The organism is Micrococcus sp. CH7 (genome assembly GCF_001595485.1).
In the GTDB taxonomy this organism is placed as follows: Bacteria; Actinomycetota; Actinomycetes; order Actinomycetales; family Micrococcaceae; genus Micrococcus; species Micrococcus luteus.
This window is the reverse complement of record NZ_LOSQ01000005.1, coordinates 1-57671: the sequence shown is the minus strand read 5'-3', so window position 1 is coordinate 57671 and position 57671 is coordinate 1. Positions and strand designations below refer to the sequence as shown.

49 protein-coding genes (1 of these 49 running past the window's edge) are annotated in these 57671 nt (G+C 74.0%); 11 read left to right on the top strand and 38 right to left on the bottom strand.

Going from position 1 to position 57671, the window contains the following annotated elements:
* Nucleotides 1-495, top strand: the end of a protein-coding gene (gene glnA, locus AUV08_RS02465; RefSeq protein WP_036314201.1) for a type I glutamate--ammonia ligase. It extends 930 nt beyond the left edge of the window; only the last 495 of its 1425 coding nucleotides appear in the window; its start codon lies off the left edge, out of view; it ends in the stop codon at nucleotides 493-495.
* 153 nt (nucleotides 496-648) lie between these two features.
* Entirely contained in the window at nucleotides 649-1653 is a 1005-nt protein-coding gene (locus AUV08_RS02460; RefSeq protein ID WP_061867231.1) for an LLM class flavin-dependent oxidoreductase, read from the top strand.
* 66 nt (nucleotides 1654-1719) lie between these two features.
* Here the strand turns inward: AUV08_RS02460 and AUV08_RS02455 are convergent, their stop codons facing one another.
* Together AUV08_RS02455 and glnA (AUV08_RS02450) are read right to left on the bottom strand one after the other, a co-directional pair.
* Entirely contained in the window at nucleotides 1720-4845 is a 3126-nt protein-coding gene (locus AUV08_RS02455; protein WP_061867230.1) for a bifunctional [glutamine synthetase] adenylyltransferase/[glutamine synthetase]-adenylyl-L-tyrosine phosphorylase, read from the bottom strand.
* 11 nt (nucleotides 4846-4856) lie between these two features.
* A complete protein-coding gene (glnA, locus tag AUV08_RS02450; RefSeq protein ID WP_036314197.1) occupies nucleotides 4857-6197 on the bottom strand; it encodes a type I glutamate--ammonia ligase in 1341 nt (446 codons plus the stop codon).
* Between the two features lie 36 nt (nucleotides 6198-6233).
* On the opposite strand from glnA (AUV08_RS02450), the gene panB reads away from it, so the two are divergent.
* Nucleotides 6234-7097 (top strand): 3-methyl-2-oxobutanoate hydroxymethyltransferase, encoded by an 864-nt coding sequence (gene panB, locus AUV08_RS02445; protein WP_061867229.1) that lies wholly within the window; start codon nucleotides 6234-6236, stop codon nucleotides 7095-7097.
* A gap of 68 nt (nucleotides 7098-7165) precedes the next feature.
* On the opposite strand, the gene AUV08_RS02440 is transcribed toward panB, so the two are convergent.
* Nucleotides 7166-7378 carry an SPOR domain-containing protein gene (locus AUV08_RS02440; protein ID WP_036340724.1) on the bottom strand — a complete coding sequence of 71 codons (213 nt, stop codon included), beginning with the start codon at nucleotides 7376-7378 and terminating at the stop codon, nucleotides 7166-7168.
* A gap of 36 nt (nucleotides 7379-7414) precedes the next feature.
* Here AUV08_RS02440 and map point away from each other — a divergent pair, with 36 nt between their 5' ends.
* Both map and ppgK read left to right on the top strand, forming a co-directional pair.
* Nucleotides 7415-8359, top strand: coding sequence for a type I methionyl aminopeptidase (map, locus tag AUV08_RS02435; protein ID WP_082836650.1), 945 nt, complete (start codon nucleotides 7415-7417; stop codon nucleotides 8357-8359).
* A 21-nt stretch (nucleotides 8360-8380) separates the two neighbouring features.
* Nucleotides 8381-9205: a polyphosphate--glucose phosphotransferase gene (ppgK, locus tag AUV08_RS02430; protein ID WP_036339941.1), complete on the top strand. Its 825-nt coding sequence runs from the start codon at nucleotides 8381-8383 to the stop codon at nucleotides 9203-9205.
* A 158-nt stretch (nucleotides 9206-9363) separates the two neighbouring features.
* Here the strand turns inward: ppgK and nrdR are convergent, their stop codons facing one another.
* The 24 genes from nrdR to dinB form a co-directional block, all read right to left on the bottom strand.
* Nucleotides 9364-9858: a transcriptional regulator NrdR gene (gene nrdR / locus AUV08_RS02425; protein ID WP_002855838.1), complete on the bottom strand. Its 495-nt coding sequence runs from the start codon at nucleotides 9856-9858 to the stop codon at nucleotides 9364-9366.
* A gap of 43 nt (nucleotides 9859-9901) precedes the next feature.
* Nucleotides 9902-13498, bottom strand: a complete 3597-nt coding sequence (gene dnaE, locus AUV08_RS02420; protein WP_061867228.1) for a DNA polymerase III subunit alpha — start codon at nucleotides 13496-13498, stop codon at nucleotides 9902-9904.
* A 107-nt stretch (nucleotides 13499-13605) separates the two neighbouring features.
* On the bottom strand, nucleotides 13606-14568 hold the full coding sequence (locus tag AUV08_RS02415; RefSeq protein ID WP_078025836.1) for an RluA family pseudouridine synthase: 963 nt from the start codon (nucleotides 14566-14568) through the stop codon (nucleotides 13606-13608).
* A 4-nt stretch (nucleotides 14569-14572) separates the two neighbouring features.
* A complete protein-coding gene (lspA, locus tag AUV08_RS02410; protein WP_036314214.1) occupies nucleotides 14573-15043 on the bottom strand; it encodes a signal peptidase II in 471 nt (156 codons plus the stop codon).
* A gap of 56 nt (nucleotides 15044-15099) precedes the next feature.
* On the bottom strand, nucleotides 15100-15699 hold the full coding sequence (locus AUV08_RS02405) for a DivIVA domain-containing protein (RefSeq protein WP_061867227.1): 600 nt from the start codon (nucleotides 15697-15699) through the stop codon (nucleotides 15100-15102).
* Between the two features lie 139 nt (nucleotides 15700-15838).
* Complete coding sequence (locus AUV08_RS02400; RefSeq protein WP_049146938.1) at nucleotides 15839-16135, bottom strand: YggT family protein; 297 nt, start codon at nucleotides 16133-16135, stop codon at nucleotides 15839-15841.
* A 7-nt stretch (nucleotides 16136-16142) separates the two neighbouring features.
* Nucleotides 16143-16775 carry a cell division protein SepF gene (gene sepF / locus AUV08_RS02395; RefSeq protein ID WP_061867226.1) on the bottom strand — a complete coding sequence of 211 codons (633 nt, stop codon included), beginning with the start codon at nucleotides 16773-16775 and terminating at the stop codon, nucleotides 16143-16145.
* 110 nt (nucleotides 16776-16885) lie between these two features.
* A complete protein-coding gene (locus AUV08_RS02390; RefSeq protein WP_061867225.1) occupies nucleotides 16886-17674 on the bottom strand; it encodes a YggS family pyridoxal phosphate-dependent enzyme in 789 nt (262 codons plus the stop codon).
* A complete protein-coding gene (locus AUV08_RS02385; protein ID WP_060974345.1) occupies nucleotides 17671-18492 on the bottom strand; it encodes a polyphenol oxidase family protein in 822 nt (273 codons plus the stop codon). The genes AUV08_RS02390 and AUV08_RS02385 overlap by 4 nt, the downstream gene beginning before the upstream one ends.
* On the bottom strand, nucleotides 18489-19712 hold the full coding sequence (gene ftsZ / locus AUV08_RS02380; RefSeq protein ID WP_049146932.1) for a cell division protein FtsZ: 1224 nt from the start codon (nucleotides 19710-19712) through the stop codon (nucleotides 18489-18491). Before ftsZ ends, AUV08_RS02385 begins: the two co-directional genes overlap by 4 nt.
* Before the next feature lie 317 nt (nucleotides 19713-20029).
* Nucleotides 20030-20809, bottom strand: a complete 780-nt coding sequence (locus AUV08_RS02375) for a cell division protein FtsQ/DivIB (protein ID WP_231862075.1) — start codon at nucleotides 20807-20809, stop codon at nucleotides 20030-20032.
* Nucleotides 20806-22293 carry a UDP-N-acetylmuramate--L-alanine ligase gene (gene murC, locus AUV08_RS02370; RefSeq protein ID WP_060974016.1) on the bottom strand — a complete coding sequence of 496 codons (1488 nt, stop codon included), beginning with the start codon at nucleotides 22291-22293 and terminating at the stop codon, nucleotides 20806-20808. Before murC ends, AUV08_RS02375 begins: the two co-directional genes overlap by 4 nt.
* The gene (gene murG / locus AUV08_RS02365) at nucleotides 22290-23420 is read right to left on the bottom strand and encodes an undecaprenyldiphospho-muramoylpentapeptide beta-N-acetylglucosaminyltransferase (RefSeq protein ID WP_041102719.1); all 1131 of its coding nucleotides are present in this window, start codon (nucleotides 23418-23420) and stop codon (nucleotides 22290-22292) included. Before murG ends, murC begins: the two co-directional genes overlap by 4 nt.
* Complete coding sequence (gene ftsW, locus AUV08_RS02360) at nucleotides 23417-24709, bottom strand: putative lipid II flippase FtsW (RefSeq protein ID WP_041102718.1); 1293 nt, start codon at nucleotides 24707-24709, stop codon at nucleotides 23417-23419. The genes murG and ftsW overlap by 4 nt, the downstream gene beginning before the upstream one ends.
* Nucleotides 24710-24753: 44 nt before the next feature.
* Complete coding sequence (gene murD, locus AUV08_RS02355; protein WP_052520013.1) at nucleotides 24754-26349, bottom strand: UDP-N-acetylmuramoyl-L-alanine--D-glutamate ligase; 1596 nt, start codon at nucleotides 26347-26349, stop codon at nucleotides 24754-24756.
* The gene (mraY, locus tag AUV08_RS02350; protein WP_061873080.1) at nucleotides 26346-27473 is read right to left on the bottom strand and encodes a phospho-N-acetylmuramoyl-pentapeptide-transferase; all 1128 of its coding nucleotides are present in this window, start codon (nucleotides 27471-27473) and stop codon (nucleotides 26346-26348) included. Before mraY ends, murD begins: the two co-directional genes overlap by 4 nt.
* Nucleotides 27470-28984, bottom strand: coding sequence for a UDP-N-acetylmuramoyl-tripeptide--D-alanyl-D-alanine ligase (murF, locus tag AUV08_RS02345; RefSeq protein WP_041102717.1), 1515 nt, complete (start codon nucleotides 28982-28984; stop codon nucleotides 27470-27472). Before murF ends, mraY begins: the two co-directional genes overlap by 4 nt.
* Nucleotides 28981-30738 (bottom strand): Mur ligase family protein, encoded by a 1758-nt coding sequence (locus AUV08_RS02340; RefSeq protein WP_036314155.1) that lies wholly within the window; start codon nucleotides 30736-30738, stop codon nucleotides 28981-28983. Before AUV08_RS02340 ends, murF begins: the two co-directional genes overlap by 4 nt.
* Before the next feature lie 38 nt (nucleotides 30739-30776).
* Nucleotides 30777-32531 carry a penicillin-binding protein 2 gene (locus AUV08_RS02335; protein ID WP_231862074.1) on the bottom strand — a complete coding sequence of 585 codons (1755 nt, stop codon included), beginning with the start codon at nucleotides 32529-32531 and terminating at the stop codon, nucleotides 30777-30779.
* 68 nt (nucleotides 32532-32599) lie between these two features.
* Complete coding sequence (locus tag AUV08_RS02330; protein ID WP_230594439.1) at nucleotides 32600-33169, bottom strand: hypothetical protein; 570 nt, start codon at nucleotides 33167-33169, stop codon at nucleotides 32600-32602.
* 20 nt (nucleotides 33170-33189) lie between these two features.
* Complete coding sequence (rsmH, locus tag AUV08_RS02325; protein ID WP_036314148.1) at nucleotides 33190-34185, bottom strand: 16S rRNA (cytosine(1402)-N(4))-methyltransferase RsmH; 996 nt, start codon at nucleotides 34183-34185, stop codon at nucleotides 33190-33192.
* A 142-nt stretch (nucleotides 34186-34327) separates the two neighbouring features.
* Entirely contained in the window at nucleotides 34328-34759 is a 432-nt protein-coding gene (gene mraZ / locus AUV08_RS02320) for a division/cell wall cluster transcriptional repressor MraZ (protein ID WP_002854575.1), read from the bottom strand.
* A 322-nt stretch (nucleotides 34760-35081) separates the two neighbouring features.
* Nucleotides 35082-35468, bottom strand: a complete 387-nt coding sequence (locus AUV08_RS02315; RefSeq protein ID WP_012750919.1) for a DUF3040 domain-containing protein — start codon at nucleotides 35466-35468, stop codon at nucleotides 35082-35084.
* Nucleotides 35469-35601: 133 nt separating this feature from the next.
* Nucleotides 35602-36897 (bottom strand): DNA polymerase IV, encoded by a 1296-nt coding sequence (gene dinB / locus AUV08_RS02310; RefSeq protein WP_041102714.1) that lies wholly within the window; start codon nucleotides 36895-36897, stop codon nucleotides 35602-35604.
* Nucleotides 36898-36953: 56 nt separating this feature from the next.
* On the opposite strand from dinB, the gene AUV08_RS02305 reads away from it, so the two are divergent.
* The gene (locus tag AUV08_RS02305) at nucleotides 36954-38069 is read left to right on the top strand and encodes a polyprenyl synthetase family protein (RefSeq protein ID WP_041104747.1); all 1116 of its coding nucleotides are present in this window, start codon (nucleotides 36954-36956) and stop codon (nucleotides 38067-38069) included.
* Between the two features lie 42 nt (nucleotides 38070-38111).
* Here the strand turns inward: AUV08_RS02305 and AUV08_RS02300 are convergent, their stop codons facing one another.
* On the bottom strand, nucleotides 38112-38510 hold the full coding sequence (locus AUV08_RS02300) for an Rv2175c family DNA-binding protein (protein WP_049158988.1): 399 nt from the start codon (nucleotides 38508-38510) through the stop codon (nucleotides 38112-38114).
* A gap of 214 nt (nucleotides 38511-38724) precedes the next feature.
* Between AUV08_RS02300 and AUV08_RS02295 the strand changes: the two genes are divergently transcribed.
* Together AUV08_RS02295 and pknB are read left to right on the top strand one after the other, a co-directional pair.
* Nucleotides 38725-39897, top strand: a complete 1173-nt coding sequence (locus AUV08_RS02295) for a LysM peptidoglycan-binding domain-containing protein (protein ID WP_041104749.1) — start codon at nucleotides 38725-38727, stop codon at nucleotides 39895-39897.
* Between the two features lie 54 nt (nucleotides 39898-39951).
* On the top strand, nucleotides 39952-41889 hold the full coding sequence (gene pknB / locus AUV08_RS02290; protein WP_231862073.1) for a Stk1 family PASTA domain-containing Ser/Thr kinase: 1938 nt from the start codon (nucleotides 39952-39954) through the stop codon (nucleotides 41887-41889).
* A gap of 24 nt (nucleotides 41890-41913) precedes the next feature.
* On the opposite strand, the gene AUV08_RS02285 is transcribed toward pknB, so the two are convergent.
* Together AUV08_RS02285 and AUV08_RS02280 are read right to left on the bottom strand one after the other, a co-directional pair.
* Complete coding sequence (locus AUV08_RS02285) at nucleotides 41914-43326, bottom strand: class II 3-deoxy-7-phosphoheptulonate synthase (protein ID WP_036316682.1); 1413 nt, start codon at nucleotides 43324-43326, stop codon at nucleotides 41914-41916.
* 71 nt (nucleotides 43327-43397) lie between these two features.
* On the bottom strand, nucleotides 43398-44105 hold the full coding sequence (locus AUV08_RS02280; RefSeq protein WP_036384573.1) for a 1-acyl-sn-glycerol-3-phosphate acyltransferase: 708 nt from the start codon (nucleotides 44103-44105) through the stop codon (nucleotides 43398-43400).
* A 68-nt stretch (nucleotides 44106-44173) separates the two neighbouring features.
* Here AUV08_RS02280 and AUV08_RS02275 point away from each other — a divergent pair, with 68 nt between their 5' ends.
* Both AUV08_RS02275 and AUV08_RS02270 read left to right on the top strand, forming a co-directional pair.
* Entirely contained in the window at nucleotides 44174-44944 is a 771-nt protein-coding gene (locus tag AUV08_RS02275) for a carboxylesterase (protein ID WP_036316677.1), read from the top strand.
* Between the two features lie 114 nt (nucleotides 44945-45058).
* Nucleotides 45059-46897: a long-chain fatty acid--CoA ligase gene (locus AUV08_RS02270; RefSeq protein ID WP_041104754.1), complete on the top strand. Its 1839-nt coding sequence runs from the start codon at nucleotides 45059-45061 to the stop codon at nucleotides 46895-46897.
* Nucleotides 46898-46958: 61 nt separating this feature from the next.
* Here AUV08_RS02270 and AUV08_RS02265 read toward each other — a convergent pair whose 3' ends face one another.
* From AUV08_RS02265 to AUV08_RS02230, 8 genes are all read right to left on the bottom strand, one after another.
* The gene (locus AUV08_RS02265; RefSeq protein WP_041104756.1) at nucleotides 46959-48422 is read right to left on the bottom strand and encodes a mycothione reductase; all 1464 of its coding nucleotides are present in this window, start codon (nucleotides 48420-48422) and stop codon (nucleotides 46959-46961) included.
* 82 nt (nucleotides 48423-48504) lie between these two features.
* Nucleotides 48505-52023, bottom strand: coding sequence for a pyruvate carboxylase (locus tag AUV08_RS02260; RefSeq protein ID WP_061867222.1), 3519 nt, complete (start codon nucleotides 52021-52023; stop codon nucleotides 48505-48507).
* A gap of 158 nt (nucleotides 52024-52181) precedes the next feature.
* Entirely contained in the window at nucleotides 52182-52745 is a 564-nt protein-coding gene (locus AUV08_RS02255) for a MerR family transcriptional regulator (RefSeq protein ID WP_061867221.1), read from the bottom strand.
* 212 nt (nucleotides 52746-52957) lie between these two features.
* Nucleotides 52958-53473 (bottom strand): bifunctional nuclease family protein, encoded by a 516-nt coding sequence (locus AUV08_RS02250; protein WP_052520088.1) that lies wholly within the window; start codon nucleotides 53471-53473, stop codon nucleotides 52958-52960.
* Nucleotides 53466-54209: a MerR family transcriptional regulator gene (locus AUV08_RS02245; protein WP_052520090.1), complete on the bottom strand. Its 744-nt coding sequence runs from the start codon at nucleotides 54207-54209 to the stop codon at nucleotides 53466-53468. The genes AUV08_RS02250 and AUV08_RS02245 overlap by 8 nt, the downstream gene beginning before the upstream one ends.
* Nucleotides 54210-54221: 12 nt before the next feature.
* Nucleotides 54222-54647: an FHA domain-containing protein gene (locus AUV08_RS02240; protein ID WP_002854606.1), complete on the bottom strand. Its 426-nt coding sequence runs from the start codon at nucleotides 54645-54647 to the stop codon at nucleotides 54222-54224.
* A 101-nt stretch (nucleotides 54648-54748) separates the two neighbouring features.
* Nucleotides 54749-55135, bottom strand: coding sequence for a glycine cleavage system protein GcvH (gene gcvH, locus AUV08_RS02235; protein WP_002854607.1), 387 nt, complete (start codon nucleotides 55133-55135; stop codon nucleotides 54749-54751).
* Between the two features lie 85 nt (nucleotides 55136-55220).
* Nucleotides 55221-56756, bottom strand: coding sequence for a peptide MFS transporter (locus AUV08_RS02230; RefSeq protein ID WP_036316670.1), 1536 nt, complete (start codon nucleotides 56754-56756; stop codon nucleotides 55221-55223).
* A 100-nt stretch (nucleotides 56757-56856) separates the two neighbouring features.
* Here AUV08_RS02230 and AUV08_RS02225 point away from each other — a divergent pair, with 100 nt between their 5' ends.
* Nucleotides 56857-57378: an adenine phosphoribosyltransferase gene (locus AUV08_RS02225; RefSeq protein WP_043278777.1), complete on the top strand. Its 522-nt coding sequence runs from the start codon at nucleotides 56857-56859 to the stop codon at nucleotides 57376-57378.
* Nucleotides 57379-57671: the final 293 nt, after the last annotated feature.

Here is a 57671-nt window from a genome sequence, read left to right as displayed (position 1 = left end):
GCGGTCCTGGCCTTCACCAACCCCACGGTGAACTCCTACCGCCGCCTGGTGCCGGGCTTCGAGGCCCCCGTGAACATGGTTTACTCGCAGGGCAACCGCTCGGCGGGCATCCGCATCCCGATCACCGGCTCCAACCCGAAGGCCAAGCGCATCGAGTTCCGCGCCCCGGACGCCTCGGGCAACCCGTACCTCGCGTTCGCCGCGCAGCTGATGGCCGGCCTGGACGGCATCCGCAACCGCATCGAGCCGGCCGAGCCGATCGACAAGGACCTCTACGAGCTGCCGGCCGAGGAGGCCGCCGACATCCAGAAGGCACCCGCCACCCTGGACGAGGCCCTGAACGCCCTCGAGGAGGACCACGAGTTCCTCCTGGCCGGCGACGTGTTCACCGAGGAGCTGATCGAGACCTGGATCGCGTACAAGCGCGAGATGGAGATCGCCCCGCTGGCCCTGCGCCCGAACCCCTACGAGTTCGAGCTGTACTACTCGGTCTGATCCGCCCGCCGCGGCCCCGACGACGGCCGTTCGTCTCCCACGCCGGAGGCGGGCGGCCGTCGTCGTGCCCGGCCGCGGAATAGTCCGGGGCCGGTGGGCGCTGGATCTGTGGAGACCTCCGCCCGGCCGGGCGGCCCGCAGACCAGGAGCACCATGACCGAGCACACCGCCCCCACCCCCCTGCCGCTGTCCCTGCTGGACCTCGCCCTCGTCCGCGACGGCGCCCCGATGGGTGAGGCCTTCGCCGAATCCGTGGAGCAGGCCCGCGTCGCCGAGGCCGCCGGCTTCCGGCGCGTCTGGTACGCGGAGCACCACAACATGCCCTCCATCGCCTCCTCCGCCACGGCCGTACTCATCGCGCACGTGGCCGCGCACACCGACTCGATCCGCCTCGGCTCCGGCGGCGTCATGCTGCCCAACCACTCGCCGCTGGTGATCGCGGAGCAGTTCGGCACCCTGGCCGAGCTGCACCCCGGCCGCATCGACCTGGGCCTGGGCCGCGCCCCCGGCACCGACCAGCGGACGCTGCAGGCGCTGCGCCGGGAGCCGTCGGCGGCCGAGCGCTTCCCGCAGGACGTGCTCGAGCTGCAGGGCTACCTCACCGGCCAGAGCCGGATCCCCGGCATCGACGCCTACCCCGGCAAGGGCACCGACGTGCCGCTGTACATCCTCGGCTCCTCGGCGTTCGGCGCCCAGCTGGCCGCGCAGCTCGGCCTGGGCTACGCGTTCGCGAGCCACTTCGCACCGCAGATGCTCGAGCATGCGGCGCGCCTGTACCGGGAGCACTTCGAGCCCTCCGAGGCCCTCGCGGAGCCGCACTTCATCGCGGCGGCCAACGTGATCGCCGCGGACACCGAGGAGGTGGCCGAGCGGGAGTGGCAGGCCGCGCAGCGGGCGCGCATCCGGATGATGCTCGGCCGGGGCCGCACCCTCACCGACGACGAGGTCGAGATGCTGCTGCACTCCCCCGCCGGTCAGCAGGTGCTCGGGATGCTCGAGTGCACGGCCGTGGGCACCGGCCCGACGACGGCGGCGTGGCTGCACGACTTCGCGGCGCGGGTCCAGGCGGACGAGCTGATCATCACGACGGCGGCCCAGGACGCCGGCGTGCGGCGACGCACCCTGGAGCTGCTCGGGGAGCACGTCGTGCGCGCCTGAGCCGGCGCTCGCGACACCGGAGCACGGCCGGCCCGCCACCCCGTCGAGGTGGCGGGCCGGCGTCGTTCAGAGCCCGTAGAACCGGGTCTCGAACACCTGACGGGCCAGGCGGGTCACCCGCAGGTAGCGCTCCTCGAGCTCCCCGCCGGCCGTGCCCACCCCGCTGAGGCGGGCCACGGCCTCGAGGTCGCGCATGTTCGTGGGCAGCACGTCCGAGACCTTGCCCGTCCACAGCAGCAGGGCGGCGCGGATCCGGGTGGCCAGCAGCCACGCCTCCTCCAGCACGGCGACCTCGGCCTCGGGCAGCAGCCCGTGCCGGGCGATCGCCCGCAGGGCCGGCAGCGTGCCGGTGACCCGCAGGTCCTCGACCTCTCCCGCGTGGCGCAGCTGCAGGGACTGCACCAGCCACTCCACGTCCGAGAGCCCGCCGCGGCCGAGCTTGACGTGCCGGGAGGGGTCCGCGCCGCGGGGCAGGCGCTCGGCCTCCACACGGGCCTTGATGCGCCGGATCTCCCGCGCGTCCGCGGTGGTCAGGTCCCCGGCGTAGCGGACCCCGTCGGCCCACCGCCGGAAGTCGGTGGCGAGGTCGTCGTCGCCGGCCAGGGGCCGGGCGCGCAGCAGCGCCTGACGCTCCCACATCTCCGCCCAGCGCCCGTAGTACTCCCGGTACGAGTCCAGGGTGCGCACGAGCGGCCCCTGGCGCCCCTCGGGGCGCAGGTCGGCGTCCACCTCGAGCGGCCGCTCGCCGGGCAGCGGCGGGGTCGCGGGGCGGTGCAGCAGGGACATCAGCGTCCGCACGACCTCCTCGGCCTGCTCGCGCGCCCGCCCCTCGTCGACGCCGGGGCGTGGCCGGTGCACGAACAGGGCGTCGAGGTCCGAGCCGTAGGTGATCTCCCGGCCGCCCTGGCGGCCCATGGCCACCACGAGCACGTCGGTGAGCGGGTCGGCGTCCCCGACGACGGCGCGCGAGGCCACGCGCAGGGCGCCGACGACGGTGATCTGGTCGATGTCCGACAGGGCCCCGGTGACGGCCTCGAGGTCCAGCAGCCCCGAGATGTCCGCCAGGGCCACGCGCAGGGTCTCGCTGCGGCGCACCTGCCGCACGTGGCGGACGGCGGCCGGGGCCTCCTGCGCGGCCACGCGGCGGTCGAGCCGCGCGTCGACCTGGCGCCAGAGCTGGATGGCGCCCCGGGGGTCGAGCTCCCGGTCGTCCCCCACCCAGGCCACGGCCTCGGGCGAGTGCTCGAGCAGGTCCCCCACGAACCGGGAGCCGGACAGGACCAGGCACAGCCGCCGGGCGGCGTCCGAGGAGTCGCGGAGCATCCGCAGATACCAGGCCGTGCCGCCGAGCGACTCGGAGAGCCGGCGGAAGGCGAGCAGGCCGCCGTCGGGGTCGGCGCCCCGCGCGAACCACCCGAGCATGGCCGGCAGCAGCTGCCGCTGGACCGCGGCCCGGCGCGAGACGCCCTGCGTGAGGGCCTCGATGTGCCGCAGGGCGCCCTGCGGGTCGCGGTAGCCCAGCGCCGCCAGGCGGTCGCGGACGGCCTCCGCGGACAGCCGCACGTCCTCGGCGGACAGGGCGGCCGTCGTCGACAGCAGCGGCCGGTAGAACACGGTCTCGTGGAGACCGCGCACGGCGCGGCGCACGCGCGTGAACTCGGCCTGGAGGTCCTCGCCGGTGGCGGGGCCCCGGTCGGCGGCGCCGCGCATCGACCGGGCGACGACGCGGCGGGCCTCCTCCTTGACCGGCATCAGGTGGGTGCGCCGCAGGTGCACGAGCTGGATGCGGTGCTCGAGGGTGCGCAGCCACCGGTAGTGCTCGTCGAACGCCCGCGCGTCTCGCGTGGTGACGTAGGAGGCGGCGTGCAGCGCCCGCACCGCGTCGAGCGTGCCGCGCACCCGCAGCGACTCGTCCGCACGGCCGTGCACGAGCTGGAGCAGCTGGGCCGTGAACTCGACGTCGCGCAGACCGCCGGGCCCGAGCTTGATCTCCCGCTCGCGCTCCGCGGGGGCGAGGGTGTCCAGGACCCGGGCGCGCATGGCCCGGACGGACTCGACGAACCCGTCGCGCGCGGAGGACTCCCACACCCGGGGCCAGATCTCCGCGATGTAGCGCTCGCCGAGCTGTGGCGAGCCCGCGATCGGGCGGGCCTTGAGCAGGGCCTGGAACTCCCAGCCGTGGGCCCAGCGGCGGTAGTACTCGGCGTGGGACTCCACGGTGCGGCTCAGGGCGCCGTCCTTGCCCTCGGGACGCAGGTTGGCGTCGACTTCCCACAGTCCCGGCTCGGGGGCCGCACCCTGGATCACGCGGCCGATGCCCGCGGCCAGCTCGGCCGCGAGCGCGGCGGCGCGCGGCCCGTCCGGGACCTGGGCGTCGGGGTCCGCGCCGTCCGCGGCCTCGCGGACGGCGTGGGCGAACACGACGTCCACGTCTGAGACGTAGTTGAGTTCGCCGGCGCCGCACTTGCCCATGCCGATCACGGCGAGGTCCACGCGGTCCACCACGGGGCCCTCCCGCTCGGTGAGGACGGCCCGTGAGACGGCGAGCGCCGCGTCCACGGTGGCGCCGGCCAGGTCCGCGAGCCAGCGGCCCACCGAGGGCATGGCCGCCGTGGGCTCGGCGGAGTCGAGGTCGCGCAGGGCGATCGCGGCCAGCTGGCGGCGGTAGGCGCGGCGCAAGGCGACGGCGGCGTCCTTGCCGGTGACGGCCGCGAGGGGGCGGTCGGCGTCCGGGTCGGCGCCCACCGAGTCCAGGAGCAGGCGGCGCAGGGCGGCGGACGCATCACCCCAGGGCTCGCCGGCGGTCGGGTCGGGCTGGGCGAGGGCGGGCGCGGTGGCGGCGGCCGCGTCCGGGTCGAGGACGAGGTCCAGGTGCTCGGGACGGCGGATGAGGAACTCGCCGAGGGCCTCGGAGGCGCCGAGCAGCCGCAGCAGGCGGGCCGTCGTCCCGGGGTCCCGGAGGGCGTGGTGGACGCGGGGCTCGCGCTCGGCCAGGCGCACCCACAGCAGCAGGGCCCGGTCGGGATCGGCGGCGTGGCCGAGGAGCTCGACGAGGGGACGCACGTCCACGCCCTCGAACTCGGGCGAGGTGAGCAGCGTCTGCACGCGACCGGCGTCGGCGACGCCGGCGTGCGCGAGGGTGCGGCGGTCCGGGACGGCGGGCAGCGCACCGGTGGCGGGCAGGGAGGACACGGGCGCCCGTCTCAGAGGCCGGAGAGGTAGCGGCGGAGCTCGTACGGGGTGACCTCCACGCGGTAGTCGTCCCATTCCTGCCGCTTGTTGCGCAGGAGTGCGTCGAAGACGTGCTCGCCCAGCACGGACGCCACGAACTCGGACTCCTCAGCGGTGCGCAGGGCGTCGTGCAGGGTGCCGGGCAGGGGCACGTGGCCGAGCACGCGCCGCTCGTGGGTGGTCAACGCGCTGATGTCCTCGGCGGCGGCCTCGGGCACCTCGTAGCCCTCCTCGATGCCCTTGAGCCCGGCCGCGATCAGCAGGGCGTAGGCAAGGTACGGGTTGGCCGAGGCGTCGATACCGCGGTACTCGATGCGGGCCGAGCCGGCCTTGTCCGGCTTGTACAGGGGAACGCGTACGAGGGCGGAGCGGTTGTTGTGCCCCCACGAGGTGTACGACGGGGCCTCTCCCCCGCCCCAGAGGCGCTTGTAGGAGTTGACGAACTGGTGGGTCACCGCGGTGATCTCCACGGAGTGGCGCAGCAGGCCCGCGATGAACCGGCGGCCCGTGACGGAGAGCCGGAACTCGTCCGCAGGGTCGTAGAACGCGTTCGCGTCGCCCTCGAAGAGGGAGAAGTGAGTGTGCATGCCGGAGCCCGGGTGGTGGGAGAACGGCTTGGGCATGAACGTGGCGTACGTGCCCTGGGCGGCGGCGACCTCCTTGACGACGGTCCGGAACGTCATCACGTTGTCCGCCGTCGTGAGCGCGTCCGCCGCGCGCAGGTCGATCTCGTTCTGGCCGGGGCCGTTCTCGTGGTGGCTGAACTCGACGGAGATGCCCATCCCCTCGAGGAGGCTGACGGCGTCGCGGCGGAAGTCGGCCGCGTCGGAGCCGGGCACGTTGTCGAAGTAGCCCGCGCGGTCCACGGGCACCGGCTCCCCGTCCGGGCCGGGCTGGTCCGACTGGAGGAGGTAGAACTCGATCTCCGGGTGGGTGAAGCACGTGAAGCCCCGGTCTGCGGCCCGGTCCAGCACGCGGCGCAGCACGTGCCGCGGGTCGGCGGGGGCGGGTCGGCCGTCCGGGGTGAGCACGTCGCAGAACATCCGGGAGCTCTGTCCCTGGTCGCCGCGCCACGGCAGGATCTGGAAGGTCGAGGGGTCGGGCTGCAGCAGCATGTCTGACTCGGAGATGCGGGTGTATCCGTCGATCGAGGAGCCGTCGAAGCCCAGGCCCTCCGTGAAGGCGTTCTCCACCTCGGCCGGAGACAGGGCCACCGACTTCAGCGTGCCGATCACGTCCGTGAACCAGAGCCGGACAAACCTGACGTCCCGGTCCTCGATGGTGCGGAGCACGTAGTCCTGCTGTCGATCCATGCCGCCACTCTAGACGCGCCGCGTAGACTCCGGCCCATGTCTGCTCCCCAGTCCCCCCGGCAGCCTGACGACACCGCCCCCTACGGTCCGCCCGCCCCGTCCCGGTACCGGACGGTCCACCTGCAGCGGGCCAAGGACGAGGGCCGGCGCTTCGCGATGCTCACCACCTACGACGCGATGACGGCGGCCCTGTTCGACGAGGCCGGCGTCGAGGTGCTGCTCGTGGGCGACTCGGTGGGCAACACCGTGCTGGGCCACCCCACCACCCTGCCGGTCACCCTGGACCAGATGATCCTGTTCACCCAGGCCGTGGTGCGCGGTGCCGAGCGTGCCCTCGTGGTCGCGGACCTGCCCTTCGGCTCGTACGAGGCCTCCCCGCGGCAGGCCGTCGAGTCGGCCGTCCGCCTCGTGAAGGAGTCCGGCGCGCACGCCGTCAAGGTGGAGGGCGACGAGCGCTTCGCCGAGCACGTGGCCGCGATGACGGCCGCCGGCGTCGCGGTCATGGCCCACATCGGCTTCACCCCGCAGTCCGAGCACGTGCTCGGCGGCTACCGGGTGCAGGGCCGCGGCGCGGGGGCGGCCGAGCGGATGACCGTGTCGGCCCGGGCCCTCGAGGCCGCGGGGGCGTTCGCCGTCCTGATGGAGATGGTCCCCTCGGACGTCGCCGCCGCCGTCGACGCCGCACTGCGGGTGCCCACCGTGGGCATCGGCGCGGGCCCGGGCACCACGGGCCAGGTGCTCGTGTGGCAGGACATGCTCGGTCTACGCGAGGGACGGGTGCCCCGGTTCGTCCGTCAGTACGCCCGCCTGCACGAGGTCGTGGGTGAGGCGGTCCGGGCCTATCGCGCGGACGTGCTCGACGGCGCGTTCCCGGCCCCGGAGCACGGCTTCGAGGGCTGAACCCGCCCCGTGCGACGACCGGGCCCCCGTCCCTCAGGACGGGGGCCCGGTGTCGTCCGGTGCCGCGGTCAGGAGGCGTCATCGACGGGACGGCTGTCCCAGTCGTCGTCGCGCGCGTCCTCCGCGTCGGCGGCCTCGTTGTTCGCCCGCACGCGGTCCATCGCGGCCTGGGCCTCCTCACGGGTGCCGAACGGGCCCAGCAGCTGGGACCAGTCCGACTGGGCGCCCACCTCCACCTGATGCGTGTTGACGTTGTACCAGAACTCGCTCGTCTCGGTCATGGGGGCCACAATAGCCGGGCCGATAGGCTGGAGGACATGTCCCAGCGTCAGAACCCCGCCGTCCCGTCCAGCCACAACGGTCCCCGCCCCGCGGGCCCCACCGCACCGGAGCCCGGGTCGCTCGCCCCCGTCGGCACTCTGACGCCCGGGGCCCCGTCCCCCGCCCCGCCCGTGCCGGCCGCGATCCCGCGCCCCGAGTACGTCGGCAAGGCCACCCCGGACGAGGGCAACGCCTCGGACGTCTACGACGCCGCCGGCATCGAGCGGATCCGCGCCGCCGGCCGCCTGGCCGCGCAGGCCATGGAGCACACCGCCGCCCACATCCGCCCGGGCGTCACCACGGACGAGCTGGACCGGATCGCGCACGCCTTCCTCGTGGAGCGCGGCGCCTACCCGTCCTGCCTGGGCTACCGCGGCTTCCCGCGGTCCATCTGCACCTCGATCAACGAGGTCATCTGCCACGGCATCCCGGACGGCACCGTCCTGGAGGACGGGGACATCGTCAACCTGGACATCACCGCGTACCTGGACGGCGTCCACGGGGACCACAACCGCACCTACCTGGTCGGCGACGTGGACGAGGAGTCCCGGCTGCTCGTCGAGCGCACCGAGGAGGCCCTGCGCCGCGGCATCCGCGCCGTGAAGCCCGGCCGTCAGGTCAACGTGATCGGCCGCGCCATCGAGTCCTACGCCAAGCGCTTCGGCTACGGCGTGGTGCGCGACTTCATCGGCCACGGCGTGGGCGTGGACTTCCACTCCGGCCTCGTGATCCCCCACTACGACGCGGCCCCGGCCCACGACCGCCTGCTCGTGCCCGGCATGGTGTTCACCATCGAGCCGATGCTCACCCTCGGCACGATCGAGTGGGACCAGTGGGACGACGGCTGGACCGTGGTGACCCGCGACCGCCGTCGCACCGCGCAGTTCGAGCACACGATCGTGGTCACGGACGACGGCGCGGAGATTCTCACGCTGCCGTGACCCGGCACTAAGCTGGGGGCCGTGACGACGCACACCAGCACCGCCCAGCGCTCCTCCAAATACCCCACGACGATCGGCATCGACGTCGGGGGGACCGGCATGAAGGGCGGCCTGGTCCGCCTCGGGTCGGGGCCGAAGGCGGGCACCCTGCGCGGGGACCGCTTCCGCATCCCCACGCCGCAGCCGGCCATGCCCGAGCCCGTGGCGGCGACCCTGGCGGCCATCACCGCTGAGCTCGACGGGCGCGAGAAGGCGCCGAAGCCCTCCGCCCCGCTGGGTGTGTGCTTCCCCTCGATCGTCAAGGACGGGGTGTGCCTGTCCGCGAACAACATCGACCACTCGTGGATCGGCACGGACCTGCGCGGCAGGTTCGAGGAGCACCTGCGCCGCCCCGTGACCGTGGTCAACGACGCCGACGCGGCCGGCCTCGCGGAGGCCCGCTACGGGGCCGGGCGGGGCGTGCGCGGCCTGGTGCACGTGATCACCCTCGGCACCGGCATCGGCGGCGCGATGATCCACGACGGCGTGCTCGTCCCGAACTTCGAGGTCGGCTCCCTGGAGCTCGACGGCGTGATGGCCGAGTCGCGGGCCTCCGCGAAGGCCCGGGAGCGCGATCAGCTCAGCTGGGCCGAGTACGCCGAGCGACTGCAGCGCTTCTTCTCCCACGTGGAGCGGATCTTCTCGCCGGACCTGTTCATCGTCGGCGGCGGCATCTCCAAGCGGCCGGACGACTACCTGCCGCTGCTGCGCCTGCGCACCCCGATCGTCCCGGCCCAGCTGCAGAACAACGCGGGCATCGTGGGCGCCGCCCTGGCCGCGCACGGGTCGCTCGCCGACGGCAACTGAGGGCGCAGACACCGAGGGCGGTTCCGGCTTCCCCTCCGGAACCGCCCTCGGCAGTCTTGCCGGGCCGACCGAGGTCGACCCGGGGATCACTGTAGCGCCTGGAGGCCGTGCGCACCACTGCAGCGTCGATCCCGGCCGCGCCGTCGCATCGGCCCAGGTCAGCGGGTGAACAGCCGCGGCTGCACGGCGGGACGGCCGCGGTCGTCCCCGTCACCGGCCCGGAGCTCCGCGATGGCCTCCTCGAAGTCGTCGAGGGACTCGAAGTCCCGGTAGACGGAGGCGAAGCGCAGGAAGGCCACCTGGTCGAGACGGCGCAGCGGATCGAGGATGGCCAGGCCGACGTCGTGGGCGTCCACCTCGGCGTTGCCCGTGGCACGGACCGTCTCCTCGACCTCCTGGGCGAGCATGGCCAGGTCGTCGCTCGTCACCGGCCGCCCCTGGCACGCCTTCCGGACGCCGTTGATCACCTTGGAGCGGTCGAACGGCTCCGCCACCCCGGAGCGCTTGACGACGGTCAGGGCGGTGGTCTCCATGGTGGTGAACCGCTTGCCGCAGGCCTGACACTGCCGACGCCGACGGATGGCGGAGCCGTCGTCGAGGGAGCGTGAATCCACCACGCGCGAGTCCTCATGACGGCAGAACGGGCAGTGCATCAGCTCTCTCCTCCTGGGCGGGGCACTCCCATGCTACGTCCGCTCAGCCGAGGCAGGCCGGACCCAGCAGGATCTTGAGGTCCCCGAACAGCGCCGGGTTCGGGCTCACCCGGAACTGCGGGCCCAGCTGGAACTCCTGCGTGGCACGCTGGCCCACCAGGGACAGCCGCACCTCCGAGGAGCCCTCGTGGGTGCGCAGCACGTCCGCCAGCTGGCCCATGACCTGCTCCGTGGCCTTGAACGCGGGCAGCGTGATCCGCACGGGGCCGCCGGGGCCGTCCGAGAGCTCCGGGATGGTCAGCTCCATCGCCGACAGGGACACCGACCCGTCGTCCCGGCGCTGCACCCTGCCCTTGACGGCGACGACGAGGTCCTCGGCCAGCATCATCGCGATGGGCGCATACACCTGGCCGAAGAACATGACGTCCATCGAGCCGCCGAGGTCCTCGATCTCGCAGCGCGCGTACGCGTTGCCCGAGGACTTGGCGATGCGGCGCTCGAGCGTGGTGATCAGGCCCGCGATGGTGACGATCGCGCCGTCGGCGGGCCCGTCGTCGTCGAGCACGCGGGTGATCTGGACGTCGGCGTGCTGGGCCAGGACGCCGTCGAGGCCCTGCAGCGGATGGTCGGACACGTACAGGCCCAGCATCTCGCGCTCGAACGCGAGCTTCTCCTTCTTCGCCCACTCCGGCAGGTCCGGGACGGCGACGCCGTCCGCGGCGTCGGAGTCGTCCTCGTCGCCGCCGCCGAGCGCGAACAGGTCGAAGGTGAACTCGCCGTGATCCTCCTTGCGCTTCTGCGCCACGGTGGCGTCCACGGCCTCCTCGTGCACGGCCAGCAGGGCGCGGCGGGCGTAGCCGAGGGAGTCGAAGGCGCCGGCCTTGATCATGGACTCGATGGTGCGCTTGTTGCACACCACGAGCGGCACCTTCGCCAGGAAGTCGCCGAAGCCCGTGTACGAGCCCCTGTCCTCGCGCGCCTGGACCATGCCCTTGACCACGTTGGCGCCCACGTTGCGGACGGCGCCCATGCCGAAGCGGATGTCCCGGCCGACGGGGGTGAAGGTCAGGTGGGACTCGTTCACGTCCGGGGGCAGCACCGTGATGCCCATGTGGCGGCACTCGTTGAGGTACATGGCCAGCTTGTCCTTGTCGTCGCCCACCGAGGTGAGCAGCGCCGCCATGTACTCCGCCGGGTAGTGCGCCTTGAGGTAGGCCGTCCAGTAGGAGACCAGGCCGTAGGCGGCCGAGTGCGCCTTGTTGAACGCGTAGTCCGAGAAGGGCAGCAGGATGTCCCACAGGGCCTTCACCGCGGCCTCCGAGTAGCCGCGGTCCAGCATGCCCTGGTGGAACGCCTCGTACTGCTTGTCCAGCTCCGACTTCTTCTTCTTGCCCATCGCGCGGCGCAGGATGTCGGCCTGGCCGAGCGAGTAGCCCGCCACCTTCTGGGCGATCGCCATGACCTGCTCCTGATACACGATCAGGCCGTAGGTGGTGTCCAGGATCTCCCGCAGCGGCTCCTCCAGCTCCGGGTGGATCGGGGTGATCTCCTGCTGCCCGTTCTTGCGCAGCGCGTAGTTGGTGTGCGAGTTCGCGCCCATGGGGCCGGGGCGGTACAGGGCGATGGTCGCCGAGATGTCCTCGAAGTTGTCCGGGCGCATCATCTTCAGCAGCGAGCGCATGGGCCCGCCGTCGAGCTGGAACACGCCGAGGGTGTCACCGCGGGCCAGCAGCTCGTAGGCCGCCGGGTCGTCCACGTCGAGGGTCTCCAGGTCCAGGTCCACGCCCTGGTTCGCCTTCACGTTCTCGAGCGCGTCCGAGATGATCGTGAGGTTGCGCAGCCCCAGGAAGTCCATCTTGATCAGGCCCAGGGACTCCGCCATCGGGTAGTCGAACTGCGTGATGACCTGGCCGTCCTGCAGGCGGCGCATGATCGGGATGACGTCGATCACCGGCACCGAGGACATGATCACGCCGGCCGCGTGCACGCCCCACTGCCGCTTCAGGCCCTCGAGGCCCTTGGCGGTCTCGAAGACCTCCTTCGCCACCGGGTCCGTGGCGATCAGCTCGCGGAAGGGCGCGGCCTCCCCGTAGCGCGGGGCCGCGGGGTCCTCGATGTCCTTGAGCGGGATGTCCTTGGCCATCACCGCCGGCGGCAGCGCCTTGGTGAGGGACTCGCCCATCGAGAAGGGCTGGTCCATCACGCGGGCCGAGTCCTTCAGGGCCTGCTTGGTCTTGATGGTGCCGTACGTGACGATCATGGTGACGCGCTCGTCGCCGTACTTGCGGGTGACGTAGTCGATCACCTCGGAGCGACGGCGGTCGTCGAAGTCGACGTCGAAGTCGGGCATGGACACGCGGTCCGGGTTGAGGAACCGCTCGAAGATCAGCCCGTGCTTGAGCGGGTCCAGGTCCGTGATGCGCAGCGCGTACGCCACCATCGATCCGGCGCCCGAGCCGCGGCCCGGGCCCACCCGGATGCCGTTCTCCTTGGCCCAGTTGATGAAGTCGGCCACGACGAGGAAGTACCCGGGGAAGCCCATCGAGATGATGACGTCCAGCTCGTAGTCCGCCTGCTTGCGCACGTGGTCCGGCACGCCGTCCGGGTAGCGGTAGGCCAGACCGGAGGCGACCTCCTTGATGAGCCAGCTGGTCTCGTCCTCGCCCTCCGGCGTGGGGAAGACCGGCATGTAGTTGGCCTTCGTGTCGAACTCGACCTCGCACCGCTCGGCGATGAGCAGCGTGTTGTCGCAGGCCTCGGGCAGCTCCGCGAAGAGCTCGCGCATCTGCCGCGGGGACTTCAGGTAGTACTCGGTGCCGGAGAACGCGAAGCGGGAGCCGCCCTGGTCGTAGCTGGGCTCGTTGAGCTTCGAGCCCGACTGCAGGGCCAGCAGCGCCTCGTGCGCCTTGGCGTCGTGCTCGTGGGTGTAGTGCAGGTCGTTCGTGGCCACGAACGGCAGGCCCAGGTCCTTGGCGAGCCGGCGCAGGTCGGTCATCACCCGGCGCTCGATGTCGAGGCCGTGGTGCATGATCTCGCAGTAGTAGTTGTCCTTGCCGAAGATGTCCCGGAAGTCCGAGGCCGCCTGCATCGCCTCCCGGTACTGGCCCAGGCGCAGGCGCGTCTGCACCTCGCCGGAGGGGCAGCCCGTGGTGGCGATCAGGCCCTTCGAGTACTGGCTCAGCAGCTCCCGGTCCAGCCGCGGCCACTTGGCGTACACCGAGTCCAGCGAGGCGATCGAGCCCATCCGGAACAGGTTGTGCATCCCCTCGGTGGTCTCGCTCAGCAGCGTCATGTGCGTGTACGCACCGCCGCCGGACACGTCGTCCCCCCGCTGGTGGGGCTCGCCCCAGCGGGTCTTCTCCTTGTCCGTGCGGTGCTGCTGCCCGGGGGCCACGTAGGCCTCGAGCCCGATGATCGGCTTGACGCCCGCCGCCTTCGCCTTGGACCAGAAGTCGTAGGCGCCGAAGAGGTAGCCGTGGTCCGTGATGGCCAGCGAGTCCATGCCCAGCCGCTGGGCCTCGGCGAACAGGTCGTCCAGCTTCGCGGCGCCGTCGAGCATGGAGTACTCGGTGTGCGTGTGCAGGTGGACGAAGCCGCCGTCCTTCACGGCGTCGGGGCGGGCGTCGGCGGACACGGTCATGCGGGGTGGGCCTTTCGACGGGGAGGACGGCAGGGCCGCACCAGCCTACTCGTGGTGCCCGGGCGGCGGGGCCGGACCGGGACGGGGGTCACATCGACGGTGCAGGCTCAGTCCTCGTCGCCGCGCAGCGCCGCCAGGGCGTGGGCGAGGTCGTCCGGATACGGGGAGGTGATCGTCACCGGCTCCCCCGTGACCGGGTGCGGGAACGCCAGGCGGTGGGCGTGCAGCCACTGGCGGGTCAGCCCGAGCTCGGCCGCCAGGCGCGGATCCGCCCCGTACGTGAGGTCGCCGACGCACGGGTGGCGCAGCGCCGAGGTGTGCACGCGGATCTGGTGGGTGCGCCCGGTCTCCAGGTGGACCTCGAGCAGGGTGGCCCGGCCGAACACCTCGAGCGTCTCGTAGTGGGTCACGGACGGCCGGCCGTCCTCGAGCACCGCGAACTTCCAGTGGTGGCCGGGATGCCGCCCGATGGGCGCGTCCACGGTGCCGCTCAGCGGGTCCGGGATGCCCTGGACCACGGCGTGGTAGACCTTCTCCGGCACGCGCTCGCGGAACTGGTCCTTCATGGCCGTGTAGGCGCGCTCGGTCTTGGCCACGACCATGACCCCGGTGGTGCCGACGTCGAGCCGGTGCACGATCCCCTGGCGCTCAGGGGCGCCCGAGGTGGTGATGTCGTAGCCGAGGGCGGCCAGGGCGCCCACCACGGTGGGCCCGACCCAGCCCGGCGAGGGGTGCGCGGCCACGCCGGTGGGCTTGTCCACGGCCACCAGGTCCTCGTCCTCGTACAGGATGCTCAGCGCGTCCACGCGCTCTGCCCTCACTTCCAGGGGGTCGGGGTCGTCGGGGACGTCGACGGCGAGGGTCTCCCCCGCCACGGCCTTCGCGGACTTGGCCAGGACACGGTCCCGGCGGCCGGAGCGCGACTCGGCCCGCACCAGGCCCCGGGAGAACCAGTCCGCCAGCAGCGAGCGGGAGACGCCGAACGCGTCGGCGAGCACCGCGTCGACCCTCCGGCCCGCCTCGGCCTCGGTGACCTCGAGCCGCTCGGTCAGTCCCGGTCTCATGCCCATGTCCTCACGCCTCCCGTGTGCCGTCCAGGCGGCGGCCGGTCATCACGAGCAGGGCGACGCCGATGACGGAGCAGACGATGAACGAGTCCGCCACGTTGAAGATCGCGAAGTGCGGCACGGAGATCATGTCGACCACGTGGCCGCGCCCGAACGCCGGGGGCCGGAACAGCCGGTCCGTGAGGTTGCCGAGCACGCCGCCGGCGAGCCCGCCCAGCGCCAGGGCCCACGGCGTCGAGCGCACGCGGGCGATCCCGACGAGGGCGGCGACCGCCACCACGGCTTGGATGATGGTGAACACCCAGGTGTGGTCCTCGCCGATGGAGAAGGCCGCGCCCGGGTTCAGGATGTAGTGCCAGCGCAGCACCCCGGGGATCACCGCGACGGAGTCCCCCAGCTGCATCGTGCTCTCGACCGCGTACTTGGTCAGCTGGTCGAGGGCGTAGGCCAGCACCGCCACGATGAGGGCGGTGAGCACGGCTCGCCGGCCCGCGCGAGGGGATCGCGGGGCCGGCGCGGCGTCGACGGCTCGGCTCACGCCGTGGGCGTGGGGGGCTCGACGCGCTTCTGGGCGCGGATCTCGCGCAGCTGGCCCTCGATGTAGGAGGTGAGGCGGCTGCGGTAGTCGGTCTCGAAGCTGCGCAGCTGTTCGACCTCGCCCTCCAGGCCGGCCTTCTCCTCGGCCAGGGCTTCGAGGGTGCGGGCCTTCTGCTCCTCGGCGTCGCTGACGAGCCGGGCCGCGGTGGCCTCGGCCTCGGCGACGAGCTCGGTGCTGCGCTGCTCGCCCGCGGCGACGTGCTCGTCGTGCAGCCGCTGGGCCATGGCCAGGACGCCGGCGGCGGAGGTCGCGGCCGCGTCGGCGGACTCGGGGGCGGCGGCCGGGGCCGACTCCTCGGCGGAGGCCGGGGTCGCGGCGGCCTCCGGGGTGTCCGCAGCGGGGCCGACGGCCGGGGCGGCGCCGCCGGCGCGCAGCTCCGCGTTCTCGGACTCGAGCTGCTCGTTGAGGGCGATCAGGCGCTTGAACTCCGCCACGATCTCGTCGAGGAAGTCATCCACCTCGGTCTGGTCGTAGCCCTCGCGGAACTTCGTGGGCTGGAACTGCTTGTTGACCACGTCTTCCCAGGACAGCGCCATGGAACCGTCTCGCTCTCTGCTCGGTGCTCGGGGACGGCCGGGCGGCCCGGCGCGTCGGCGGTCGGCGCGCCGGTGAGGGGCGGCGCCGATCCTGCCGCGAAGACTACCACCGGGGCCGACAGCCGCCCCGGGCCGCGGGTCAGGCCACGCCGGCCAGGCTCAGCACCAGGACCCGCAGCAGGACGACGCCGAGGAACACGATGAGGAAGGCCACGTCCAGGCCGATGCCGCCCAGGTTCACCGGCGGCACGGCACGACGCACGGGGCGCAGCAACGGGTCGGTGGCCCCGTACACGCCGCTGGCCAGCACGAGGGCCGCCCCGGTGGGGCGCCAGTGGCGGGCGAACGACTGCGTGACGTCCAGGACGATCCGCACGGTCAGCGCCGCGAGCACCACCGTCAGGGCGAGGTAGGCGAGGGCGAGGAGCAGCTGCATGGGCGCCTCAGTCGCCGTCGAACGGGGAGTCGGCCGCGCCGGACTCGCCCTGCTCGGCGCCGACGACGTCCACGGTGGCCGGGGTCAGCAGGAACACCTTGCTGGTGATGCGGGAGATCGAGCCGTGCAGGCCGAAGACGAGGCCGGCCGCGAAGTCCACGAGGCGCTTGGCCTCGTTCTCACCGAGGTCGGTCACGTTCATGATCACGGGGACGCCGGAGCGGAAGGCCTCGCCGATCGCCTTCGCGTCGTTGTAGGAGCGGGGGTGGACGGTGGACAGGGTGTGCACGGAGGCTCCTTCGGCAGACGACGCTGCGGCTCGCTTGATGGGGGTCACCGGGGCCCGGTAGCCCGGGTCGGCCGGCTCGGGACGCGCCGGACGCCGGGGTTCGACGGGATCGGCCGCGGTGGAGCCGGACGGGGTCACGGGCTCCGGCCGCTCGGCCGGCTCGGGATCGCGGACCGCAGTCGGGCGGACGGCCTCCATGTGGGGGTCGGTGTCCGGCTCCGCGGGGCGGCGCGCCTCGACGACCTCGTGTCGGGGCGCGGTCTCCCGCTCGGTGGCACGGGGCTGCTCGTCGTACTCGTCGCCGTCGGCCAGGCCGAGGTAGATCATCGTCTTCTTCAGGGCACCAGCCATGAGTCTTCCTTCACCACGTCCTCCGGCCCCGGGGGCCGCCGTCGTTCGTCGTCGGTGCGCGTGCGTCCGCACGGTCCTGTCGCGTCCCGCCGGGACGCGCGGGGTCAACGTTAGCCCACCGCGTCCCGGGCCCCCAGAACGTCGGAGCCGATGCGCACCTGTGTCGCCCCGGCGCGCACGGCCGCCTCGAGGTCCGCGCTCATCCCCATCGACAGCGCGGTGGCCTCCGGATGCGTCTGCCGCACGCGCGCGCCGAGAGCGGCGAGCCGGCGGAACGCGTCCTCCGGGTCCAGGCCGCGCGGTGCCACGCACATCAGCCCGCCCAGCCGCAGACCCGGCAGGCCGGCGACGACGGCCGCGAGGGCGGCGACGTCCTCGGGGCGGGCGCCGCCGCGCGGACCGATCCCCTCGGGACGGTCCTCGTCGGCGCGGTCGTCGACGTCCACCTGCACGAGGCACTCCAGGTCGGGGATCGCGGCCTCGGGCTCGCGCTCGCGCCGCAGCACGAGCGCCCGCGAGAGCGCCTCGGCCAGTTCGGGTCGGTCCACCGACTCCACCACGGACGCGTAGCGCACCACGTACTTGGCCTTGTTGGTCTGCAGCTGGCCCACGAAGTGCCAGCGCGGGGCGTCCGCCCCCAGGGCCGCGGCGACGGCCTCGGCCTTGGGCCGGGCCTCCTGGTCGCGGTTCTCCCCCACGTCGGTCACGCCGAGCGCGGCGAGGCGCACGACGTCCTCGGCGGGGTGGGTCTTGGTCACGACGACGAGCGCGGGCTCCGCCTCGCGCCCGGCGTCCCGCGCGGCGTCGGCGATGCGGGAGTGCACCGCGGCGAGCGCGTCGGCGATCTCCCGGGCGCGGGGGTCCGTCGGGGTCGGCCCGGCGGTGGCGGGGGCGGTCATGCGTCTCCTCTCGGGGTGGTGGCGTCGGGGTCGGCGCGCCAGACGAGGCCGGCGAACCGGCCCTCACCGGGCGCCCGACGGTGCGAGAACAGGCGCTCGTCCTCCCGCGTGCACACGTCGATCGTCGCGGCGGCCACCCCGCGGGCACGGAGGACCTCCGCGGCGCCGGCGGGCAGGTCGAGGGCGGGGGTGCCCCAGGACGTGGTGGCGGCGGTCGCCGGGAGGCGGGCGGCGGCGTCGTCGCGCATGGCCGCGGGCACCTCGTAGCAGCGGCCGCACACGCCGGGGCCGATCCAGGCGCGCAGGCCGGGACCGGCTCGGTCGGCCTCCGGACGCAGGGAGAGCAGCCGATCGACGGTCGCCTCCAGGACGCCCTCCAGCAGCCCGCGTCGCCCGGCGTGGGCCACGGCGGTCGCGCCGGTCGTCTCGTCGACGAGGACCACGGGGAGGCAGTCGGCCACCATGACGGCCAGCGGCCGGGACCCGTCGCGGCTCACGGCGGCGTCGGCCACGGGGGCCGGGGCACCGCCGCGCCCGGGCCCGTCCGCCCACACGACGTCGGCCGAGTGCACCTGGTCCAGATAGAGCGTGGCGCCCTCGGGGACCCCCATCACGCGCTCCAGGGCGCGACGGGCGGCGCTGACGCGAGCGAGCCCCTCGGCCTCGTCCGGCGGGACCACGTGCAGCGCGAGGTTGCCGGCGGCCACGGAGGTCCAGGCGACGTGCACGGCGCCCGTCGCGGTGCGGACGGTCTCGCGGTGCACGAAGGGGCCGGCGGGGACCCGTGTGGTCCCGGCCGGCCCCTCCGCGGCCGTCACTTGAGGAAGTCCGGGACGTCCAGGTCCGAGGACCCGGCGCCGAGGTCCGGCTCCACCACGGTGGGCAGGTCCTGCTGGCGGCGCGGCTGCTGCTCCTGCGGGGCCAGCGGCACGGTGCCGCGCACGGCGGGGCGCTCGGCCTGCTGCGGCGGGGCCGGGGCGGCCGGCTGCGGCTGGGCGGGGACGGGCTGCGGCTGCGCGGGGGCCGCGGCCCGCTGCGGGGCCGCCTGCTGCTGCTGCGCGGCCTGCGGGGCGGCCGGGGCGGAGGTGACGTCCACCTTGTCGAAGCCCGCGGCGATCACGGTCACGCGCACCTCGTCGCCGAGGGCGTCGTCGATGACCGCGCCGAAGATGATGTTGGCCTCCGGGTGGGCGACCTCCTGGACCAGTCGCGCGGCCTCGTTGATCTCGAAGAGGCCGAGGTCGGAGCCGCCCTGGATGGAGAGCAGCACGCCGTACGCGCCGTCGATGGAGGCCTCGAGCAGCGGCGAGGCGATCGCCAGCTCGGCCGCCTTGACGGCGCGGTCCTCGCCCTGCGCGTGGCCGATGCCCATGAGCGCGGAGCCCGCGCCCTGCATCACGGACTTCACGTCCGCGAAGTCGAGGTTGATCAGGCCCGGGGTGGTGATCAGGTCGGTGATGCCCTGGACGCCGGAGAGGAGCACCTGGTCCGCCTGACGGAAGGCGTCCATGACCGAGACGTTGCGGTCCGAGATGGACAGCAGGCGGTCGTTCGGGATCACGATGAGGGTGTCGACCTCGTCCCGCAGGGCGTCGATGCCCGCCTCGGCGGAGCCGGCGCGACGGCGGCCCTCGAACGTGAACGGACGGGTCACGACGCCGATGGTCAGGGCGCCGAGCGAGCGCGCGATGCGGGCCACGACGGGCGCTCCGCCGGTGCCGGTGCCGCCGCCCTCGCCCGCGGTCACGAACACCATGTCCGCGCCCCGCAGGACCTCCTCGATCTCCTCCGCGTGGTCCTCGGCGGCCTGGCGGCCGACCTCGGGGTTCGCGCCCGCGCCGAGTCCACGGGTGAGCTCGCGGCCCACGTCCAGCTTCACGTCCGCGTCCGACATCAGCAGCGCCTGGGCGTCCGTGTTGATGGCGATGAACTCCACGCCGCGAAGCCCCACCTCGATCATGCGGTTCACGGCGTTCACGCCGCCGCCGCCGATGCCGACGACCTTGATGACGGCCAGGTAGTTCTGGGGTGCAGCCACGGTGTTGGTTCCCTTTGTTCGAGATCTCGAGAGGTCAGCGCGAGGCACATCGCCCCGGTGATCGGCGGCCACCCGGGGTGGACACCTTCAAGCACAGCGTGAAGCGAGCCTCGCGCGCGTTCGGATCCACCGTACTGGGAGGCCCGCGTCACGCGCAAAAGAAAACGGCGTGTCCACGCGGAAAAGACGCCCTCAACATCAACTTTCACGTGAGACTCGAAGGACGAGCCTCCGCGGTGAGGACACCCCGACTCGCACGAGACCAGGCGCCCCGACCTTCACCTTCACGTTCTACTGGAGACTCCTGTGGCCCCGGTTCAGCGCGTGATCGGCCGCGTGGGAACGGAGACGTCGATCTCGGCGACGCCGCCCGCCGCGGACCCGTGCCGCTCGTCCGCCAGGAACGCCTCGGCCACGGACCCCTTGAGGCCGGCGTCCTGCGCGTCGCCCCAGACCAGGGTCACCCCGCCCTCGAGCGCCAGACGGACCTGGCCCGGGCCCCGGGAGTCGGCGGTCTCGACACGATCGGCCACAGGCTCCGGCAGGGCGGCCAGCACCTCGGCCACCTCGGCGCGCTCCTCCTGTGCCCGCTGCGCCAGCTCCTCCGAGAACGCGGGGAGGTCCTCGCCCTCGAGCCGCTCCTCCGGCACTCTCGTCAGGACGGTGCCGTCCGCGAGCAGCAGCTGCGCGCCGTCGTCACCGTCCCGCCGGGCCCGCGCCTCGTGCTCCCGGACCACGACCTCCAGGCCGGTGGGCAGGCGGGGCACGGTATGGACCTCGGCCACCCCGGGCAGACCGCCGACCAGCTCGCCCACACGGCCGGCCCCGACGCGGGACAGCGGCACGCCGTACACGGGCTCCAGGCGCTCCTGGACCTCGGCGGCGGAGACATGGCGGGTGCCGGTGACCTCGACGCGGTCCACCGCGAGCACGGGCGAGAAGAACACGACCCAGCCCAGGGCGCCCAGCACCGCGAGCACCGCGGCCGCCACACCCCAGCGGGTGGCGCGGCGCCGGCGCGCGGTGCGGCCCGGGAACTGGACGACGGTGGAGGCGTCGGTTCCGGCCGGCGGCGGCGTCCCGCGGCCGCGCCTCACGGGTGGGCGACGCCGGGCGCCGCGTCCCGGCCGAGCTCGGCCAGCAGGTCCGGACCCAGGGCGGTGACGTCCCCCGCGCCCATCGTCAGGACGACGTCGCCGGCCGTGGCGCCCGCCGCGAGCGAGCGCACCGCCTCGGCGCGGTCCTCGGCGACGACACGGTCCTCGGCGGCACCCGTGGTGAGGCGGGAGGCGATGAGGGACGAGTCGACGCCGGGCATCGGCTCCTCCCGGGCCGCGTACACGGGCAGCACGCGCACCACGTCCGCCCCGGAGAGGGCGGCGGCGAACTCGGCGGCGAAGTCCCGGGTGCGGGAGAACAGGTGGGGCTGGAACAGGACGTGCACGCGGGCGTCACCGGCCACGGCACGGCCGGCGGAGACCGCGGCGGCCACCTCCGTGGGATGGTGCGCGTAGTCGTCGAAGACCCGCACGCCGCGCGCGGCGCCACGGAACTCGAATCGGCGGGCCGTGCCCCGGAAGGCCTCGACGCCCCGCACGGCGGCCTCGAAGGCCATGCCCGCCCGGACGGCGGCCAGGACCACGGCGGCGGCGTTCAGCGCGTTGTGCCGGCCGGGCACCTGCAGGTGCAGGGTGCGCTCCGGCCCGTCCGCCATCCGGAACGTGGCGCGCTGGCCCACTCCGGTCTCGCCCGGCTCCACCGCGAGGTCGGTGACCAGCAGGTCCGGCACCACGCCGTCGCGGGGCGCCGTGCCGTAGGTCACGACGTCGGCGGCCGCGTTGTCACGGGCCCACGCGGCGAGCTCCGCCGCGCCGGCGTCGTCGAGGCAGGCCACGAGGACCCCGCCCTGGGCGGCGGCTGGCAGCCCGCCCGCGAAGTCCCGGAAGACCTGGTGCACCGCCTCCTCGGTCCCGTAGTGGTCCAGGTGGTCGGCCTCCACGGTCGTGACGATCCCGATCGTGCTCGGGTAGTTCACCAGGGTGCCGTCGGACTCGTCGGCCTCCGCGATGAACCACTCGCCCCGGCCCGCCCGGGCGTTGGTGCCGAGCCCGGCGACGGCGGCGCCGACGGCGAACGTGGGGTCCCAGCCGGCGTCGGAGAAGGCCATGGCGGCCATGGAGGACGTGGTGGTCTTCCCGTGCGTGCCGGCGACGGCCAGCACCCGGTGGCCGCGCATGGCCAGGGCGAGGCCCTCGGAACGGTGCAGCACGCGCAGTCCGCGTGCCACGGCGGCGTCGTGCTCCGGGTTGCCCGGCCCGGCGATCGAGGAGGCGATCACCGTGGTGACGTCCCGGCCGAGGTGCGCGGCGTCGTAGCCGACCGTGATCCGGGCGCCGCCCGCGGCGAGCTCGCGCATTACGGGCAGGTCCTTCGCGTCGGAGCCGGACACCGCGACGCCCTGCTCCTGGAGGATGCGGGCGACCCCCGACACGCCCACGCCGCCGATCCCCAGCAGGTGCACGCGGCCCAGGTCGGCGAAGCGGCCCTCGGCCGCGGGACGGGTGCTCTCGTCGCGGCTCATCGCCGGGCTCCTTCCTGGGCGGCCGAGCGCACGAGGCCGGCCATGGTGACGTCCGCGTCCCGGACGCCGAAGCGGGCGGCCGCCTCCCCCATGCGCGCCAGACGCTCGGGGTCGGTCGCCAGCGGGATCAGCTGACGCTGCACCCACGCGCGCCCGAAGGCGTCGTCGCGGACGAGCAGCGCACCCTCCGCCTCCACCACGGGGCGGGCGTTGAGCGCCTGCTCGCCGTTGCCGATGGGCAGGGGGACGTAGACGGCGGGCAGGCCGACCGCGGACACCTCGCAGACCGTGCCGGCGCCCGAGCGGGCGACGATCAGGTCGGCGGCGGCGTAGGCCTGCTCCATGCCCGCCAGGTACTCCCGCTGGACGTAGCCGTCCCGGACCAGGAGGCTGCCGTCGTCCTCGGTGAGGGCCTTGTCCCGCCCGGTCAGGTGGAAGACCTGCAGACCGGCGTCGAGGAGGTCGCCCAGCGCGGCGCGCACGGTGCGGTTCACGGCCAGCGCACCCGAGCTGCCGCCGGTCACCACGACGGTGGTCCGGTCCGGGTCGAGGCCGAGGGCCTCACGGGCGGCACGGCCGGCGGCCGCCCGGTCCAGGCCGGAGATCTCGGGGCGCATCGGCATGCCCACCCAGCGGGCGCCGCGGAGGCGGGTGTCCGGCAGGGCGGTGCCGACGTGCGTGGCCCGCAGGGCGCCGATGCGGTTGGCCAGGCCGGGGCGGGCGTTGGCCTCGTGGACCACCACGGGCACACCGGCCCGGAACGCGGCGAGGTACACGGGGGTGGCGACGTAGCCGCCCACGCCCACGACGACGTCGGCGCGCCGGTCCCGCAGGATCCGGGCCGCCGTGGCGACCGCGGCGCGCATGCGGGCCGGGAAGCGGACGACGTCCATCGACGGGCGGCGCGGCATCGGGACCCGGTCGATCAGGTCGAGCTCGTAGCCCGCCTCGGGGACGAGACGCGTCTCCATGCCGGAGGCGGTGCCGACCATGGTGCACTCGACGGGGCCGCCGCCGTCATCCTCCAGGGCGCGGGCGATCGCGAGCATCGGGGAGATGTGGCCGGCGGTGCCGCCGCCGGCCAGCACCACCCGCAGGGGTCCGGAGGGATGAGAGGTCTGCGTCATCGGGGCTCCTGGAGGGCGGGGGTGGGGATCACGGGGAGGGGGTCGGTGTCCGGCTCGTCCGCCTGCGGGCGGGCGTCCGGCTGCGCGGCACGGCGGCGCTCGTGACGGGCGAAGGCCAGCACGATGCCGACCGCGCTCAAGGACAGGGTGAGCGCGGAACCACCATAGGAGATGAAGGGCAGGGGGACGCCCACCACGGGGATGACCCCGGAGACCATCGCGATGTTGACGGCCGCCTGACCCACCAGCCAGGCCAGGATCCCCCACGTGGACAGGCGGATGAACGTGGACGTGGTCCCGGCGGCGACGCGGTAGATGCCGATCGCCAGGCCGAGGTAGGCCAGCAGCACCACCAGCGTGCCCACGAGCCCGAGCTCTTCGCCGAGGATGGTGAAGATGAAGTCGTTCTCGGCCTCCGGGATGTAGCTCCACTTCTGGCGGGACTGGCCGAGGCCCGCGCCCCACCAGCCGCCCGAGGCCAGGGCGTACATCCCGTGCGCCGGCTGGAAGCAGGGGTCGGTGGCGTCGGAGCAGTCCCCCATCCAGGCCTGCACCCGGACCATGCGGTGCGGGGCGAGGAGGGTCAGGGCCAGGATGCCCAGCATGCTCAGCGCCAGGAAGGTGAGGAAGACCCCCCAGTGGGTGCCGGCCACGTACAGCACCGTGGCCAGCACGATCGCGAGGATGATCGCGGTCCCGAGGTCGCTGCCCGCCATCACCAGGATCAGCAGCAGCAGGCCGCCGGGCAGCACCGGGATCAGCGCGTGCCGCACCTGGGTGACGAGGCGGTGCTTGCGCTCCAGGACCGCCGCCGCCCACAGGGCCAGGGCGAGCTTGGCGGCCTCGGAGGGCTGCATCCGGAACCCGCCGATGCCCAGCCAGTTGCGATTGCCGCCCACGGTGACGCCGAGCGGGGAGAACGCGACCAGCGCGAGCAGGATCACGGCCACGCCGAACGCCGGCCAGGCGAGCGCCTTGAAGACGCGCACCGGCAGGCGCGAGAACACGAGCAGGGCCGCCACGCCCGCCACCGCCCAGGCGCTCTGGCGCAGGAACAGGGCGTACGAGCCGCCGCCGGTGCCGATCGCCTCGACGGAGGACGAGGAGAGCACCATCACGAGCCCCAGCACGGTGAGCAGGGCGGTGCAGCCGCTGATGAGCAGGACCGACAGGTCGAGGGCGCGGCGACCCTCCAGGACCCGCCACATCCGGGGCAGGAGCCGCTCCCGGTGCTCGGGGGCGTCGTCGTCCGCGCGGGGGCGGACCGGGCGGAGCTCGATCGGGGACATGGCCCTCCTCACGGGGGAAGCGAGACGGTCGGGTGGGCGGCGGGTCAGTCGGTGTCGGGGGCGGCGTCGTCGTGCACGTCCCAGCCGTGCTCGCGCATCAGCCCGGCGACGGCCTCGATGAATGCGTCGCCGCGGGCCGCGTAGGAGCGGAACTGGTCCATCGACGCCGCGGCGGGCGCCATGAGCACGGTGTCGCCGGGGCGGGCCAGGCCGTCGGCCACGCGCACCGCCTCGGTCATCACGGCCGCGCCGTCGGCGGGGCCGGTGCCGTCGGCCGCGGCGAGGGGGGCGTGGACGGGGACGTCCGGGGCGTGCGCGGCCAGGGCCGCGCGCAGGGCCGAGGTGTCCCTGCCCAGGAGCACCACCGCCCGGAGCCGGTGGGCGTGCGCGGCCACCAGCTCGTGATAGGTCACGCCCTTGGGCAGGCCGCCGGCCAGCCACACCACGGAGCTGAACGCCGCCAGCGACGCGTCTGCGGCGTGCGGGTTCGTCGCCTTGGAGTCGTTGACCCACATGATGTCGCGGGAGGTGGCCACGAGCTGGATGCGGTGCTCCCCGCGGTCGTAGGAGCGCAGGCCCTCGGCCACGGCCGCGGGGCTCACCCCGACGGCCCGGGTCAGCGCCGCCGCGGCGGCCGCGTTGGCCATGGTGTGGCGCGGCGCCACCGGGCCCAGGTCGGCGCGCTCGGCCAGGGCGATCGCCTCGTGGCGCCGGTTGTCCAGGAACGCACGGTCCACGAGGATCCCGTCCACGACGCCGATGTCGGACAGGCCCGGGGTGTCCGTGGTGAAGCCGATCGCGCGGCAGCCCTCCTGGACGTCCGCGCGCTCCACGAGGGTGCGGGTCAGCGGGTCCTGCTCGTTGAACACGCAGGCCACCCGCGTGTTCGCGTACACCTTGCCCTTGGCGGCGGCGTACTCCTCCATCGAGCCGTGCCAGTCCACGTGGTCCTCGGCCAGGTTCAGCACCGCCGATGACGCCGGGGCCAGGCCGTGCGTCCAGTGCAGCTGGAAGCTGGAGAGCTCGAGGGCGAGCACGTCGAAGCCCTCCGGGTCGCGGATCGCGTCGAGCACGGGGGTGCCGACGTTGCCGCAGGCCACCGCCCGACGGCCGTCCGCCCGCAGGATGGCCTCGACCATCGTCACGGTCGTCGTCTTGCCGTTCGTGCCTGTCAGGCACACCCAGTCGGCGGTCTTCCGGCCGGCGCGCTCGCGCAGCCGCCAGGCCAGTTCGACGTCGGACCAGATCGGCAGGCCCGCCGCATGGGCGGCCATCAGCAGCGGCTGGTCCGGCCGCCAGCCCGGGGAGGTCACGACGAGGTCCGCGGCGGCGCCGTCGACTTCGGGCAGCACCTGCGTGGCCGCCCGGTCGAGCAGGACCTCGCGGACCCCCACGATCCGCAGGGTCTCCGCACGCGCCCGGTTCTCGGGGCCGTCATCGCCGTCCACCACCACGACGGCGGCGCCCAGCTCGGCCAGGGTGTCGGCCACGGAGAAGCCGGTGAGGCCCAGGCCCGTGACGACGACACGCAGGCCGGCCCACCCCGGAGCGTCCCAGGACGTGAGGTCGGCGGTGCGGGCGGTGTCGGCGCGGGGCCGGCGCACCGGTGCGGGCGCGGCGTCGGACGCGGGGCCGGTCACGGGGTCACCCCCGCGAGGCCGCCCTGGCGGATGAGCCAGTCGCCGTAGAAGATCGCGAGCCCCACGGTGACGCACATCAGGGACAGCAGCCAGAAGCGGACCACGACGGTCACCTCGGCCCAGCCCTTGAGCTCGAAGTGGTGCTGCAGCGGCGCCATGAGGAACACGCGCTTGCCGCCGGAGACCTTGAACCAGCCCACCTGGATGATGACGGAGAGGGTGATCGCGACCATGAGGCCGGCCAGCACGGCCACCAGGATCTCGGTGCGCGTGAAGATCGCGAAGCCGGCCAGGGCGCCGCCCAGGCCCAGGGAGCCGGTGTCCCCCATGAAGATCTTGGCCGGGGAGGTGTTCCACCAGAGGAAGCCCAGCAGGCTGCCCGTGAGGATCGCCGCGAGCAGGGCGAGGTCCATGGGGTCGCGGACCTCGTAGCAGCCGCGGGTGCCCTCGAGCGCGCAGGACTGGCTCGACTGGAAGAGCGATATCAGGACGTAGGCGCCCGTGATCATGGCGGTGGCGCCCGTGGCTAGCCCGTCGAGGCCATCCGTGAGGTTCACGGCGTTCGTGGTGGCGGTGGGGATGAGGGTCGACCAGATCACGAACAGGATGACGCCGATCGCGGGTCCGGCGAAGGCCAGATCGAGCCACGGGATGTCCCGGGCGAAGGAGATCGCCGTCGAGGCGGGGGTCAGGCCCCGCTCGTCCGGGAAGTTCAGGGCGAGGACCGCGAAGGCGGTGCCGATCAGGGCCTGGAGGATGATCTTGCCGCGCGGCGTCAGGCCGAGCGAGCGCTGCTTCGTGATCTTCGTGAAGTCGTCCACGAAACCGACGAAGGCCATGCCCACCGTGAGCAGCAGCAGGATCAGGCCGGAGGCCGTGGGCCCGCCGAAGTCGACGCCGAACACCGCGAGCAGCCCGTGGGTGATCAGGTACGCCAGCACCATGGAGCCGATGATGACCGCGCCGCCCATCGTGGGCGTGCCGCGCTTGGTCTTGTGGGTGGTCGGGCCGTCGTCGCGGACGAACTGGCCGTATCCGCGCTTGACGAGGAACCTGATGAACAGCGGGGTGCCGACGGCCGAGAGGACCAGGCCGAGCACGCCGCCGATGAGCAGTCCGATCACGGTCGGGACTCCTTCGGGGAGGCGGAGGGGGCGGCGACGGCGTCGGCCGTGGCGAGGCGCTCGCCGAGGGCCGCGAGCCCGACGCCGTTGGAGGACTTGACGAGGACGAGGTCGCCGGGGCGCAGGTGCTCGGCGAGGAACGCCTCGGCCTGCGCGGCGTCGTCGACGAAGTGCGCCTCCTCGCCCCAGCTGCCCTCGTTGAGGGCGCCGATGTAGAGCGGCCGGGCTCCGGCGCCCACCACCAGCAGCTGGGCGATGTTCAGGCGCACCACGGACTCGCCCACGAGGGTGTGCTCACGGACGCGGGCATCGCCGAGCTCGAGCATCTCCCCCAGGACGGCCCAGGTGCGGCGGCCGCTGGAGCGGCCGAGGGTGGCCAGCGTCCGCAGCGCGGCGCGCATGGACTCGGGGTTGGCGTTGTACGCGTCGTTGATGATCGTGACGCCGTCCGCGCGGTCGGTGCGCTCCATCCGGAAGCGGCTGGCGGGCCCGAGCCCGTCGAGACCACGGGCGATCTCGGCCGGGTCCATGCCGGCGGCGTGGGCGGCCGCGGCGGCGGCCAGCACGTTGTGCACGTGGTGCAGGCCGGTCAGTCCGGAGGCGACCGGATGCCGCACGGCGGCCTCATCCGTCCCGACCTGCAGGTCGAAGACGGGGCGCTCCTGGTCGTCGGCGCGCACGTCCCGTGCGGCGACGAGTCCCGACGCGCGGCCGGCGGCCACGTCCTCGGCCGCGCGGGCGACGCCCCGCTCGTCCGCGGTGAACCAGGTGATCGGGGCGGCGGTCCGTGCCGCCATGCCGGCGACACGCTCGTCGTCGAGGTTGAGGACGGCGACGCCGTCGGGGCCGAGGGCCTCCACGAGCTCGCCCTTGGTGCGCGCGATGTTCGCCACGCCGCCGAAACTGCCCGCATGGGCGGTGCCCACCATGAGCACGACGCCGATGTCCGGGCGCACGATGTCGCAGAGGTACGCGATGTTGCCGACGTGGTCCGCGCCCATCTCGACCACGAGGAAGCGCGTGTCCAGCTCCGCCCGGAACACCGTGAGCGGCACGCCGACCTCGCCGTTGTACGAGCCGACCGGTGCGACGGTGGGGCCCTGGGTGGCCAGCAGGGCGGCGAGCAGGTCCTTGGTGGTGGTCTTGCCGGCCGAGCCGGTGATGCCGATGACGGTGGTCGGGGAGTGCCCCCGGATGCGGCGCACGACCTCCCGGGCGAGCGCGCCCATCGCGAGCACGGCGTCCTCGACGATGATCGCCGGGTGCGCGGCGCCGTCGGGGGCGTGCGTGGCGCGCTCGGCGAGCACGGCGGCGGCGCCGGCACCCAGCGCGGCGTCGATGAAGTCGTGGCCGTCGGCGCGCTCCCCCGGCTTCGCCACGTAGAGCGTGCCCTCGGCGGTGACCTCCCGCGAGTCGGGGGTGACGTGCACCAGCACGGTGGCGGGGTCGAGGGTGGCCGAGAGCGTGCCGGACACGGCCTCGGCGATCTGGGCTGCGGTGAGAGCGATCATGACTCGATGACCTTACCCTCGCGGGCGGGGCCGGAGCCCGAGGCGGAGGCCGCCGCGACACGGGCGGCCAGGGCCTCGCGCAGGGCCACCCGGTCGTCCAGCGGGACGAGCTCGCCGTCGTAGTCCATCGTGGTCTCGTGCCCGCGGCCGGCCAGGAGGATGCCGTCCTGCGGCCCCGCCAGCTCCACGGCGCGGCGGATGGCCGTGGCACGGTCGGCCACCTCCTCGATCACGACCGTGCGGCCCTCCTCCCGCGCGATGCGGTCGGCCTCGGCGCGGGCGCCGGCGAGGATGTGGGCGCGGATCGGGGCCGGGTCCTCCGAGTGGGGGGTGTCGTCGGTGACGATCAGCACATCCGCCGCCCGGGCCGCGATCGCGCCCATCACGGGCCGCTTGTCACGGTCACGGTCGCCGGCGGAGCCGAACACGATCAGGGTGCGGCCGCGCGTCCCGGCCGCCGCCCGGGCGTCGGCGAGGGAGCGCAGCGCCTGGACCATGCCGTCCGGGTTGTGCGCGAAGTCGACGACGGCGTCCGGCTCGCGGCCCACGACCTCCATCCGCCCCGGGACGGCGGCAGCCAGAGGGCCCTCCCCCGCGGGCACGTCCAGGACCGCGGCGAGCGCGTCCAGGTGCTCCTCCCCCACGGCGTGCAGCACGAGCAGAACCGCGAGGGCCGCGTTGGCCACGTTGAAGCGGCCCGGCAGACCGACGGAGGCCCGCAGCTCCCGGCCCGTGGCCGCGTGGCGCAGCGTGAAGCGGTGGCCGAGGCCGTCCGGCGCGAGCTCGGCGACCTCCCAGTCCGCCCGGAGGCCGGGGTCGTGTTCGGCCAGGGCGCCCGGCGTCGGCGCGGCCGGCCCGAGGGCGAGCGTGGTGACGGGAGCGCCGGCGGCCCGGGCCATGGCGACGCCCCAGCGGGGCCCCTCGCCGCCGTCGAGCGTGATGACGGCGTGGTCGGTGCGAGCGGGGTCGAACAGACCGGCCTTGGCCGCGAAGTACTCCTGCATCGAGCCGTGCATGTCCAGGTGGTCCTGGGTCAGGTTGGTGAACCCGGCCACCGCGTAGCGCAGGCCGGCGATCCGCTGGTACGCCACGGCGTGGGAGGAGACCTCCATGACGGCGGTGTCCACCTCCTCCTCGCGCATGAGCGCCATGAGGGCGTGCAGCTGGGTGGCCTCGGGCGTGGTGAGCGTGGAGGGGACCTCCCGCTCCCCCGCGCGGATCAGGATCGTGCCCACGATGCCCGACCGGCGCCCCAGGGCCTCGAGCAGGGCGGCGGCGAGGAAGCTCGTGGTGGTCTTGCCGTTGGTGCCGGTCACGCCGAGCAGGCGCGGGCCGGTGTCGCCCCCGCCGCCGTAGACGCGGGCCGCCACGGTGCCGGCGGCGGTGCGCACGGCGTCGACCTCGAGCACCGGGACGTCGGCCAGGCCCTGCTCCGCCAGGAGCGCGCGGCCCGCCGCGTCCGTCAGGACGCCGACGGCGCCGGCCTCCAGTGCCGTGGCCGCGAACGCCGCGCCGTGGGCGCGCGCCCCCGGAACGGCGACGTAGAGGTCGCCCGGGCGCACGACACGCGAGTCGAGGCTGACCCCCGTGACGCCGTCGGCCGGGGCCGCGCCGTGGACGTGGGCCGCGATCCCCGCCTCGGCCAGCGCCTGTGCGAGGGCGGGCCAGGCCGCGGCGGGGGTGTGGGAGGGCCGGAAGGCGGCGTCCTGCTGGGCCGGGGTCAGCGGCGCAGGGGGGTCGCTCGGAGTGGTCATGGGGGTGCTCCTGGGGTGCTCGGGGCCGGAGGCGTGGGTCACCACGGCCGGTCCTGCGGATCGTCCACGAAGACGCGGTAGTCGTTCGGCTCGGCTCCGGTGGCGGGCACGTCCGCCTGGCGGAGCATGTACTCCATGATCGTGGCGGCCGCGACGGACACGTCTCGGGAGCCCTGCTTCGACGGCGGCCGATGCATGGACACGGACACCACGAAGCGGGGGTCGTCGAGCGGGGCGACGGCGGTGAAGCCGAGGTTGTAGCCGTCGTACGTGCCGGTGTCGCTCGCGGCCTCGGCGGTGGAGGACTTGCCGCCCACGCGATACCCGGGGATCGCGGCGGCCTTGCTGGTGCCCTGCGTCACGACGGTCTCCATCATGCGGAGCATCTGCGCCGCCGTCTCCTCGGAGACCACGCGGTGGGGCTCCGCGGACGACTCCCAGCGCTTCTCCGCGCCGTCGCCGTCCACCGTGGCGTCGATCAGCCGGGCCGGGATCAGCACGCCGCCGTTGGCGAGGGCCTGGTACATCTGGGCGGTGTGCAGGGTGGTCTGGGTGTAGCCCTGGCCGAAGGCCGTGGTCAGGCGCTGGCGGCCGTCCCACTGTTCGGGCGGGACGAGGACGCTGCCCGCCTGCTGCGGCAGGCCGAGGTCGATGGGCTGGCCGACCCCGAAGGAGCGCATGTACTCGTAGCGCTGCTCGTCCGTGATCTTCTCGGCGATCTGCACCGTGCCCGTGTTGTAGGAGCGCGCGTAGATGCCTGCCACGGTCATGTCGAACGTCGGGTGCGGGGAGAAGTCCCGGATGGTCTGCCCGTCGAAGTCCTGGCTGCCGGGGACGGTGAAGCCGTCCGTGGCGGTGACCTTCCCGGCGTCGACGGCGGCCGCGATCGGCAGCGCCTTGCCCGTGGAGCCCGGCTCGTACGGCGTGCTCATCACGGTGGAGGTGCGGAAGTTCCCCTCGGTGGCGTCGGGGTCGGCGGGGTCCACCGTGGTGGAGTCCGCCATGACGATCACGTCGCCCGTCTTCACGTCCATCACGACGGCGTTCGCCCACTCCGCCTCGTACTCGGCGGCGAGGGCGCCGAGGGTCTCCTGCGCGAACCACTGGGCGTCCTTGTCCACGGTCAGGCGCAGGTCGGCGCCGTCCACGGCCGGAACCTCCTCGAGCGGGGCGTTGGGGATGCGGATGCCGTCTGCGCCCACCTCGAACGTGCGGGTGCCCGGGGTGCCGGTCATGACGTCGTCCTGGCTGAGCTCGAGGCCCTCGAGGGCGGTGCCGTCGCCACCCATGAAGCCGATGATGCTGCCGGCGACCGACCCGTTCGGGTAGGTGCGGCGGTCCACCGCCTCGGAGAGCAGGCCCGGCACGTTGAGCGCCATGGCCTTGTCCCGCACCTCCGGGGTCACGGAGCGACGCACCACGGCGTACGGGCGGGAGCCGATGGTGGCCTCGCGCACCTCCTCCTCCGACATGCCGAGCACCTCGGCCAGGCTGGCCAGGCGGGAGTCCACGTCCACCAGCACGGTCTCCCGGGCCTCGCGGTCCCATTCGTTGAAGTCCTTGACGAGGCGCTGGTCCACGACGATGTCGTAGCGGCGCACGCTGGCGGCCAGCACGTCGCCGTCGCGGTCCAGGATGGACCCGCGCTGCGGCAGGGTCTCCTGGTGTGTCAGGCGCTGGTCCATGGCCGCCGCGGCCTGCCCCGTGGGGTCGATGCCCTGCACGTAGACGAGCCGCAGTGCGAGCCCGCCGAGCAGGACGAAGACGAGCAGGAGAAGGATGCGGGTGCGCACGGCGGGGTGCCCGGGAGCGGGCCCGACCGTCGATCCGCCGCGGGGAAGGTGCGAGGCGGGACGGTCGATCAACGGTCGGCGGCGTCCTGGTCGGGGGCGGCGGAGGCGTCCTCGCCGCCGAGGGTGCGCGGTCCCTCGATCTCGTCCTGGCCGTCGCCGGCCGTCCCCTGGCGGACCGCGTCCGCGTCCGCCGGCGGCGCGACGTAGGTGGCGGAGATGTCGCCGTCCTGGGCCGCCTGGGCCTCGCCGCTGAACTGGCCCGTGCCCGCGTCCACGGAGGCGGTGCCGGCGGGGGCGACCATCCCGAGGGCGTCGGCGCGCGCGGCCAGGTTCTGCGGCGCCTCGAGGTGGCCCACCCGTTCGGCCAGCCGCTCATTGGTCTCGGTGACGGCCTGCTGCTCCTGGCGCAGGTCCAGGAGGGCGTACTGCCGGTTGGACATCGTGATGTTCATGACGAGCACCGCCGCGAGCGCGGCGAGCACCACGAGGACGCACAGCACGGTCACCCCGGAGCGGGATCGGGGCAGCGGGGCGGGCACCACCGAGAGCGGCGTGCGCTCCTGCGGAGTCGGCCGCGCAGGGGCGACGGGGGTCGACCCGGGGCGCAGCGACTCTGCGATCCGTGCGTGTGCGGCCATGCTCATCTCCTCGTGCAGCGTCATGCCGTGGTCCTGGACGTCCTGATCTTCTCAACCGCACGCACTCTCGCGGAGGAGGCGCGACGGTTCTCGGAGATTTCTTCTTCGGTGGGCTTCTCGGTGCCGCGGGTGAGCACCCGCACCACGGGTTCGTGCTCCTCCAGCACCACTGGGAACCCCGGGGGCGCCGTGGACGTGGCCCACGCGCTCAGGTGCCGCTTCGTGATGCGGTCTTCGAGGGAGTGGTAGCTCATCACCACGAGGCGCCCGCCCACGTGGAGGGCGTCGAGGATGGCGGGCACGGCGGCGTCGAGGATGTCGAGCTCCTCGTTCACGGCGATGCGCAGGGCCTGGAAGGTGCGCTTGGCCGGGTGCCCGCCGGTTGCCCCCGCGGCGACGGGGACGGCCGAGCGGATCACCTCGACGAGGCGGCCGGTGGTCTCGATGGGGGCCTCGTCGCGGGCCCGGACGATGGCCCGTGCGATGGGGCCGGCGAAGCGCTCCTCGCCGTCGCGACGGATGATGCGGCGCAGCTCCTGCTCGTCCAGCTCCGCCACGAGCGTCGCGGCGGAGCGCTCGGCGGTGTCGTCCATGCGCATGTCCAGCGGAGCGTCGTAGGAGTAGGCGAAGCCGCGCTCCCGGTCGTCCAGCTGGTAGGAGGACACACCGAGGTCGTAGAGCGCGGCGTCGACCTTCGTGACGCCCGCGGCGGCCATGGCCTCGGGCACCCGGTCGTAGGTGCCGTGGAAGGGGATCAGGCGCTCGGCGAGGGGGCCGAGGCGCTCGACGGCCATGGCCTGGGCGTGGACGTCGCGGTCGATGCCGATGACGCGCAGGTGGGGGAACCGGGTCAGCAGGGCCTCGGTGTGCCCGCCCATGCCCAGCGTGCCGTCGACGGCGACGGGCGTACGGCCGGCCTCGAGCGCGGCCTGGACGGCGGGGGCGAGGAGGTCGACGACGCGGTCCCGCATCACGGGCAGGTGGCGGTCCTCGGGGCGCGGCTGGCCTGCGTCCACTCTCGACCTCCTGCTCACATCGCGGTCCTGGCGGACCTCGGGCGGGATCCCCATCCGTCCGCCGCCGCGCCTGGCCCAGGGGAAGACGGGTCAGGTGCGGCGGCGTCGGCTGGAGGTCTCGCTCGAGGTCGGGTGGTCATGGTCAGAAGACGCCGGGCAGGACGTCCTCGTCGGTCTCGGAGAAGGCGGCTTCCTGCTCGGCGAGGTAGGTGTTCCAGGACTCCGAGTCCCAGATCTCCACTCGCGTCCCCGCGCCGATCACGGTCACGTCCCGGTCCAGCCCCGCGTACTGTCGCAGCGGCGCCGGCACGGTCACCCGACCCTGCTTGTCCGGGACCTCGTCCGACGCCCCCGAGAGGAAGACGCGGATGTAGTCACGGGCCTGGCGGGAGGACAGTGGAGCCGACCTCATCTGCTCGTGGACCCGCTCGAACTCACGAGCGCTGAACACGTAGATGCAGCGCTCCTGACCCCGGGTCAGGACCAGCCCCTCCGCCAGCTCCTCGCGGAACTTGGCGGGGAGGATCAGCCGGGACTTCTCGTCGAGCCGGGGGGTGTACGTGCCCAAGAACACGGCAGACCCCCTGGCTCGTCAAGCGGTCCCTCCCGACCAAGGTCGGGACCCATGCTCTCTCCTTCCCTCCACATTACCCCACTTCCCTCCACCATCAACCCCGGACGCGGGTCCCGGCGCCACGGGCGTGTCGAGGCCCCCCGAGTCCGGCGCGCCATCCCGCGGGTCCCGGGGCCGGCGTCGCCGTGGAGGGACGTGGAGGACCGGTGGGCCCCGGTGGAGGGCCGCGGCGACGACGGAGCCTCGGGCAGCGGAAAGGCCCCGATCCGGAGCGGATCGGGGCCTGGAGTGGAGGATAGTGGGGGCCCGGCGGGCCAGGCGCTCAGTCGCCTCCGGCGCGCCGCTCGTCCCAGCGCCGCTCGAGGCGGCCCATGAAGTCGCCGCCTCCCTGCCGTCGCGGTGCGCCCGACCGGCGGGCCTCCGGGCCCGAGGCCCCGGAGGCGACAGCGCGCGGCCGCGTGGTCAGCAGGAAGATGCCGGCCCCGATGACGACGACGCCGAGCACGCCCAGGAGGATCGCGTGGTTGGCGACCCCGAGGACCACGACGAGCAGCCCGACCACTGCGAGGACGGCCCCGGCCACGACGCGACCCACGGGCAGCCGATGCCGCCCCGTGTCCGCCATCTGGGTGGCCAGCCGGGGGTCCTCGGTGCGCAGCTGCTGCTCCAGCTGGTCCAGCATCCGCTGCTCATGCTCTGAGAGGGGCATGGCGACTCCTTCGAACGCGGCCTCCGACACCTCCGGGACCGGGAGGGGACGCCCGCGCGTCCGACTTGCCCTCCAGGATAGGACCTGCCGCCCCACCCTAGCCAGGTGGCGACGTCGCCGGCCCCGGAACCCCTCACTCCCGGTCCGGGCCTCCGGGGCCCGGCCGCGGCGCGTCCCGGCGGGCGTCGGCGCGGGCCTCGCGGCGACCCAGCAGCGACGCCGGCCGCACGGCCGCCGTCGGGAAGCGCCGGGCGACGGCGTCCAGGGCGGCCTCGGCACCGGCCCAGTCGCCCGCCTCCGACGCCTCGCCCTCCGTCCCCCAGGCGGGACCGCCGAAGAGCGCCTCCTGGGCCGGAGGCTGATCGGCCTCGCCCCCGAGGCGCTCGGCGCGCACGCCCACGAGCCGGATCGGATGCGGCCGTTCGGCGTGCAGCTCGCGGACGAGCCGCCGCGCCGGGCCGAGGAGGTCGTGGCCCGTGGCGGTCGGCCGGGCGAGGCGGGCGGTGCGGCTGCGGACCGACCCGTCCGGCGCCTTGAGGCGGACCGTGACCGCGCCGGCGGTGACCCCCTCCGCGCGCAGCCGGGCCGCGACCCGGTGACACAGGCGCAGGACCTCCGGGTCGACGCCCGCGACGTCGACGGGGTCGACGTCGAAGGTGTGGTCCGCGCCGATGCTGCGGGCCGCCGGGCGCGGGGCGACGGGGCGCGGGTCGATGCCCCGGGCGAGCGACGCCCACTCCCGGCCGGCGGCCCCGAACGACGCCTCCAGCCGCGCGGGGTCCACCCGGGCGAGGTCGCCGATGGTCGCCACCCCCCGCCGGGCGAGCCGCTCGGCCGCCTTGGGGCCCACGCCCCACAGCCGGCCCACGGGCAGCGGATGGAGGAAGTCCAGGGTGCGCTCCGGCGGCACGATCAGCAGGCCGTCTGGCTTGGCCGCGGTGGACGCCGTCTTGGCCACGAACTTCACGGCCGAGCCGCCCACGGTGCACGGCAGCCCCAGCTCGGAGCGGACGCGCTCCCGGATCAGGTGGCCGATGTGCTCGGGCGGGCCGAGCCGGCGGCGGGCGCCGGCGACGTCGAGGAACGCCTCGTCCACGCTGAGCTGCTCCATCACGGGGGTCACGTCCGCGAGCACGGCCATCACCTCGGCGGAGACGGCCCGGTAGAGCTGCTGGCGCGGCGGGATGACCACGAGGGGCGGGCACAGGGCGCGGGCGTGCGCCAGGGGCATCGCCGAGCGGACCCCGTAGGCCCGCGCCGCGTACGAGGCGGAGAGCACCACGGACCGGCCGCTCGGGGCGGCGACGGCGGCGGGACGCCCCTCGAGGTCGGGCTGTTCGCGCAGCTCGACGGACAGGAAGAACGCGTCCATGTCCACGTGCAGGATCGTCGCCTCATCGCGGGGTGCAGCGGGCGCGGTCTCGGACATGGACCGAGCCTATCCGGGACCGGCGAGCCGCCGCGCGGCGCGGCTAGGGTGGGGCCATGCCCGCCGACGTCGCCGTCCCCCGCCCCCGTCCCGCCGACCAGGACCGCTTCCGCGCCGCCGTCGCCGACGCCCTCGACCGCCTGCTGGCGGAGCACCGCGAACGCGCCCGGGACGTCCACCCGCTGACGGCGCCCCTCGTGGACGCGATCGCGGACCTGACCGCGGGCGGCAAGCGCCTGCGCGCCGTCCTGGCCTGGCTCGGCTGGCGGGCGGCCGGCGGCGAGGCGGAGGACCCCCGCATCGCCGAGGCGGGCGCGGCGTTCGAGCTGTTCCAGGCCGCGGCGCTGATCCACGACGACATCCTGGACCGCTCGGACACCCGCCGGGGGATGCCCAGCGTGCACCGCCGCTTCGAGTCCCTCCACCGGGAGGCGGGCTGGCGCCACGCCGCGGAGCACTTCGGCGTCTCCGCCGCGATCCTCGCCGGCGACGTCGCCCTGGGGATGAGCGAGACGGCCTTCGCGCGCGTCCTCGCCGGCACGCCCCGGGAGGATCGGGCGCGGGCCGAGCTCGAGCGGATGCGCTTCGGCGTGATGGCGGGTCAGTACCTCGACGTGGTGGCCGAGATGGCCCCGGCGGCGCGCGATGCCCGCGAAGCCGAGGCGGCCGCCGAGGCGGTGGTGGAGCACAAGTCGGCCCGCTATTCGGCGGTGCACCCGCTGGCCCTGGGCGGGCTGCTGGCGGGGGCGGACGACGGGCTGGTGACCGCGTTCGCCCGGGTGTCGCTGCCGTTCGGCATGGCGTTCCAGTACCGGGACGACCTGCTCGGCGTGTTTGGCGATCCGGCGACCACGGGCAAGCCCGCGGGCGACGACCTGCGGGAGGGGAAACAGACGGTGCTCATCGCCCGCGCCGTCGAGCTGCTCGCCCCGGACGAGGTCGCCGCGCTCGACGCGGACCTCGGCGATCCAGACCTCGGCGCGGACCGGGTGGCCCACTGGCAGGCCGTCCTCGAAGCATGCGGTGCGCGCCAGGCCGTCGAAGAGCGGGTCGCGGTGCTCTCGCACGAGGCGGCCGGCGCCGTGGCGGGCCTGCTCGCGCACGGCGTCCCCGAGGATGTGAGCGCCGAGCTCACGCGGCTGATCGACGCCTACACGTCGCGCCGCCACTGAGCCGCACGAACCCCGCGGGCGGATGGCCGCCCGCGGGTCGGCTCACCAGGCCAGGGCCTGGGCGCGGCGCCGGATCTCGGTCTTCCGACCGTCCCGGAGCGCGTCGATGGGCCGGCCGGGCAACGACTCGTCCTCGGTGAACAGCCAACGGAGGGCCTCCTCGTCGGAGAAGCCGGCGTCGGCCAGCAGCACGAGCGTGCCCTGCAGGGAATCGAGCACGCCGGTCTCGGTGAGGAACAGCGCCGGCACGGACCGCACCGCGGGCTCGGGGCGACGCACGGCCAGCAGGCGGCGATCATGCACGAGGTTGTGGACGCGGGTCACACGCTGGTCGAGGCGCTCCGCCACGTCGGGCACGGAGAGCCACTCGCCCACGAGGGCGTCGAGCTCGGCGGGGATCGCGTCAGCGGGGACCGGGGTGTCGGAGGAAGTGGTGCTCACAGGCGCCAGCCTACGTGGCCGCCGACGGGCCCGGCCCATCGCGCCCCGGACGGCATAGATCTCAGTATGGTCACGAAGATCACATTCCGATAACATCGCCGAGGCTCCATGGCCGGGCGCCGACGTCGTCGGTCGACCGCGGGGGCCACGGGTCCCACCCGTCACTTCCCCGTCGTGTTCCATCCATCCATCCGATCCGATGCCGAGGTCTGCCGTGCCCCACACCCCCGTCCGCTCCCGCCGCCTGCGCTCCGTCCTGACCGGCGGCGCGGTGCCCCTGCTGCTGCTCACCGGTCTGCCCGCCCAGGCCCACGCCCAGGAGGCGGCGGTGCATACCGTGCGCCCGGGCGACTCCCTCACCCGGATCTCGGCCGCCCGCGGCGTCTCCGTCGCCGACCTGCTGCGGTTCAACGGCCTGGGCCTGGAGACCGTGCTCTACCCGGGTGACGAGCTCCGCCTGACCGGCGCGGCGGCCCCGGCCCCGGCCGCGGGGACCTACACGGTGCAGCCGAACGACGGGTGGTGGGTCATCGCCCGCCGCACCGGCGTCTCCGCCGCGCAGCTGCAGCGGCTCAACGGCATGAGCGCGTCGAGCATGCTCCACCCGGGCATGGTCCTGACCACGCAGCGCACGGCCGCCGCACCGAAGGCCCCCGCGTCGCCCGCCCCGACCACGACCCCCGCCACCGCGCCGGCATCGACGGCCCCGACGGCGGCCGGCGGGACGGTCCGGTACACCGTGGTCTCCGGCGACTCCCTCTGGGGGATCTCCCAGCGGTTCGAGGTCTCCATCCCCCGTCTGCGCGAGCTCAACGGCCTGACGCGGGCCTCGACGCTGCACCCCGGCGACGTGCTCGTGATCTCCGACGGCACCCTCGAGGTGGAGCCGGTCTCCGCCGTCCAGGCGGTCGGCGACACCTTCCTCGGGCGCACCTACGCGCCGCACGTGACGGCCTCGGCGAACGAGAACCTGCGCCTGCTGCGCTCCGTCCCGCAGCCCACCCCCGAGCAGATGCAGCAGATCGTCCGCGAGACCGCCGAGCGGATGGGCGTGGACCCTCGCCTGGCCCTGGGCCACGCGTACACCGAGTCCCGCTTCCGCATGGCCTCGGTCTCCCCCGGCAACGCCGTGGGGGCGATGCAGGTCATCCCGATCACGGGCGAGTTCGCCTCGGAGCTGGTGGGCCGCGAGCTGAACCTGCTGGACCCCCACGACAACGCGGTGGCCGGCGTCGCGTTCATCAAGTACGTGCAGGACCGCACCCCCACCCTCGATGAGGGCATCGGGGCCTACTACCAGGGCCTCGGCGGGGTGCTGGACAGCGGCCTGAACCCGGAGGCACGGGACTACGTGGCCAAGGTGCGCGCCGCGATGGCGATGTTCTGATCCGCCGGCGGCGGACCGCCCCGAGGGGTCCGCCGCCTGTCCTACCCTGGGACGATGAGCAGCGCACGCCGCGACCCCCTCGTGGGGGGCATCGTCGACGGCCGCTACCGGGTCGTCGAGCGGCTGGCCCGGGGCGGCATGTCCACCGTCTACCTGGCCGTGGACGAGCGTCTCGACCGCCAGGTGGCGCTCAAGGTCATGCACCCGCACCTGGCGGAGGACCCCGTCCTCGTCGGCCGGTTCGAGCAGGAGGCCAAGACGACGGCGCGGCTGTCCCATCCGCACGTCGTCGCGGTCCTGGACCAGGGCCACACCGAGGCCGAGGACGGCGACGTGCTGGCCTACCTCGTGATGGAGCACGTGCCCGGCCGCACGCTGCGCACCGTCATCCGGGACCGGGCCCCGCTCTCGCCCCGGGAGGCGCTGCGGTTCCTGCGTCCGCTCGTCGACGGCCTGGCCGCCGCGCACCGCGCCGGGCTGGTGCACCGGGACGTGAAGCCCGAGAACGTGCTCGTCCGCGACGACGGCCGGGTGACGGTCGCGGACTTCGGCCTGTCCCGCGCCGCCACGGCCCACACCATGGCCGGGCAGGCCGTCGTGGGCACGCCCGCCTACCTCGCCCCCGAGCACATCGCCGGGGCGCCCGCCGACGCCCGCTCCGACGTGTACGCCGTGGGCATCATCCTGTTCGAGCTGCTCACGGGCCGCCAGCCGTACACCGCGGCGACCGCGCTGCAGGTCGCCTACCGACACGTCCACGAGCGGGTCCCCGTGCCGTCCACGCTGCACCCCGGGCTCCCCGAGGACCTCGACGACCTCGTGCTGTGGTGCACCGAGCCGGACCCGGCCGACCGGCCCGCCGGTGCCGGCGAGCTCCTGCACCGCATCGACGCCGTGGCGGCGGGCCTGGACCCCGACGAACCGGACCGCCGCCCCGCCGAGGGCCCGGGCACGGACCCGGCGGCGGCCGCCCCCGCCGCCGATGGCCTCGAGGGCGCAGCCCCGGACGGGGACCTGCCGACCCGGGCCCTCGACGCCGGCGACCACCACGCGACGCGCGTGCTCCCCGCCCTGGCTGAGTCCGCCCTCGACGACGACGTGACCGACGTCATCGACACCCGTGCGGCGACGCACGGGGGCGACCCGCGGCCCGCCGCGCGCCCGGCGGAGCCGGTCGGCCCTCTCGCTGTCGACCCCGCTCCGGCGGACCGGCATCCGGGGCGCGGCTCCCGGCGGCGGCTGCGTCGGGCGGCCCGCCGCCCCGCCCTCGACCTCGGCCAGGGCACCGGCCGGGCCGCGGCGATCGGCGCGGCCGTGACCCTGCTGCTCACCGGCGTCGCCCTGCTGCTGGGCTGGACGCTGGGCTCCGGCGGCCTCGGAGTCGGTGGTGTGGCGGTGGTCCCCGACCTCGACGGGCTGGCCCGGGAGGCGGCGGAGGAACGGCTGACCGCCGCGGGCTTCACCGCGGCGGTCACGGCCCGGCATGACGAACTCCGCACGGAGGGCACGGTCGTCGACAGCTCACCCGCGGCCGGGGAGCCGGCAGGGCGCGGCGCCCCCGTCGAGCTCACCGTCTCCGCCGGCCCCGCGCCGGTGCCGGTGCCCGACCTGACCGGCGTCGTGATCCGGCAGGCCCACGGCGTGGCCCGGGACGCCCGATTCACCGTGGAGGTCGCGGAGCGCCGCACCGATCCCGCAGTGCCGGCCGGGGCCGTGATCGAGCAGCACCCGGCCCCCGGCGAGCAGGCGACGCCGGGCACCGCGGTCCGCGTGGTGCTCTCCGAGGGCCGCGCCGTGCGCCCGGTGCCGGACATGACCGGGCAGGATCCGGAGACGGCGCACACGACGCTGGCGGACGACGGCTGGGACGCCCGCGTGCATCGCCTGCCGCTGCCGCTCTCCGCCCGGGGCGAGTCCCGGGTCCTGCACCAGTCCCCCGCCGCCGGGACCGCGCTGCCGGAGGGCACCGCGGTCCACGTCTGGGTCGGCTGAGCCGGGGCGTGCCCGGCCGCGCGGTCAGGCCCGCGGCGCGCGGCGCTCGGGGTGCGAGAGGGCCTCGGTGACCTTGAACGCCATCTCCAGGGACTGCTGGTGGTTCAGCCGCGGGTCGCACAGCGTCTCGTAGCGGGCGTCGAAGTCGGCCTCGTTGATCGGGTCGGAGCCGCCCAGGCACTCGGCGACGTCGTCGCCGGTCAGCTCGACGTGCATGCCGCCCGGGTGCGTGCCGAGCTCGCGGTGCACCTCGAAGAAGCCGCTGACCTCGTCCATCACGTCCTCGAACCGGCGGGTCTTGTAGCCGTTGGCCGCGGTCACGGTGTTGCCGTGCATGGGGTCGGTGACCCACACCGGCTCCAGCCCCGCGTCCCGGACGCCCTCGACGATGCCGGGGAGCACGTCCCGGATCCGCTCCGCGCCCATGCGGGTGATGAAGGTCAGGCGGCCCGGCTCGCGCTCCGGGTCCAGCCGCTCCGCGAGCTCGAGCGCGTCCGCGACCGTGGTGGTCGGGCCGAGCTTCACGCCGATCGGGTTGCGGACCCGGGAGAGGAAGTCGACGTGGGCGCCGTCCACCTGGCGGGTGCGCTCGCCGATCCACAGGAAGTGGGCGCTCGTGGCGTAGGGGTCGCCGCTGCGTGAGTCCACGCGGGTCAGGGCACGTTCGTAGTCGAGCAGGAGCGCCTCGTGGGCCGAGTAGAACTCGGTGCGGCGCATGGCCTCGAAGTCCACGCCCGCGGCGTTCATGAAGCGGACCGCGCGGTCGATCTCGGCGGCCATCTCCTCGTACTGGGCGTAGGCCGGGTTGGCCATGAAGCCCTGGTTCCACTGGTGCACGCTGCGCAGATCGGCGAAGCCGCCCTGGGTGAAGGCGCGGACCAGGTTCAGGGTGGAGGCGGAGGTGTGGTACGCCTGCACCATCCGTCGGGCGTCGTGCCGGCGTGCCTGCTCGGTGAACTCGTAGCCGTTCACGATCTCGCCGCGGAAGCTGGGCAGCGTGACGCCGTCGCGGGTCTCCGTGTCCGAGGACCGCGGCTTGGCGAACTGGCCGGCGATCCGGCCCATCTTCACGACCGGCATGGAGGCGCCGTAGGTCAGCACCGCGGCCATCTGCAGGATGGTCTTCACCCGGGCGCTGATCCGGTTGGCGGTGGACCCGGCGAACGTCTCGGCGCAGTCGCCGCCCTGCAGGAGGAACGCGCGGCCCTGGGCGACGTCGGCCAGACGGGCGCGCAGCAGGTCGACCTCGCCCGCGAAGACGAGCGGGGGCAGGGCGCTCAGCTCGGCGACGGCGGCGCGGTGATCGGCCTCGTCCGCCCAGGACGGCGCCTGCGCGATCGGCAGCGAGCGCCAGTGGTCCAGGCCGGGGATGTCGGCGGCGCCCTCCGAGATGGCGGTGCCGAAGGCCAGGATCTTCTCGCGGGGGTCTTCAGTCATGTGCACCAGGCTAGGGGCCGCGTGCCGCGCCCCGGTCTGAGCGTCCCCGGATGACGACGCGCGGGCCCCGCTCAGTCGCGGGCGCGTGGCGGAGCGGCCGTACGGCCCGCCTTCACGTCCGCCGCGTAGGTGTCCACGTACTCCTGGCCCGACAGGCGCCGGATGGCCTCCATGATCTCGTCCGTCACCTCCCGCAGCACCCGGGGGTCGCCGACGGCCTCGGCACGGTCGGAGAAGTCCAGCGGCTCACCGAAGATCATGCCCAGGCGCCGGATCCGCGGCAGCACATGGCCGATCGGCTGGACCTGGTCCGTGCCGATCATCGCGATGGGCACCACGGGCGCGCCCGAGGCCAGCGCGAGCTTGGCCACGCCGATCTTGCCGCGGTGCAGCCGCCCGTCCGGGCTGCGGGTGCCCTCCGGGTAGATCCCGAGCAGCCGGCCCTCCCGCAGCGCCTCGAGGCCCGCGTCCAGCGAGCGCAGGGACGCCTCTCCGCCGGAGCGGTCCATGGGCAGCTGGTTCGCCGCCTCGAAGAACCGGCGGGTGACCCAGCCCTTCACGCCCGGGCCGGTGAAGTACTCACGCTTGGCCAGGAAGTGCACCTGGCGGTCGAGCATGGCCGGCATGAACACCGAGTCCGAGACGGACAGGTGGTTGCTGGCCAGGATCGCCGGGCCCTCGGCCGGCACGTTCCCGAGGCCCTTCACCCAGGGGCGGAACAGCAGGCGGGTGGCCGGAGCCACGGCGAACGTCTTGGCGGACCAGTAGAACGTGGACACGAGGGCCTTCCGGTCGGGGCGGTCGGGTGCCTGCCCATCGTATGGTCCGCCTGCCTTACCCTGGCACCATGCCCCGCCCCGTCGCCGTCGCCCCCGAAGACCTCCCCCTGCGCCTCATGCCCGCCGCTCCCGCCCGGCGCGACCACTGCGTCGTGCTCCTGCACGGGTTCACCTCGACTCCGGCCTCCGTCCGCGCCTGGGCCGAGGGGCTCGCGGCAGGCGGCTCCCCCGTGAGCGTGCCCCTGCTGCCGGGGCACGGCACCCGGTGGGAGGACCTCGCCGCCACCGGTGCGGACGAGATCCGCGCCGCCGTCCGGGCCGTCGTGGACCTCGAGCTCGCCCGACACGGCCGCGTGGTCATGGCGGGCATCTCGATGGGCGGCGCCCTCGCGCTCGACGCCGCCGCCCACCGACCCGTGGCCGGGGTGCTCGTGGTGAACCCCGCGCTGCGCTTCGCCAGCCCGCTCGCCCCCTTCGCCCCGCTGCTGGCCCCGTTCGTCCCCACGGTCGCCCCGATCGCGGACGACATCGCGGACCCGACGGCGCGCGAGCGCGCCTACCCCCGCACGCCGGTGGCCGGCGTCGCCGCCCTCGGCCGCATCCAGCGGGCCGCCCGCCGCGCCCTGCCGCGGATCACCGCTCCCGTGACGGTCTACCGGTCCGCCCGCGACGCCGTCGTGCCCGCCTCGAGCCACCGGACCCTGGTGCGGGGCCTGCGCCAGGCCCCCGTGGAGGTGGTGGGACTGCCCCGCAGCCGCCACGTCGCCACGCTCGACTACGACCTGCCGCTGCTGATCGACCACGGCCGGAGCGCGGTCGCCGCCATGACGACGCACTGAGTCGCGCCCGGACCCTGCCGCTGCCGGTTGTAGAGTGTGCGTGACACGACTCACACATACTTCCGTTCCGCCGACCATCGGTCGGCGGGACCGACCCGACGCCCGAGGAGTCCCATGCACGAGATCAGCGAGCCGTACCACCACCCCCGCCTGTCCCCGGAGGCGAACATCACGGACTTCCTGGAACGCCAGGCCACGGAGCGTCCCGACCACGGCCTCTTCGCGGTGCCCGACGCGCAGGACCAGTGGACGGACGTCTCCGCCCGGGACGCCCGCGAACGCGTGCGGGCCCTGGCCAAGGGGCTCATCGCCGCCGGGATCCAGCCCGGGGAGACGGTCGGTCTCCTGGCCTCCACCCGCCTGGAGTGGACACTGGTCGACTTCGCCATCTGGTATGCCGGCGCGGTCACCGTGCCCGTGTACGAGACCTCCTCCGTCAGCCAGGTGTCCTGGATCATCGAGGACTCGCACGTGCGCGCCGTCGTGACCGGGAACGAGAACCTCGCCAAGACGGTGCGGGACGCGGTGCAGCGCGAGGGCCTGCCGGAGCTGATCGGCCTGTGGACGATGGACCCGGCCGACGGCGCCCCCGGCTCCGGTCTCGAGGCGCTCGTCGCCCTGGGCACGGACGTCACCGATGAGGAGCTCGAGACGCGCCGGTCCTCCGCCGGCCTGGCCGACCTGGCGACCATCATCTACACCTCCGGCACCACGGGCCGGCCCAAGGGCTGCGAGCTCACGCACGAGAACTTCGCGGAGCTCGTCAACCAGACCCTGTCCTCCTCGCTCGGCGACGTCGTCCGCCAGGACACCTCCACCGTGCTGTTCATCCCCCTGGCGCACGTGTTCGCGCGCTTCGTCTCGGTGCTCACCGTCGCCGCGGGCGCACGCTGCGGGCACGTCTCGGACATCAAGCGGCTCTCGGTCTCGCTGCAGACCTTCCAGCCGAGCTTCGTGCTGGCCGTGCCGCGCGTGTTCGAGAAGATCTACAACGCGGCGCTGCTCAACGCGCAGAGCGGCGGCAAGGAGAAGATCTTCCGCCGTGGCGCGGACGTGGCGATCCGCTGGTCCCGGGCGCTGGACTCGGGCCAGATGACGGCGCCCCTGCGGCTGCAGCGCGCGTTCTACTCCGCGCTGATCTACCGCCGGATCCGGACGGCCATGGGCGGCCGGCTCGCGTACGCGGTCTCCGGCGGCGGCCCCCTCTCCACCGACCTGGCGCACTTCTTCCGCGGCGTGGGCGTGACCATCCTCGAGGGCTACGGCCTCACCGAGACGACGGCCCCCATCACCGTGGGCCGGCCGGACCGGCTGAAGATCGGCACGGTCGGACACCCCCTCGGCGGCAACCAGGTGCGGATCGCCGAGGACGGCGAGATCCTCACGCGCGGCACCTCGCTGATGCGCGGCTACCACAACCGGCCGGAGGCGAACGAGGAGGCCTTCGAGGACGGCTGGTTCCGCACCGGCGACCTCGGGGCCCTGGACGACGACGGCTTCCTCACGATCACCGGCCGCAAGAAGGAGCTGCTGGTGACGGCCGGCGGCAAGAACGTGGCACCGGCGATGCTCGAGGACGCGATCCGCAGCGACGCGCTCGTCTCCCAGGTGATGGTGGTCGGCGACGGCAAGCCCTTCATCGCGGCGATCGTCACCCTCGACACCGACACCCTGCCCGCGTGGCTCGCCGCGAACGGGCTGCCGAAGGACCTCGACGTCGCTGCGGCCGCACGCGAGGACGCGGTGCGCCGCCACATCCAGGAGGCCGTGGACAAGGCCAACAGCCTGGTCTCGCGCGCCGAGGGGATCCGGGAGTTCCGCATCCTCGACCGCGACTTCTCCCTGGAGGAGGGCCATGTGACCCCGTCCCTGAAGATGCGCCGGTCGGCGATCATGAAGGACTTCGCCGCGCAGATCGCGGACATCTACGGGGAGCCCGCCCCGCACAACTGAACGCCCCCTCGACGACGGCGCCCGGCCCCGCGGCCGGGCGTCGTCGTCCCCGCGGTTCCGGTCAGAGCAGACCGGAGTCCGGCACGTCCAGGCCCAGCAGCGCGTTCTCGACGACCTCGGTGAGGGCCGGGTGGGGCCAGTACTGGCCCCGCGCGAGCCGGTGGGCGTCGATGCCGAACGCCATGCCGGTCACGAGCGGCTGGATGAGGTTCGCGGCCTCGTGCCCCAGGATGTGCCCGCCCAGGATCCGTCCCGTGGCCTTCTCCGCGACGACGGTGCACACGCCCTCGGTGTCCTCCATGGCCCAGCCGTAGGCGACGTCCCCGAAGGACTGGGTCTTCACCGTGATCGCGTCCGCGCCGTAGTCGGCGAGCGCCTGCTCCACCGTGAGACCGACGGAGGCCACCTGCGGATGGGTGAACACGGCCGCCGGCACGGGGCCGAGCGTGTTGGCGCGGAGATCGTCCGGATGCTCCAGGTTGTGCGCGACGACGCGGGCCTCGTGATTGGCTACGTGCTTGAGCTGCCACGTGTTGGCGACGTCCCCGAGCACGTAGACCCCCTCCACCGGAGCAGCGTCGGAGAGTGCGCGCTGATGCTCGTCGCTGGCCAGGACGCCGTCGTCGGTGACGTCCAGTCCCGCGGCGGCGGGGTCGAGGCGGTCCGTGTTCGGCGTCCGGCCGACCGCGATCAGCACCGTGTCCGCCTCGATGGCCTCCTCCACGATGCCGGTCTGCTCCTGGCCCCCTGCGCGATCCAGGCGCACCCGGACCCAGCCGTCCGCGGCCCGCTCGGCGTCCTCGACCGGTTCGATCCCGGCCGGGGTCCACCCCGTGCGCAGGTCCCACCGTCGGGCAGCGATCTTCGTGAACGTCGTGGACACGGACATGTCGTGCTGCTTGAGCAGCCGGTGGCCGCGGTTGACCTGGACGACCTCGGTCCCCAGCCCGGCGAAGACGGAGGCGAACTCGCAGGCGATGAACCCGCCGCCCACCACGAGCAGCCGCCGCGGCAGCCGATCCAGTCGCATCACGGTGTCCGAGGTGTGCACCGACGGCAGGTCCAGGCCCGGGATCTCCGGGAGGGTGGGCCGCGACCCCGCGGCGACCACCACCTGGTCCGCCGTGATCTCCCGGCCCGAGGCGGTGCGCACGCGGCGGGGACCGACGAAGCGCACCTCCTCCTGGATCACGCTCGTGTAGTCCAGATCGTCCCGGCGGTAGCGCAGCCCGTCCCGGCTGATGCCGTCGATGCGCGTGAAGATGCGGTCCCGGATGGCCGGGAAGTCGGCGCCCGTGAACTCCAGCCCCACCCCGAGGCTCCGGGCCTCGGGGGGCAGCGCGGCCAGGCCGGCCGGGTAGGCGTACATCTTGGTGGGGATGCAGCCGACGTTCAGGCAGGTGCCGCCGAACGTGCCGGAGTCGGCGATCACGACGCTCCGGCCCTTCCAGTGTTCGCTGATCAGGGAGTTCCCCGATCCGGAGCCGATGATGAGCAGGTCGTGGTGTTCCGCAGAGGTGGCCATGCCTCCCAGGATAGGCACGGGCCCGGACGCGGTGGCGTCCGGGCCCGTGGGGCGGCCCGCCGGCGGCGGGCTCACGCGGGGCTCACTCGATCACGAGCAGCAGGTCTCCGCCGTTGACGGGCGTGACGCCCTCCGTGACCACGCGGCGCACGGTGCCCGCGGCCTGGGCCGTGATCGTGGCCTCCATCTTCATCGCCTCGATCGTGGCCACCGCCTGGCCGACCTCGACGGCGTCGCCCTCGGCCACCTGGACGGTGACCGAGCCCGCGAACGGGGCGGCGACGTGGCCGGGGGTGCCGGGGTCCGCCTTCTCCGCGGTCCGCACGGTGGACTCGATCGAGCGGTCCCGGACGGTCATCTGGCGCAGCTGGCCGTTCAGGGTGACCATCACCGTGCGCATGCCCTTCTCGTCCGGCTCGGAGACGGACATGAGGGTGGCGAGCAGCCGGACACCGCGTCCGAGCGAGATGACGTGCTCACGCCCGGGGACGAGGCCGTAGAGGAAGTCGCGGGTGTGCAGGGTGACGGTGTCCCCGAACTCCTCGCGGTGCGCCTCGAACTCCTTCGTGGGGCCGGGGAAGAGCAGGCGGTTCAGCACCGCGCGGCGGGTCTGTCCGGCCTCGGCGAGGGCGCTCGAGTCCTCCGCGGAGATCTCCACCATGCCCGCGCCCTCGCGGCGACCCTGGAGGGCCTTGGTCCGGAAGGGCTCCGGCCAGCCGCCGGGCGGGTCGCCGAGCTCGCCGCGCAGGAAGCCGATCACGGAGTCCGGGATGTCGAACTCCTGCGGACGCTCCGCGAACTCCTTCGGGTCCACGCCGGAGCCGACCAGCTGCAGCGCCAGATCGCCCACCACCTTGGAGGACGGGGTGACCTTGACGAGGTGGCCGAGCAGGTCGTCGGCCGCGGCGTACATCGACTCGATGGCCTCGAACCGCTCCCCCAGGCCGAGCGCGATCGCCTGCGTGCGCAGGTTGGACAGCTGGCCGCCCGGGATCTCGTGGTGGTACACGCGGCCGGTCGGGGCGGGCAGCCCCGCCTCGAAGGGCGCGTACGCCGAGCGGACGGACTCCCAGTAGGGCTCCATCGCGGTGGCGGCCTCGAGGCCGAGACCGGTGTCCCGCTCGGTGTGCTCGAGCGCCGCGACCAGGGCGGACAGCGGCACCTGGCTGGTGGTGCCCGCCATGGACGCGGTGGCCGCGTCGACGGCGTCCACGCCGGCCTCCGCCGCCGCGAGCAGGGTGGCCAGCTGGCCGCCGGCGGTGTCGTGCGTGTGCAGGTGCACGGGCAGGTCGAACTCGGCGCGCAGGGCGGTGACGAGCTCGCGCGCGGCGGCGGGCCGCAGCAGGCCCGCCATGTCCTTGATCGCCAGGACGTGGGCGCCGGCGTCGACCATCCGGCGGGCGAGGCCCAGGTAGTAGTCGAGCGTGTAGAGCGTCTCCTTCGGGTCCGTCATGTTGCCCGTGTAGCACAGGGCCGCCTCGGCCACGGCGGTGCCCGTGGCACGCACCGCCTCGATGGCCGGGGTGATCTGCTCGACGTCGTTGAGGGCGTCGAAGATGCGGAACACGTCGACGCCGGACGCCGCGGCCTCGGCCACGAACGCGTCCGTCACCTCGGTGGGGTACGGCGTGTAGCCCACCGTGTTGCGGCCGCGCAGCAGCATCTGGATCGGGATGTTCGGCAGCTCCGCGCGCAGCAGCTCGAGGCGCTGCCACGGGTCCTCGTGGAGGAAGCGCAGCGCGACGTCGTACGTCGCCCCGCCCCAGGCCTCCACGGAGAGCAGCCCCGGCAGGGTGTGCGCGACGGCGGGCGCGGCGGCCAGCAGGTCGCGCGTGCGGACGCGGGTGGCCAGCAGGGACTGGTGGGCGTCGCGGAACGTGGTGTCCGTGACGGCCAGCGCGGTCTGTTCGCGCAGGGTGCGGGCGAAGCCCTCGGGGCCCTGCTCCAGCAGCACCTGACGCCAGCCGTGCGGGGGCGCCGCGTCCTCGTTCCGGCTCGGGCCGTCGAAGGGCGAGCGGTCCGGCTCCTGGTGCTTGTCGCCCGGGTGCTCCGGGAGGCGGTCGCGGGGGTCGATGCCCTCGATGCGCGGGCCGTGCGGCTGGTTGACCGTGACGTCCACGAGGTACTGCAGGGCCTTGGAGCCGCGGTCCTGGGAGCGGTTCACCGTGGCCAGCTCGGGGTGCTTGTCGATGAAGTCCGTGGCGACGTCGCCGCTGACGAACTGCGGGTCGTCCATCACGTTCATCAGGAACGGGATGTTGGTGGCCACGCCGCGCACGCGGAACTCGGCCAGGGCGCGGCGCACGCGGCGCACGGCCATGGCGTAGTCGCGTCCGCGGCAGGTGAGCTTGACCAGCATGGAGTCGAAGTGGGGGCTGATCTCCGCACCGGCGTAGATGGTGCCGCCGTCGAGGCGCACACCGGAGCCGCCGGCCGAGCGGTAGGCGGTGATGGTGCCGGTGTCCGGGCGGAAGCCGTTGGCCGGGTCCTCGGTGGTGATGCGGCACTGGATGGCGAAGCCGCGGACCTGGAGGGCGTCCTGGGTGATGCCCAGCTCGGGCAGGGTGGCGCCGGCGGCGATGCGCAGCTGCGCGCCCACCAGGTCCACGTCCGTGACCTCCTCGGTCACGGTGTGCTCCACCTGGATGCGGGGGTTCATCTCGATGAACACGTGCTGGCCCGCACGCTCGCCCGCCGTGTCCACGAGGAACTCGACGGTGCCCGCGTTGACGTACCCCATCTCCTTGGCGAAGGCGACGGCGTCCCGGTGCAGGGCCTGCCGGATCTCCTCGTCCAGGTTCGGGGCCGGGGCCATCTCGATGACCTTCTGGTGGCGGCGCTGGAGCGAGCAGTCCCGCTCGAAGAGGTGCACGACGTTGCCCTCGCCGTCGGCGAGGATCTGCACCTCGATGTGCCGCGGCCGCAGGACGGCCTGCTCGAGGAACACGGTGGGGTCGCCGAAGGCGGTGTCCGCCTCGCGCATCGCGGCCTGGAGGGAGCCGCGCAGGTCCTCGCGGCGCTCGACGCGGCGCATGCCGCGGCCGCCGCCGCCGGCGACGGCCTTGACGAAGATGGGGAAGCCGATCTCCTCGGCCTGCTCCAGGAGCCACTCGACGTCGGCGCTCGGGTCCGAGGAGGCCAGGGTGGGGATGCCCGCACGCTTGGCCGCGCGCAGGGCCTCGACCTTGTTGCCGGTCAGCTCGAGGACGTCGGCGGGCGGGCCGACGAAGGTGATCCCGTTCTCAGCCGCGGCACGGGCCAGGCCGGCGTTCTCCGACAGGAAGCCGTAGCCCGGGTAGATCGCGTCGGCCCCGGCGTCCTTCGCCACGCGGATGATCTCGTCCACGTCGAGGTAGGCGCGCACGGGGTGGCCCTCCTCGCCGATGCGGTAGGCCTCGTCCGCCTTCTGGCGGTGGATCGAATTGCGGTCCTCGTAGGGGAAGACGGCGACGGTGCGGGCGCCCAGCTCGTAGCAGGCGCGGAAGGCGCGGACGGCGATCTCGCCGCGGTTGGCCACCAAGACCTTGGAGAAGACGGCGCCGGCTCCGGTCGACCCGGCCGCGTCCTCTGGAGGGGTGAAGTTCTCGACAGGTGCGGTCATGGTTGGGAGTGTGTCACACCGCGCCGGAGTTCCGCCTCATGTCGCGCACAGTCACCGCTGCGAGACGAAAGATGACTGACTCGGCGCTGTGGGGCGCCGACGCCGGCCCGGCCTCGTGCCGGGGCCGGCGTCGGCCGCGGGCGCCCCGCGGAGGAGGGTCAGGCGGAGCGGCGGGCCCGACGCCGCCCGGCCAGCTCGTCCCCCGGCTCGGGGGCCCCGACCACGCTCTCGCGGGGCAGCTCGGCGAGGCTGCCCTCGACCTCGCGCCACACGCGGCCGACGGCGATCCCGAAGACGCCCTGGCCGCCCTGGACGAGGTCCACGACCTCGTCCGCCGAGGTGCACTCGTACACCGAGGCGCCGTCGCTCATCAGGGTGATCTGCGCCAGGTCCTCGACACCCCGCTCGCGCAGGTGGCCCACGGCGGTGCGGATCTGCTGGAGCGAGACGCCGGTGTCCAGGAGGCGCTTGACCACCTTGAGGACGAGGATGTCGCGGAACGAGTAGAGCCGCTGGGAGCCGGAGCCGGAGGCGCTGCGGACCGTGGGGACCACGAGGTCCGTGCGGGCCCAGTAGTCGAGCTGGCGATAGGTGATGCCGGCGGCCTTGCACGCGGTGGGACCGCGGAAGCCGACGTCGTCGCCCCGGGTCGCGCCCTCGTCGAAGAGCGTGCCCTGGGTGCCGAGCGCGGAGGGCCGGCCAGGACCTGCAGTGGGTGTCACGGGGAACCTCCTGGTGCGGGGCCCCCGGTGCGGGGAGGGGGACGCGACCGTCGTGTGCCGCCGGTGACCGTGGCGGCGCTCCCCGGTGACCGTGGGGAGGGCGACGGAGGCGCCCCGGGTGGCGGGGCCCTCTTCCCCTCGAAGGTACGCGCGGGTCCGGGGGCGGTCAACGAAGCCGGCGGCGAGGCCGCGCCGTGTCGCGCCGGCTCCGCTCAGGCGAAGTCCTCGGGGCGCACGGTGTCCAGGAAGTCGCGGAAGTCCTCGACGGCGCGCTCCTGGCCGGCGTCCTCCTCCCCCGTCCGCGCCGGCATGCCGGCGTCCGCGAGCACGGCGGGGCTGCCCAGCACGGGGGCGTCGGCGCGCAGGGCGACCACGACGGCGTCCGACGCGCGGGCGTCGACCCGGGCGCCCGTGGAGAGCACGAGCTCGGCGTGCACGACCTCGTCCCGGACCTCGGTGAGCCGCACCCGCACGACCTCGGCGCCCAGGGCGTCGACGGCGGCCAGGAGCAGCTCATGGGTGAGGGGCCGGGGCGTGCGGACGCCCTCAAGCGCGAGCGCGGCGGCGGCGGCCTCGGGCGCGCCCACCCACAGCGGGACCATCGTGCGGCCGGGCGGGTCCACCAGCAGTATCACGTGGTGCTGTTCGGGCAGCTCGACGCGCACGCCGAGCACGGAGAGCGGCACGTCGCCGACCTCGTCGGCGGGCACGGGGCGCGGCTCAGTCATCCCACTGCTCCAGCCCCACGGCCACGAGGGCCGCATGCAGCCGCAGGCTGGCCTGCGCGATCTCGCGTGCCGAGCGGGCCACGCGGGGGCGGGTGCCGGCGTCGCGGCGGGCCTGCAGCGGGGCGACGGCGCGCTCCACCAGGCCCAGTTCGCGGTCGGCGGCGGCCCGCAGCGGGCGCAGGTGCCGGGGCTCCAGGCCGTGGCCCGCGAGCACGACGGCGGCCCGGGCCACGTCCATCGCGTGGCTCGGGTAGCCGCCGTCGGGATCGACGGGCAGGAGCGAGTACTGATCCAGCTCGGCCAGCAGCTCCTCGCCCGCCCCGGATTCGGCGGCGAGCTCGGCACGGGTCCACGACCGGCGGCCCCCGGCGACCTCGCGGCCGAGCCGCTCCGCGTCCGAGGACGCCGGGGCCGCCGCGGTTCCGGGCAGGCCGGTGGGGCGTTCACCGCGGTCCAGCGCGGCCAGGTGTTCGGCGATCACCTTGAGCGGCAGGAAGTGGTCGCGCTGCAGGGCGAGGACGAACCGGAGCCGGTCCACGTCCTCGGGCCGGAAGCGCCGGTAGCCGGCGCTGGTCCGCTCGGGCAGCACGAGGCCACGCTCCTCCAGGAAGCGCACCTTGGACGCGGTGACGCCGGGGAATTCGACTTCGAGGGAGGCTACGACCTCGCCGATGCCCAGCCGGCCCGCAGGGCGGGCGGTGGGGACGGCGTCGGGGCGCGGGCGCGGATCGGTCACGAGGATGACGGCTCAGCCCCGCGCCGGCCCGGCGTAGTACGTGAGCCGGTACTTGCCGATCTGCACGTGCATCCCGGAGCGCAGCAGGATCTCGTCCACGCGGTCGTGGTTCACGAAGGTGCCGTTGAGGGAGTTCAGGTCCACGAGCCGGTGGCCGCCGTCCTCGGCCCGGAACTCCGCGTGACGACGGGAGACGGTGACGTCGTCGAGGAAGATGTCCGCGTCCGGGTGGCGCCCCACGGAGACCACGTCCTCGTCCAGCAGGAAGCGGGCCGACTGGTCCGGGCCCTCGTGGGCGAGCAGCAGCGCGGAACCGGCCGGGAGGGCGCGGATCGCGTCCGACTCCTCACGGGTGAGGTCCGCCGAGACCAGCGGCGCCAGCTCGGTGAGGTTGATGGCGGATGTGGACAGGTCCGGTTCACGTCCGGGCTGGTTCATGGGGTGCTCCTGTGCGGGGGCCGGCGCCGCGGCGCCGGAGGGAGAGACGAAGGGGACGCCGTCGCCCCGCCGGCCGGCGGCGGGGCGACGGCGGACGGGGCTCAGCTGGTGTGCGAGGCGTAGCCCTCGGCGTCCATGAGGCCCTCGAGCTGGGCCTCGTCCGCGAGGGTGATCTCGAACAGCCAGCCGCCCTCGTAGGGGGCGGAGTTGACCAGGCCGGGCTCGCCGTCGAGCTCGTCGTTGACGGCGGCCACGGTGCCGGAGACCGGGGCGTAGATGTCCGAGACGGACTTCGTGGACTCGACCTCGCCCACCGCGGTGCCCGCGGTGACCTCGGTGCCGACCTCCGGCAGGTCCACGTACACGACGTCACCCAGCGCATCCTGGGCGAAGTCGGTGATGCCCACGCGGACCGTGCCGGCGGCACCGGCCTCGGCGATCCACTCGTGCTCGGCGGAGTACTTCAGGCCTTCGGGGATGGAGCTCATGGAGTGCGCGTCCTTTGTGTGGTCGGGAGGGATGACGTCGTCTCGCAGACTACCGAGCGGCGCGTGATTCGCGCCACTGGCGTGCTCAGAGCACGCCGCGCATGCCGCGACGCACCGGCTTGGCGATGGCCAGCACGATCAGGCCCACGCCGAGGGTGACCGCACCGATCGTGCCGAAGTAGCCCACCTCGTTCTGCTCCGAGTAGGAGCCGGCCAGGGAGCCGGCCAGGGCCGTGCCCAGGGCGACGGACAGGTTGTACAGCGACACCATCATCACCGGGAAGCTGCGCGGGGCGACCTTGGTGGCCAGGGAGAGGCCCACCGGGGAGACGAGCAGCTCGCCCATGGTGCAGACGAAGAGGATCAGCGTCAGCCACAGCAGCGGCACGGCGGCGACGTCGGCCACCGGGATGAACAGCAGGAAGGCGATGCCGATCAGGACGATGCCGATGCCGAACTTCACCGGGGTGGCGGGCTGGCGGGTGCCCAGCTTGGTCCACAGCGCGGCGAACACCGGGGCGAACACGATGATGAAGATCGGGTTGATGGAGTTGACCCACTCCATGGGCATGAGCCAGCCGAACAGGTTCCGGTCGAGGCGGTGCTCGGAGTACAGCGCGATCACGGTGAACTGCTGCTGGAAGAGGGCGAAGAACACGGACGTGCCGATGAACAGCGGGATGAACGCCTTCACGCGCGAGCGCTCCTCCTCCGAGACCTTCGTCGAGGTCAGCAGGACCGCGAAGATCGCGATGGCCGCGACGGCGGCGAGCACGACGACGGCGTCGGAGAGGTTGTCCAGGGTGATGACGTCCGTGAGGAACAGGGCCACGACGACGGCGACCATCCCCAGGCCGATCAGGCCCCAGCGGCCGTACTGCGACCGCGGCAGCGGATCCGGGACCCGGTGCACGTCCGTGGGCAGGTTCTTGCGGGTCAGGGCGTACTGCGTCAGGCCGATGGCCATGCCGGCGGCGGCGAGGCCGAAGCCCACGTGGAAGCCCATCGTGTCGCGCGCCAGGCCGGTGAGCAGCGGGCCGAAGAGGGCGCCGATGTTCACGCCCATGTAGAAGATGGAGAAGCCGGCATCGCGCTTGGGGTCCTCGCGGGAGTACAGGGAGCCGACGAGGTTCGTGGCGTTGGCCTTGAGGCCGCCCGAACCGACGGCGACGAGCACGAGGCCCAGGGTCAGGCCCGGGACGCCCGGGACGAGGGCCAGCGCGATGTGGCCCAACATGATCCCGACGGCGCTGACGAACATGGTGCGCTCGGAACCGAGCAGGCGGTCGGCGACCCAGCCGCCGAGGATGCAGAACACGTACACCATGCCGCCGTAGGCGCCGACGATGCCCGTGGCCACGGCCGGGTCGATCCCGAGGCCGCCCTCCGCGGCGGTCCAGGACATGTAGTACACGAGCATCGCCTGCATGCCGTAGAAGGAGAAGCGCTCCCACAGCTCCACGGAGAACAGGTTCGCCAGCGGGCCGGGCTGGCCGAGGAACGGGCGGCCGCGCCAGTCGGGGGTGGCGTCGTCGGGACGGGTGGCCGTCGACGCCGCCACGCGGGCGGACGGCTCGACGTCGGGCACGCGGCCCGCGAGAGGATTCTGGGGATTTTCCACCGATCTACTGTCCTCCCCTGAGGGAGCCAGAGCAAACTCCCCGCCCGATGACGCCGATCACATCCGCGGCCCGGGCGGCGTACGTCCTAGAGTGGAGGCCGTGTCCGTCACCTCCGAGATCGCCCGTGCCCGCTCGCTCATCCGTGTGGTCCCCGACCATCCCAGCCCGGGCGTGGCCTTCCAGGACATCACGCCCCTGCTCGCCGACGCCCGCGCCCTGAGGGAGTGTGTTGAGGCCCTGGTGGCGCCGTTCGAGGGGCGGTTCGACCTCGTGGCCGGCCTCGAGGCCCGCGGGTTCCTGCTCGCCGGGGCGGCCGCCGTCCTGACAGGCACCGGCCTCGTGCCGCTGCGCAAGGCCGGGCGCCTCCCGGCGCCCGCAGCCCGCGCGGACTACACGCTGGAGTACGGGACCGCGAGCATCGAGGTCTCCGAGGACCTGCGGGCCGGGTCACGGGTGCTCCTGCTCGACGACGTCCTCGCCACGGGCGGCACCCTCGCCGCCGGCCGACGGCTCATCGAGGCACGGGGTGCGGAGGTGGTGGGCGCGGCCTGCCTGCTGGAACTCAGGGCCCTCGGCGGCCGGGCCGTCGTGCCGGACACGCACGTGCTGTTCGCAGCCTGAACCGCCCGCCCGACCGACGGGGAGTGGCGGCAAAGGTGGCCCGGCCCCGGGTACGACGAAGCCGGAGCCCTGCGCTGCAGGACTCCGGCCTCGTGAATGTGGTCGGGCTGCTGCGAAACTACTGCCAACAAGCGCGGAGAACCGCGGAACTGGCCGAGCTCCTGGCCACGGCACGCGAGTCGACGCGGAGCCCGGGCGACCGCCTGGGCTGACCCCGTTTCGTAGGTCCAGTCGTTATGAGAGTCGTCCTGTTGCCCGCGGTCGCGGGCAGGGAGACTGGTCAGATCATGACG

Coding starts and splice junctions, on each gene's coding strand:
- AUV08_RS02460 (WP_061867231.1), top strand. CDS start 649: ATGACCGAGCACACCGCCCCCACCCCCCTGCCGCTGTCCCTGCTGGAC.
- glnA (WP_036314197.1), bottom strand. CDS start 6,197: ATGGATCGACAGCAGGACTACGTGCTCCGCACCATCGAGGACCGGGAC.
- panB (WP_061867229.1), top strand. CDS start 6,234: ATGTCTGCTCCCCAGTCCCCCCGGCAGCCTGACGACACCGCCCCCTAC.
- AUV08_RS02440 (WP_036340724.1), bottom strand. CDS start 7,378: ATGACCGAGACGAGCGAGTTCTGGTACAACGTCAACACGCATCAGGTG.
- map (WP_082836650.1), top strand. CDS start 7,415: ATGTCCCAGCGTCAGAACCCCGCCGTCCCGTCCAGCCACAACGGTCCC.
- nrdR (WP_002855838.1), bottom strand. CDS start 9,858: ATGCACTGCCCGTTCTGCCGTCATGAGGACTCGCGCGTGGTGGATTCA.
- dnaE (WP_061867228.1), bottom strand. CDS start 13,498: ATGACCGTGTCCGCCGACGCCCGCCCCGACGCCGTGAAGGACGGCGGC.
- AUV08_RS02415 (WP_078025836.1), bottom strand. CDS start 14,568: ATGGGCATGAGACCGGGACTGACCGAGCGGCTCGAGGTCACCGAGGCC.
- AUV08_RS02405 (WP_061867227.1), bottom strand. CDS start 15,699: ATGGCGCTGTCCTGGGAAGACGTGGTCAACAAGCAGTTCCAGCCCACG.
- AUV08_RS02400 (WP_049146938.1), bottom strand. CDS start 16,135: ATGCAGCTGCTCCTCGCCCTCGCCTACCTCGCCCTGACGGTGGTGCTC.
- sepF (WP_061867226.1), bottom strand. CDS start 16,775: ATGGCTGGTGCCCTGAAGAAGACGATGATCTACCTCGGCCTGGCCGAC.
- AUV08_RS02390 (WP_061867225.1), bottom strand. CDS start 17,674: ATGACCGCCCCCGCCACCGCCGGGCCGACCCCGACGGACCCCCGCGCC.
- murC (WP_060974016.1), bottom strand. CDS start 22,293: ATGAGCCGCGACGAGAGCACCCGTCCCGCGGCCGAGGGCCGCTTCGCC.
- murG (WP_041102719.1), bottom strand. CDS start 23,420: ATGACGCAGACCTCTCATCCCTCCGGACCCCTGCGGGTGGTGCTGGCC.
- ftsW (WP_041102718.1), bottom strand. CDS start 24,709: ATGTCCCCGATCGAGCTCCGCCCGGTCCGCCCCCGCGCGGACGACGAC.
- murF (WP_041102717.1), bottom strand. CDS start 28,984: ATGATCGCTCTCACCGCAGCCCAGATCGCCGAGGCCGTGTCCGGCACG.
- AUV08_RS02340 (WP_036314155.1), bottom strand. CDS start 30,738: ATGACCACTCCGAGCGACCCCCCTGCGCCGCTGACCCCGGCCCAGCAG.
- AUV08_RS02330 (WP_230594439.1), bottom strand. CDS start 33,169: ATGGCCGCACACGCACGGATCGCAGAGTCGCTGCGCCCCGGGTCGACC.
- AUV08_RS02315 (WP_012750919.1), bottom strand. CDS start 35,468: ATGCCCCTCTCAGAGCATGAGCAGCGGATGCTGGACCAGCTGGAGCAG.
- dinB (WP_041102714.1), bottom strand. CDS start 36,897: ATGTCCGAGACCGCGCCCGCTGCACCCCGCGATGAGGCGACGATCCTG.
- AUV08_RS02305 (WP_041104747.1), top strand. CDS start 36,954: ATGCCCGCCGACGTCGCCGTCCCCCGCCCCCGTCCCGCCGACCAGGAC.
- pknB (WP_231862073.1), top strand. CDS start 39,952: ATGAGCAGCGCACGCCGCGACCCCCTCGTGGGGGGCATCGTCGACGGC.
- AUV08_RS02285 (WP_036316682.1), bottom strand. CDS start 43,326: ATGACTGAAGACCCCCGCGAGAAGATCCTGGCCTTCGGCACCGCCATC.
- AUV08_RS02275 (WP_036316677.1), top strand. CDS start 44,174: ATGCCCCGCCCCGTCGCCGTCGCCCCCGAAGACCTCCCCCTGCGCCTC.
- AUV08_RS02270 (WP_041104754.1), top strand. CDS start 45,059: ATGCACGAGATCAGCGAGCCGTACCACCACCCCCGCCTGTCCCCGGAG.
- AUV08_RS02265 (WP_041104756.1), bottom strand. CDS start 48,422: ATGGCCACCTCTGCGGAACACCACGACCTGCTCATCATCGGCTCCGGA.
- AUV08_RS02260 (WP_061867222.1), bottom strand. CDS start 52,023: ATGACCGCACCTGTCGAGAACTTCACCCCTCCAGAGGACGCGGCCGGG.
- AUV08_RS02250 (WP_052520088.1), bottom strand. CDS start 53,473: ATGACTGAGCCGCGCCCCGTGCCCGCCGACGAGGTCGGCGACGTGCCG.
- AUV08_RS02240 (WP_002854606.1), bottom strand. CDS start 54,647: ATGAACCAGCCCGGACGTGAACCGGACCTGTCCACATCCGCCATCAAC.
- gcvH (WP_002854607.1), bottom strand. CDS start 55,135: ATGAGCTCCATCCCCGAAGGCCTGAAGTACTCCGCCGAGCACGAGTGG.